Genomic DNA, 42,430 nt, shown 5'->3' with positions numbered 1-42,430 from the left:
GATCACGATCTCCGGGCGGGCAAGGGCGAGGGTGGATTCGAGCATCCGGGCGGTGGTGGTCTTGGTGGTCGCGATCGTCTCCCGCAACCAGGACAGCAGGTTCGTCTTCCCGGCGCGCATCGCCTTGAACCCGAGGTTGAAGCCGACCCAGGCGACGCCGACGACCGCCCCGACGCCCATCATCGCCGAGACCCCGATCAGGCCGCCGAGCATCGACGAGCCCATCACGCCCATGGTGATCATCGACGGGTCGAGCAGGCCCTGCCGTTTCCCGGCGACCTGGTGGGTTTCCAGGGTGCGGTTCGACAACGTCGCGAGGACCTGCTCGGAGATCTCGTGCCAGATGATCTCGGAGGCGAATCGCGGGTGCACGATCTGGGTGTAGAGCTGCTCGAGGAACAGGTTGACCGACCCGGCCATCGCCGCCTGGAAGTCGCGTTCCATCTCGGCGGTGAAATGCTGCGGGTTCCGCCGCAACACCGCCATCCCGTTCTTGTTGATCCGGGTGGTCCACTTCTGCCGGATCCCGTCGAGGCGGCGGTCGAGGTCGTCGGTGGCGTGCTGGCGGATCAACGTCAGATCCCGCTGCAGGTATTGCTCCCACTGCGTCGAGTGGTCTTTGAGGCCCTGCAGTTCGGTCAGCTGCGCGGTCAGATCCGGGATGACCTCACCGCTGCGGGTGATCGCCCCGATCTGGGTGTGCATGTCCGTCGCCAACGTGCGCAGCCCCTCGACCGCGGTCCGCAGCCCGGTGATCGCCGGAAGGTGTTCGGCGATGGCGAGTTTCGCACCGATCAGCTCGCGCAGCTCGGCGATCCCCGATCTTGCCTCCGCGTGGTCGCGGAGCGGGCCGGGTGCCATCTCGGCGGCGATCACCGCCCGCAGACTCGACACCCCCAGCACCGGGACCTGCCGGCCCAGGTGCCGCAGCAATAGTTCCCGGTTTTCGTCGACGATCGGCCGCCAGCGGCGGATGTTCTTGTCGGTCTTGGTGACCACCACGATCAGCGATTCCACCGCGGACCCGGTCTTGTCGATGAACGCCATCTCCGGTGCCGTCAGCGGGGTGGTGGCATCGCACACGATCACCAGCACGCAGGCCTGCGACGCCGACGCTTCCGCCAGGACCGCGTAGGACGGATCCAGCCCGCCGACGCCGGGGGTGTCGATCACGGTGACATTCCCGAGGCGGCTGCCGGCGACCGGGACGATCGCGCGGGTGGGCAGTTCCGCGACCCGGCTGTCGGTGACATGGGCGCCCTCGCACGAGACCCAGTCCGCCAACTCGGCATGCCGGATCTGCTCGGTGCGGCCGGGGAACAGGATCTGCGCCGTCCCCCCGGGGTGCTCGGCGGTCGCCTCCCCGAAGCTGATCGTCGTCGACGTCGTCACGTCCACCCCCACCGGGGAGGCGCCGCGCCACCCCACCAGCGCATTGACCAACGAACTCTTCCCCCGTTTGACCTCGCCGACCACGACCACCGACCGGGTCTGCTCCACGGTTCGGGCCCGCTGCTCGGCGAGATCGCTGATCGCGTCGTACCCGAACGGGCGCAGGATCTTGCCGGTGATCGAGGAGAGCAGCACCTCGGCGCGTTCACGCGGCGGCGTCTCGGCGGCCGGGGAGGCAACAGTGGCCGGTTGCCCGGTCTGGGCTGCGGTGTCCACGCCCCTCTCCCCTTTCCGCCGCGGTCCTGTGTGCGCCCGGGTGGTGGGGCGCCGTCGAACCCTAGCGCGGCCGGGCCGGGGCCTGCACCGCCAGCCGACCACCCCGCATCACCGGTGGGTGTGACGGAGGCCACCGCAGCGGTGTGGGAACCTTCCAGGCGGTCGCGGCCTCCAACTAACCACGACCACACGCTCCCGCCCGGCGACGCCGACACTCGCGGGGGCGGAACAGGGAAGGGACCGACATGAGCATGAGGACCACCACGTCGATGCCGGCGGCGGCCGTGCTCGCCGCCGCGGTGCTGTTGGCCGGCTGCACCGGCACCGACACCACCGCCGAACCGGTCGGCAAATCCGGCGGAGACCAGGCCTCGACCGCGAGTGTCGATCCCGCCGCCCTCGACACCGGCAGCTACCCGACCAGCCCGGCCCCGGAGTTCGGGCGGGCCACCCAGGACACCATCCTCGACGTCGACGGGCAGCGGCTCGCCGAGTTCACCGTCGTCCCCTTCGAAATCGACCCGGAACTGACGTCGGTGAAGATGCCCACGATGGTGATGCGCAGCGGCAAGAACCTCGGTGTCGTCCTCAGCGACGCCGCCGGGGACATCGCCCACAGCCACCAGATGCTCTACGGCTACGTCTCGACCGCGACCACCCCCACCACGAAAACCACCGACCCGTCCCGGTCCGTCGTCCAGGCGGTGATGCGGTTCAACAACCCCGACGACGCCGCCGCCACCGCCCGCGACATCCATCAGAATCTGCTCACCGTCGACGACGGCACCGGCCTCGAGACCGCCGAAAGCATCGACATCCTGCCCCACACCCTGGTCTCGACCGGACAGACGAACTTCAATGCCGGACCCGAGGTGTCGGTGAATGCGTTCACCCCGCACGGCGACTACCTGCTCTACACCTGGGCGAAAGCCCCCGCCGCCGACAAGGACTGGACCGCGAAGGCCGTCGCGACGGCCCTGCAACTGCAGGAACCGCTGATCGACCGGTTCCCGGCCACCCCGACCCGTGCGCAGAACGGTGGCCAGTCCGCGGAGCTGCCGATGATCGACCAGGACAAGGTCCTGATCTACGCGATCCCCGAAGACGACGCCCAAGCCCAACTCGGCGACGACATGGCCGCCTACGGGCCCCGCGGCATGGCGCATCGCTCCACCAACCCGCCGCTGACCTACAAGGTCCTCACCGACGCCGGATCCGACCACAACGCCGTCTACAAGACCACCGTCTACCGGGCGAAAGACGAGGCCGGCGCCGAGACGATCCTCACCGAGTTCTACAACGACCTGCTCGCCGAAGGGTTCACCGCCGCCCCCACCCCACAGGGTCTGCCCGACGCCAAATGCGCCACCAAGGACACCGTCAACGGCACCCAGGACTACTGCATGGTCGCCAACGGCCGCTACGTCGGCGAAGCCAGCGGCACCGACAACAAGAAGGACGTCGATCAGCAGATCTCCGCGCAGTACCTGATCCTCGAGCACGCCGACCAGAACGCCGAATAACCCCCGACCCAGGACACGCCAGGCTCCGCTGCGCCGGGTGGCTGTGGCCTCGCCAATCCATGGCAGGGCCACAGCCACACCCACCCAGAGGCGCTCATTCTCATCTCGGCACCGGCCACCCTCGACCCCCGAATCCGCGCATGCCATGAGAGTCGTTGCACGGAAGTCGTTTCCGTCCTGCAACGACGATCCGCGGTGGGCGGGGCGCCTTTCTCGTCGTCGCCTGAACGTCCACGGTCCGCGCTGCGCCCCGCATTTCGTGGGGTGCCCCCCAGTACTGTCGTCTGGTCCGTATCCAAGAACGCGAGGAGTGGATCCGTGGCACGCAAGGTCGTAGTGGAGATGGTCGACGACATCGACGGCACCGCCTTCGGCGAAGACGGCGAGAGCATCAGCTACGCGGTCGACGGCATCGAGTACGTGATCGACCTGAAGGACGAACACGCGAAGGAACTCCGCGAGACCTTCGACTACTACATCACGCACTCCACCCGGGTCGGCGGCCGCAAACACCGCTCGGACCGGCCGGGCACCGCCACTGCCGGGAAGCGGTCGCGGGAGGAAACGAAGAAGATCCGCGCCTGGGCGCTCGAGCAGGGCTACGAACTGTCCTCCCGGGGCCGTATCCCCGCCGAGATCGAGCAGGCCTTCCGCGCCGCCCACTGATGCGACCTCACCCGCGACGTCAGTGCGTCGTGGCACGCTATCGGTATGTGTGGTCGCTACGCCTCGACGACGAGCCGGGGGTCGTTGCTCGAGACCTTCGAGATCGACCCCGACCGGGCCGACCCCGAGGTTCCGCCCGACTACAACGTCGCACCCACGAAAACCTCGCCGGTGGTGATCGCCCGCACACCGAAGGACACCGACGATAAGCAGCCGCAGCGGCAGCTCCGCAACCTCAAGTGGGGTTTGACACCATTCTGGGCGAAGGATCCGAAGATCGGCTCCCGGATGATCAACGCCCGCGCCGAGACGGTGCACGAAAAGCCGGCCTATCGGCAGTCCTTCAAGTCCCGGCGGGCGATCATTCCGGTGTCCGGGTTCTACGAGTGGTTCCCGACCGAGGAGGTCGGCAAAACTGGGAAACCGCTCAAACAGCCGTACTACATCCACCCCGCCGGCGGTGACATTCTGCCGTTGGCCGGGATCTTCGACTTCTGGCGCAACCCCGACGTCCCCGACGACGATCCGGACGCCTGGCTGGTCACCTTCTCGGTGATCACCACCAATTCCACCGACGACGTGGGGCACATCCACGACCGGATGCCGATGAGCGTGGCCGAAGCGAATTGGGCGGACTGGCTCGACCCGACCAACACCGACGTCGATTACGCCCGATCCCTGATGGCACCCCCGGCACCGGGGAGCCTGGACACCTACCCCGTGTCCAAGGCCGTGAACAACGTCCGCAACAACGGCGAGGACCTGGTGAAGCCGATCGCCACCGGCGATGCCCACTGACCACGGGTCCGGCCCGGTGCCGGCCCGGGCGCCTCAGCCGTGGACGTACTCGCGTCGGAATACCGATGGAGGGTCCGCTGTTGAGAAGGCTGACGGTGGCGCGCATACCCCGGGTACCACACCAGAACAGTCGCCGCGAGCGACCACTTGCCGAGAGGCGATATGGCGTCACCGTCACCCCGTGACCGGGTAAGACCTGCACTGCGTAGCGTTCCCGGGCGGGTGAGGAGCCGCTGACACCGGGGAAGGCGTCGGCGGCTTTCCTCTGACACCCCGAGCAGGTCTCCCACGGCATGATCGAGAACCTGGGGCAGCCGGCGACCTCGCCCGAACCAGACATCGGCGATCACGGCTCGGCCATGGTCACTGCTTGCGCGCTTGTCGACCGGGACGAAAGAGGCGTACATCATCCGCGCAGGCCATGAGATTTCACCGAGAAGCAGGCCGCCACCCGCCTACCAATCCGCGGAACCCCGCAGATCAGGACCGTGAACGGATCACCGGTCTGGGCAGTGAGTGGCGACCTGCTGCTCGTCGCACACGTCACAGTAGACCGCCCTTCCGACACGGTCGCGGAAACCCGATGTCGGTGACCCCGAGCGCGATGGTGCCGGGCGCCCCCTGCGGCGGCCGGCACCGCCGCATGCGCCTGATCGACCATGGGTTGCTACCGTCCGACGGTGCATTCCCTCCTCAGCAACCGTGGCCCCGTGTATTGGCGACGGATCCAGCGAGAAGCCGGCGACCGATGGCTCACCCGGGGCAGCCGCGGACTGCGCGGAATGACCCGCACCCCTCCCCCGATCACCGACCACGAGTGCGCCACCCTCGTCGCCGTGCTCGTCGAAACCACCGGCGGCCGCTGGCCGGAGAACCAGACCCGCATCGCCCGCCTCCTGACCAGACTTGACATCGACGGCAGCGCAATACAAATGGCAGCAACCATCCGATCGCTGACCGCCGATCCCACCTGGCCCACACGCGCCCACGAAATCGAATCCAGCGCCGCCGAGTGGTGGCACCAGGGATCCCCCTGACGACGCCAGGGGCCCGCCGCCCGGAATCATGCCGACGGGCACGCGTCGATAGCGGAGACGGTCACCCCACGCGTGAGCGCGTCCGAGACACCGTTAGAATGAGTGCTGCTCCAGCAGCGCATCCCCCCAATTTTGTTCTGCTGGACACCCCCCGTGCCCCGGCGTCATCCCCCCGATGCCGGGGCACAATCATGCGCACGCCCCACCACCAGGTCGACAGAGGACGGCGACAAATCCCGGCCGGAAGACCCGTGGGCCACCCGTCGCGGTTCGCTGCGATCCCAGGCCACCCACCGACTTCGAAGAGACGGCAGAGGACACCGGCCCCCACCGATTCGGGGCTGCCCGGTGGACGCGCCTGAAGAGCGGAACCCGCTCGGCACCGGGTTCGTGCCCCGTCTCTGATGCCTGACTCCGCTGAGTACCGGGCCCGCCGGCCTCATCCGAGGGGCCAGGGCCGCCGGACATCGAGTCCGGCGCTTTGCACTGCCTCGGGACCAGGACCAGGACCAGGACGCAGTCCTGTGCGGCCGGGACTGTGCCACTCACGATCGATCAGCCGTACATCGCGTGTTGGCGGCGCCATCAGCGGAGTCTTCCCTGTCCCGGCCGCTGGCGCCGGTGTGCCACCATGACCGATGATCGAATGTATGTTCGATGAAAAGTTCCGGCACTGGCGCCCCACCTACCGCCCCAAGCCGTGGCGCACGATCATCCCACCCCAGCCGGTGACGGTCGATCTGGCCACGGCGATCGCCCACGGCGGTGGCCGCCTCGCCCACGATCTTCCGCTCCGGGTCCGCGCCGAAGGACTCAACCTCGACATCCAGGTTCCCGGCGTGCTGCACGCCTGGGCGCGCACCTCCCGCGGCTCCTGGCTGGCAGCATGCACCTTCACCGTCCCCACCGGAAACAATCTCGGCTCCCTCGAGGTCACCCAGTGGTGTCCCGCCACCGCCGTCACGCCGCGCGAAACCGGGCCGCCGAGTACATGATTCCACAACGCCCGACCGCGTCACACCCCACCGATCTGCAGCCTATCCACCACCCACGCCCGGAGGAGGCGACGAAGGTGAGCACCAGCGACCAAGTGAGCGCCGAGGAAGCTGTCGACGTGCTCCGCCCCGACGACGTGGACGCCGACCTCCGCGAGGACATCGAAGGCCTGTGTCTCTGCGCCCTGCTCGGGCACCGGCCGACACCGCCGAACGGGCGGTCGCCATCGTCGAAACCGCCGACTTCCACCGCCCCCTCCACGCCGAGCTCTATGGTGTCATCGCCGCACTCGTGCGAGAGGGAGCACCTCACGGCGCCGCCATGGTTGCCACCACCCTCGAGCGCGACGGCGAACTCGCCGGTCACCACGGCATCCGTATCGCCCGTGCCCTCACCGACGTCGCCACCGCGGGAGCTGATCCGGTCTCTCTCGGCCACTACGCCAAAGCTGTGGTTACCCGCGCCTACCGGCGCGGCTACCACGAGGCCGCGCAATCGATGGCCCAAGCCGCGGCCGAACTGCCCGACGATCAGCTCTTCGAGCACCTCCTCGCCATCGGCCGCGAACGCCGCACTGCCAGTCGGCGGCTCATCGCCCTTCGCGCCGCGGAGATCTGACACCCGCAGCCGCCGCCTGGGTGACCCGTTTGCCCGCAAATATGGAAACATACCGATCTGCATGTTTCATCAACGGGGGAGGGCGGATATGGGGCAGGGGGATGACCCGCGCAAGAGGGTCATGAGCAGTGTGATCTGGAGGTGGAGCAGATTCGACGGTCTCGCCAACCATCACCTGGAGCAGATTCTGCAACGGGGAGGCTTCCTCGACGGTGACATCACCGACCCGAAAGCAGTCAACCGGGCGGTACGCGTCGCCGTCGAAAACCCTGCCACTGTCGCAGAACTCGACGACTGGATGCAACGTGCCGCCAATCGGTGCGCCGGCGCACCCACCTCGGACCTTCGGCTGGAAGACTCGATCGGCTACCTCACCGAACGCCTCGACGCTGTCCCGTTGACCCCCGAGATGATCGATGAGTGCTTGCGCAAGGTCGCGACCGTTGATGATCAGATCGTGGGGGCCAAGGACCTACCCGAGTTGGCGCACCCGGACGCCACGACGACCGCACTGCTGTGGAGATACGTCGAGGCCCGAGGCAGGGTCCTCGCCGCCTCACTCTGACTCGGCCGCGGCGGCGGGCTGACCCGGGGGCCTTGGGACCATGGACATGTCCAGGTGTCCGGAGACAGTGCTGGTGTCCGGGAGCGCGCCGCGCAGTTCGGGATTGGAGATGAGCCGATCGGCGGCGGTGCCAGATCGTGCTTGGCTGAATCTCCCGCCCAGTGCCACTTCCCGACCTCGACACCAAGTTCCCAGGGCGTCACCCCGGCGGCGGGGCGCACCGGCCGTTTTCATCATGGTCGGGCGCACGAACGGATGCGGTGGACACCGTCTGTGGCGGACAGGGGTGCGCAGGACCCGGCGGCATCAGGAGTAGGACAGGAGGCAGCGCCGAACTCGGGTTCGGGTCGACCCTCGGACCGCTGCTCGAGTCGATCGCCGCGCAGGTCGTCGGGTAATTCCAGATCTCGCGGGTCGGCCCGCCGGGCTGCCGGTGCTCGCGGCGTAGTCTCCCGGGTGACGCGGCTGCGCGTGGACGGCCTGGCCATCGCTCCGGTTGTCAGTGGGCGTCGGCGAAAGCGTGCTCGATGTCCGCGGGTATGCGTCCGCGGGAGGAGATCTCGTACCCGTGCTGGACAGCCCACTGGCGGATTTCCTTGGCGGTGCTTGTGCTCCGGTTTCGTCGGGGTCGGTGTCTCGGCCGTTGTTCCTGCTCGGGCTGCTCGGTCGCGGGGCTCTCGTTGGTCTCGTCCGTCTCCCCTTTTCCCTTACCCGCTCGGTTTCCGTCTGTGCGGCCCTGTTCGTTCTCTGCGGACATCTCCCCCTCACGGTCCTTGGTCTCGCCCTCGTCCGGCTCGACGAGGTGCAACCGGCGGATATCGCCGGACATGCCCAGTGCGCCGGCTCCAGTGCCCGCGTGCCCCGCCGGGCTCTCACCGCCGGAGTGGAGCCGGCTGGTCAGCGAATCGATTTGCGAGGTGACCGCAGTGATCGCCGCGGCTTTCGCGGAGGTCATCAGCTCTCCCCGAACGGTCTCGCAGAGCTTGGCGACCTCCGGGGAACTGGTGAGCGTCGCGGTCCCTCGCCCCAACAGGTAGCCCGTCCCGAGGGCCACTACCACCTGGCCGCTGGTTTTCATCGTCGTCACCCCGCAACTTGCCGAGCTGTCGTCCGCGTACCTCGGTCGGCGGCGGGAAGGGTGTGTGTTGGAGCCGTGCCCGGCGCGGGGTGCGTATACGGGTGCTTACCCGCGGCCGGGACGCCTAATCATCGGTACGCAACGTCCGTGGACGGTGGGTCGAACGGATGGCGTCCCCCGATCGCGTATGGCGGTGCGCGTCCACGCTGATCTCGGCTGGCACAGCGGTGCTCAGCAGGAGTGCAGGACCTGGCTCATCGCGTCCTTCTCCGCCTGGGTCACCCACAACCGGTAGAGGGCTTTGACGTCGATCTGCCGGGCAACGTAGGTGCACCGGTAGGCCTTGTTCGGCGGCAACCAGGATGCGGCGTCGGAATCGGACTTCTGCGAGTTCGTCGGGCCGTCGACGGCCTGCAGATTGCGGGGGTCGTTGGCCAGGTCGCGGCGCTGCTGCGGGCTGAGCTGCTGGGCGCCCTTCTGCCACGCGTCCGACAGGGCCACGACGTGATCGATCTGGACGGCGGTGGAGGTGTCCTGCCCACGGACGAACGCGATGGTGGTGCCGGTGTAGGTGTCGTGCAGGGTGCCGGTCGCCACCACACAATCCCGGGTGCTGGCCTTGTAGGTCAGATCCACCAGGTCGCGTCGCAGGATGTCGTTACGGGTGTCGCACCCGTTGTGACCGCCCTCGACACCGTTGTCGTCGGACCACGACGGCCCGAACTGCTCCCGGGTGTATCCGGTCTTCGGAGCACGGCCCTTCACCGCCAGGGTGTCGAGCTTCGACAACGCCGGTCCCGGATCGAAGACCGGTGCCGGGGCGGCCGGGGCTCCCCCGAGCGACCCGGTGCCCGGGTCCGCGTCGGCGATCGCCGAGCACCCGGTCAGACCGAGCACGGTGACCGCACCCAACGCGAGCAGTGCGGTCCGGGGGCGTTGGCGCATGCGACTGTTCTCCTGTTACCTGTGTGACTGGTGGTGCACGCAAGTATTGCGGACACCTCCGACAGGCTCGGCGAACGGGGTCGGCGCGGGTTCATGGTGACCCCGGCATACCCGGTGCAAGCTCCGCCTCGCATCGACGCCTCGAGTGTGATGCCCCGATGTGGCGGGTAAGCGGAGGTTATGAGCACTGTCACCGAATCCGTCGATGTCGACGTCCCCTTGCACGTCGCCTACGACCAGTGGACCCAGTTCGAGTCTTTCCCGCAGTTCATGAAGGGCGTCACTGAGGTTCGCCAACTCGACGACACCCACACTCGCTGGACCGTCGAGATCGGCAGACAGAGGCGTGAATTCGATGCCACCATCACCGAGCAGCGCCCCGACGAGCGGGTGGCCTGGAGATCGGATGTCGGCCCCATCCATGCCGGGGTGATCACCTTCGCCCCTCTCGACAACACCCACACCCGGGTGACCGCAGAGATGGACCTCGATCCCGACGGTGTCGCCGAACACGTCGCCGATACGCTCGGGATCTTGTCCCGGCGAGTGACCAAGGACCTGGAACGGTACAAGTGGTTCGTCGAGGACCGTGGCACCCTCGCCACGGGCTGGCGTGGTGTCATCGACCATCCCGAGCCGTGACACGGGCCTCCGGCGACGCGACCGGCATCACGAGGTCGAACCGTTATCCCTGACAGGGACAGGTCTTCTGGAGATGAACTCGGCACGCAGCGACAGAGGGACGGCTCCGGGTGCGTGCGTTCTGTTCGTTCCCGGCGGTTTCAGGCCGTGCGGTCGGTGTTCGCGGCGGTTGATCGGCGCCGATGCCGTTCCGGGATGCTCGGTCGCGGCGATCGCCGCGGGACCCGGCGGCGGTTTCCAGGGCGCAGTGGAGAGGTGCTCGCGGATCAGGCGGAGGGTGGTCGCGGGCTGTTCGAACTGGGAACGTGCCCGCAGTTCGGCAGGATCGCCGTTGTGGCGGTGGGGACGGTGTCGGTGACGTGGCGGGCGAAGGCGGCTGGCACGAGGCTGTCGGCGTCGCCCCAGAGGAACAGTGTCGGCGGTTGCAGGGCCGCGATCCGATCCCAGAGTCCGGTCGCCCCGAAGGGGTTCGTCGAGGTAGAGCCCCAACAGTGCGGACCCCAGCGCCCGCCGCCGGGCTGCATGCCGCAGCGACAACTCCCATTCGTCGGCGGCCGCCCGGTACCAGTGCCGCGGCACCGACTCCGGATCCGCGAACAGGGCTCGCAGACCGGCGCGGGCGGCGGTATGCAGCAGTGCGGGCGGCACGACGAGCGGCAGTCGGGCCAGATCAACCGGAAAGACCCGGGCGAGTGCGGTCGGCCTGCGGCGGCGGAAGGCCATCGCCGGACACAACAACACCAACCCGGACACCGCATCCGGATCCCGCAGCGCGAGTTCCAGGCCGACGCGTCCGCCGAGCGAATGGCCGATCACCGCACCGCCGCGGGCATCGACGGCGTCGAGGACCGCGCGTAGCCACCGATACAGCATCTCAGGGGTGTACCGCCAGCTAGGGGTTGCGGAGAAGCCGAAACCGGTATGTCGGGGCACAGCACCCGGTGATCGTGTGCGAGAGCGGCCAGGACGGGCAGCATCGAGGTGTTGTTGGCGCCGAGGCCGTGCAGCAGAACGACCGGCGGGTTGTCGGGGTAATTGCACCACATTCGATTACGTGACGGACAAACCCCTCAATTCGGGGAATTTCGTGACCAATGACAGAGGTGAATAGCACACGCCACCATCACCGCACCCTCACCCCTGCCCGATCTCCTTCACCACATCTGACAAGGCCGACGTCAGCCCTCCCGGTGTTGCGAGTCCGTCGAACCGACTGCACGAAACGCGCGGGACGCCTTCAACCCCTTTCGCACCACCCAGAGTTGAACAATCGCCACGACAACCGCTCCCGCCGCGAAGACCATCGCCAGAAACCACCACCACGCGTCAAACACGAGATAGAGCACCGCACAGGCACCGGCGGCGGCAATGAACGCCCACTGCACGCGATTCAGCGTGCGAGCCTTCTCTGTGGCACGAGTCATATCCGCAAGATAAAAGTCCTGGCTGTGCGAATGAATGTCGATCTCCCGTCCTCAACTGATCCGGCACCGGTGGCAACCGTCCACGGCGACCGGGGACACAGTGTCCGCGTCCTTCGTCGCTACCACCTGCCATCGTGCACCGTGAGCGTAGAGGTCGTCACCGACACTGCACGATGTCCACACACCCCGCCACCGTCGGCGTGGCTGCGCGCCCGCGACCCCACCACTCGGCAACGGGTCGTTGGCGGCCAGTTACCGGCGGACGCCACTATGAAACCGGATCCCGTCTCGCCGTTGCCGCTCCGATCGTTGGTGCCCAACACAGGTCGAGGGTGCTCCGGCCACTGTCCGGGTGCAGCGGCTGCCCGTGCTGCCCAGGTGCACCCATTGCCGAGAAACTGTTTCGCGCAGTGGTCCTCCGGCCACGCTCACCGCCGTGCCGTAGCGCGCTGCGCCTGACGTGCGGTGCGGGTGCCCTCGAACAGGGCCCACTCGTCGCCTGCGAGCACACCCCGCCGATACGCCCGCCGCACGTCATTCCAGCTGCCCGTGGCGTACGCGTCCACCGACTGGTCGCCTTCGGTGGGTACAGAGCCGTAGGTGTAGTTCCAGTTCACCCCGGAACGCCCCCTGATGGGGACCGCATCCCCCCTTCGGCCCCGGCTGTGTGCCGACGCACCGGGCCACTCCACGTAATCACAGGCCCGCGCGGGCCTGGCGATGTGACCGTTCACTGACGGGGCCTCAGACGATCATGTCCGGGTGCTCGGAGACGTCGCCGTCGAGCAGGACATCCCACGAGACCGGGGGACCTGAATTGCGGAGCATCATCGTGTTCGGCCAGATGACGGGCTCGGCGTCCCTCATCGTGACCGCTCGTGCTGCCCCGCGAGAATCACCACCACGACCGTCCACCTCGTCGGCCGCGGCGACGAGCTGACCTGGAACCGTTCCGCTGCCGCGTCCGGTGCGCGAGGCCCGGGTGCCCCTGTCCGCACGCCGGAGCACCGACGAGCCCACTCCGAGGTGTCGTCAAACCGTAGCTTCGCCGGACGGTCACGTCGGGCTTCGATTAGTCCACCACGTCTTGTGTCTGCAGTGCGTCAGGCCTGTTCGACGCCGACACGGTGGGGGTTCTGCCCGGCGCGGGGGCCACCCCTCGCGTCGGGGATCGTGGTGCGCGAGCGCGTCGGGCCTTGTTGCGCTTCATGTTTCACGCATCGATCGCGGCTGGTGTGAAGACCGCGAGCGGGGCGTCGATCCCTGCCTCGCCGAATGCTGTCAACGCGGCGCGGGTGAGCCGTCGTTGCACGGTCCACTGCCGCCCCGGGCGGGTGCGGGCGACCACCCGTAACATCACCGATTCCGCGGTCACGGTGTTGACGCCGAGCATTTCCGGGGATTCGAGAACCTCCTCGACTATCTCGGGGTCCCGCGCCGCCGCCTCGACGGCACAGGACGCCGCCTCCAGGGCTTGGCGCACGTTGGCGATGTGCGCAATCGGTGGATCGACGACCGCGATCGCGTAACCCTGGCTCATGTTGCCCACCCGTTGGATCTCCCCGTTTCGGCAGAACCACAGGGTGCCGTTTGATGTCACGGATGGTGGTCACCCGCAGGCCGACGGTCTCGACGGTGCCGACCGCGGATCCGACGTCGATGACGTCGCCGACCCCGACGCGACGCCGCGGCGGAAATCGCCGGCTATCGGTGCGATCGATGCAAGAACACTCAGATCCCGGCCGAGACCGACCGCGGATCCTCACAATGATGGTTTCCGTCATTACTTCCCGCTGGCAACGGGGTTGGTGCGGAGTGTGCGCTGCTCGTCCGGTTGGCGCACCTGGATCCGCCCGTCCTGCACGCGGGCCTCGTACACCTGCTGCGGACGGGTCGCGGGACCTCGGACAACCCGACCGTCCGCGACGTCGAAGCGACTGCCGTGCCACGGGCATTCGATGCACCCGTCGTCGAGGGAGCCGTCATGCAGCGGAGCACCCCGATGGGTGCAGCGGTTGCTCAGGGCCACGATGGTGCCCGACTGCTTCACCAGCAGCACCGACACGGTGCCGACCAGAACGGCGGCCATTTCCTTGCCGGTCAGGACGGTTTCCGGGGCTGCGTCCGTCCAATCCGGGGGCAGCGTGGAGAACGCGGTGGTGTCGACTCCGACTCCCGCGGCGTAGGACAGATGGCCACCGAGCCAACCGCTGACCCCGAGCAGTCCCGCCCCCGCCGCCGACAGGCCGATACCGACGCCGTGACGGCCACGGCGACGTGCGGCCCACGACGCGAGATATGCACCAATTGCGGCATAGTTCGAAGCCGCGTGGACTGCGCCGATCCGGCGCTCAGCGCCGAGCGTGTCGGCCCAGTCCGACGCGCCGGTGAGTGTGGCCGGCACTGCGGCAAGGGCGCCCAGCCCCACGAGTTTCGTCGCGGCCGGTCGCGCACTCGTGCCCCCGAGGGCATCGAGGAAGCCGGCGCTGACCCACGCGCCGATAGGGACGGTGACCAGTAGAGGGTGCAGCGGGTGCCCGAGATCGGTGCCGGACAACGCATCCTTGATCCGACCAGCCGGAAGCCATTTGTTGATCGCGGTCACGACCGCGCCGGCGGGACGGTCCAGGGTCTCAGCGTGTTCGAGCCGACGCACACCTCGCTCGAGTACATTCACGTCCATCACATCCCGATTTCCTGTCGACTCGAACACTTTTCGAAGGTCTGGCACGCCGTCAGCCGGGCAGTGTCTCGCCTCCCAGTGGGGCGAGCACTTCCCCGGAGTAGTAGGAGGACAGCAGACCGGAAGCGAAGAACACGTAGGACGGCGCGATCTCGTCCGGCTGGGCGGCCCGCCCGTAGGGGGCCTGCTTCCCGAATTCCGCGACTTTCTCCTCGTCCATGGTCGCCGGGATCAGTGGTGTCCAGACCGGGCCGGGAGCAACACAGTTGACGCGAATTCCGCGGTCCAGCAGGGTCTGTGCCAACGAGTACGTCAACGCCGTCACCGCACCCTTGGTCGCAGAATAGTCGATCAGCGACTTGTTTCCGCGCAATCCGTTGACCGAACCGGTGTTGATGATGGCCGAACCCCGGCCGAGATGCGGTACCGCCGCCTTCGTTACGTGGAAGTAGCTGTCGATGTTCACCGAGAACGTGCGCCGCCACAGCTCATCGGATAACTCGAGGAAGTCGTCGACCGGTTCCTGGTAAGCGACATTGTTGACGACGATGTCGAGTCCGCCCATTTCCGAGACCGTGCGGGCCACCACGTCGCGACAGTGCGCCGGCGAGGCCAGGTCGCCAGCGAAGGTGCGGCAGCGCCGCCCTTGTTTTTCGACCAGCTCGGCCGTGTGCGCCGCGTCGCCGTTCTCCTCGAGGTAAGCAATCGCCACGTCGGCGCCCTCTTTCGCGAACGCCACCGCCACGGCGCGGCCGATCCCCGAGTCGCCCCCGGTCACCAGCGCCCGTTTGTCTTTCAGCAATTCATTACCCCGGTACGCGCGCATCTCGTCCTGAGGTTCCTCGGCCATGTCCGCCGTACGGCCGGGGTAGTCGATTGTGTGCGGGGTGTGTTCGCTCATGCACCTCTCCGATCAGTGGCAAGTCACGTGTCGGGTACCCGGCCCACGAAAGGTCAACCGGCGGCACTCGAACAGCGGTCCAATGCGCGAGCCTCCTGGTTTCAGCGGCCCACGGGGTAGACGGCACAAGTGCGGATGGGGCGGGGCCTCGTGCGCACGCGTCGATCCGAGAGGTACCGATGACTCTGACCGCCACAGACGCCACCGGACCCACCGCCGGCCCCGGACGCCACGTGGTCCTGCTGGTGACCAGCACCGTCCTCGCCCACCTCCACGCCCTCGCCGATTTCGCCCTCACCTCGCGCACCACACCCGACCCGGATCAACCGCTCCCGGCAACGTTTCGACAACGCCGCCAATCATGAGCTCATCTGTCGTTCGCTCGGACGCCGGAAGGGAACGGTAGCCGATGCACGCTCCCCGCAAAGTCGTGATCACCGGCGCCAGTGGAAATGTCGGCACCGCTCTCTTACGTCTGTTCGCGGCGCAGGAACCCGGAACCGCGGTGACCGGGATCGCCCGCCGAACGCCTCCGCAGTCCTCTCCCTACGCGCGTGCGCACTGGCACGAGATCGACCTGACCCGACACGACGCGCACACCGCGCTCGTCCCGGTGCTCGAGGGTGCCGATGCCGTGGTCCATCTCGCGATCGCATTCCAGCCGGCGCGAGACCGCAAATACCTGAGGAGAACAGCGGTCGCCGGGACCCGTGCGGTCGCACGGGCGGCTCGGGCCGCCCGAGTGGGTCACCTGGTCCACCTCTCGTCGGCAGCGGTGTACTCTCCCGGCGCCTATGGCGTACCGGCGTCCGAACAGTAGCCCCGTCGAGGCATTCCGCGATCGATCTACAGCGCCGACAAAGTCGCCGAGAAGGACGTCCTCGACGAGATCGAAGCGGCAGCTGCACCCGACGGGCAGGCCCCTCTCCTTGTCACTCGGATACGTCCGGGCCTGATCGCCCAGCATGACGAGGCCACCGCTCTGCTTCGGTACGCAGTCCCGAGCTACGTGCCACAAACCCTGTCCCGGCGGATACCGGCACTTCCGGTCCTCCCCCTCGATCGCACCCTGACACAGCATGCAGCGATGCCCACTCAACGAGGTCGCGTCGATGACGGTCGAAAAGTCGAGGACCCCACCGTTGGCTTCCCGCGCCGCCGCGGGCGGTACCCTGCGGCACGATCGCTCGTCACAAGCGGTAGGCCTTCCCGGCAGGCGACGGGTGGCGGTTCAGATGCCTTCGGTGCCGGAGGTGTCGGGCAGGCCGTCCGGACGTGTGCGCTTGAGTTCGTAAAACGCGGACACGGGTGCGAGAGTGCGCAACCCATCCCAAAGAGCAAGGGCGTCTTCCCTATTCGGCATGTTGTTGAGCACAGGGCCGTACAAGCCCTTCTTCTCGCCGTTCTCGAGCTTGAATACGATTATTGGAACGCCGGTGTCCTCACCGACGGCGGCGACGGCCGAGCTCGTCTCATCTCGCAGGTACGCGTCCCAGGACGTCTCGTCGGCAGCCCGCGCAAGGCCGGTGGGCAGCCCCTCAGTCACCAGTACCTGCGCGATGAGCGCGTCGTCGTACTCGCGGCCGTCGACGTGGTACGGACGTCCGAACGCGGAGTACAGGTCGATAACAGCGGCGCCGTGCTTTGCCGCGGCCGCGATCACGCGGTGGACCCGGTGCGCGGGTCGATGCAGGTCACCGTGAGAGGTCTTGTCGGAGCGGTCGTTTGCGACTTCGTCGTTCTTCTCGGCGAGACTGAACGGGCGCCACGTAATGTCCAGGTCGCGCTCGTCGGCGACCTGGAGCAGCCACCGACTCGTGATCCAGCAGAACGGGCAGGACGGATCGAAGTAGAACTCGAGTCGCTGCATACACCCAACGTAACAAGGGATCGTGGTCGTCGGCGACCACATGTTCGACGACAGCGGGGCGGTGATCGAGCAGGCCGAGCGCTCGGTCGAGCATCTCCGCGACATCTTCACCGATGCAGAACTGTTTGTGGAGCATTCGTCCCCGCCGGGGGCGACAAGGGTGCCGCTGTGTGGGTGGCGCGGATCGGGGTACCCGCGTGTCATAGCCGCCCCGCTCGGACGCGGGGGCAGTCCTACTCCGCGGAGGGCCGTTGTCATGACCGTTCAGCCTCCGGACCCTGATCCGGCGAACACCCCTGATCTCGAGGCGGGCGGCGGTGTCCGCCCCGGTTCGACCCCTCCGGATTCCGCTCAGACGTCGGGGCTGTCCGAGCACGAACCGCGCACCAGTTGGTCATTTCCACCGACAGGTGTGGCGACGATGGTGGTCATCGGTGTGATCGTCGTGGTCTTCGTGGCGATCGCGGTCCTGCTGGTGCTCGACATCGTGGGAGTGTTCGACTGATTCCTCGATACCCGTCGATCGTCCTAATCGGCATGGGGTGAGCTCCCGTCGACAAGTCTGGCGATCCATACCGGTAGGCGTACCCGCGAGGACGTCCGCCTAGATTGCGGTCGTTCGGGCCGTCGTTTGAGGCGCCATCTCCAGGGGTAGGCGAAGGAGATACGTGTACCACGGTGCACGCGACGATCCGCATTGCCGACAAGGAGGATGAACGAATGGTTGACGACAAATCGGGACCGGCCCGAGGGCGTCAAGGGCGTGGTCGAAGACGTGAAAGGCAAAGCCAAGGAGGCGGCGGGCGCCGTCACCGGCCAAGACGACCTGACTCGCGAGGGGCAGGCGCAGCAAGACAAGGCCCAGGCCCAACGGGAGGCAGCGGAGAAGGAATCGGCGGCCGAGAAAGCACGCGGTGAGGCCGAAGTCCACGAGCAACGCGAACGCGCCGAGCAGGACTAATAGAGTTCACCCGTGAAGACCGTCCCGCCCTGCCCTGTAGCGTCAATCATTTTTTCTGACAATAGGTTTGGTGCGTGGCGTCGACATTGTTGTTAACTCTCGCGGAAGGACTGGATGATGGCCGAAACCAAGAAGGAATTCGTCGCACGGCGCCTCGACGAAGTGATCCACGAATGGGAGGCGGACGCCCCGGCCGGCGGGCCCGGATCCGAGGAATCGGAGGGGCCGCTGGTGACAGCGCAGCGTCATCGGGCCGAAATCGACACCGCGACCGACGCCCGCATCAACGAGATCGCCGACGCGTATCCTCAGATCGCGCAGGCATGGTCGCGGCGCGGAGCCTAGAGGCCCAGTAACCGCGCCAGCGGTGGCCGTAGCACCTCACCGCAGACCGCGGTCGACGATCCTGCTGGCCTGGACGGCTGTCACTTTCCCGGCGCCACACCCACCCACCGCTGGTCGGCGCAGGACTACTCCCTCACTAACCGGGCTCCCCTACGTCGGCCCACTGATTCCCGGCAGCGACGGTATTCTCGTCCCGACCGGGGACTCTCCAACGGCGTTGCTGCCGCTCTCGTCCTCGCCGGATGCATTCTGGGTGGCCACATGCGGTGGGCCGCACCGAGCGCGTCTGCGCCGTCTGCCCGCACCTCGGTGGTGTGCTCCGCTGGAACGATGCGGAGGATTCGTGGGACTGCCCGCTGCACGGGTCCCGATTCACCGCCGCCGGAACACTTCTCGAGGGTCCCGCGACCACCGATCTCCGACGACTCTGATTCCCACCCGATTGGCCTCCGGTCACCCGGGTACCCGTCTGTGTGCCCACGAGAGGAAGGAAGTTCTCATGACATCGGCACAGACACTGCGCGGCCGCACGGTCGCGATCCTGGCCACCGACGGCGTCGAGGAGGTTGAACTCCTCGAACCCCGGAAAGCCGTGGAGGGCGCCGGCGCGGAGGTCCGGCTGATCTCTTTGTCCCCCGGCAAGATCCAGGCCATGAACTCGGACGTGAACGAGGCCGGCACCTACGCCGTCGACGCTGTCGTCGGTGAGGTGTCCGTCGCCGACTTCGACGCACTGATCCTGCCCGGCGGCACCACGAATCCCGACCACCTGCGGATGGACGAGTCGGCCGTCGGCTTTGTCCGCGACTTCGTCACCTCGGGCAAACCCGTGGGGGTGATCTGCCACGGCCCCTGGACACTCGTCGAGGCGGACGTCGTGCGTGGTCGCACCCTCACCTCGTATCCCAGCGTGCGCACCGACATCCGCAACGCCGGCGGCAACGTGGTCGACGAGGAAGTGGTGGTCGACAACGGGCTGGTGTCGAGCCGCAACCCCGGCGACCTGCCTGCGTTCTGCGCGAAGATCGTCGAGGAATTCGCCGAGGGCCGCCACCCGCAGTGACGTCGCCTGGGACGGCAATCCGGCCTCCGAGACCGTCACCACCACGCGTGTCCACGCCGTCGGGGACGTAGCGTTGCAGACGGTTACATCGGGTGAAGGCCGAAACCGGCTTCGCAACGGGCCATTCGACGGTGAAACCGACCGCCGACGGAGTCCCCCCGGGCGCAGCCGGGCCGACGCCGATCAGAGCGGGGGCAGTTCCTTCTCGTTCAGCCAGGTCTCCCACAGCCGGCGCAAGGGCGTGTCGGTGTAGTGGGCCGCCAGATCCGTGAACTGCTCGGCGGTCACCGAGGAATGCCGATAGGTTTCCGTCCAGCACCGAAGCAGCGTGAAGAAGTTGTCGTCACCGAGCCGGGACCGCAGCACGTGCAGCGTGAGGGCACCGCGTGTGTAGATGCGATCGTCGAACATCAGGTGTGGTCCGGGATCGCCGACAATGAGGTCACGCGGTTTGCGGGCGAGGCCGTGGTACGCCGAGACCGCCAGCTGGTGCGCGGACTGCCCGCCGGAGTTCTCCGACCAGAGCCACTCCGCATAGCAGGCGAAGCCCTCGTGAAGCCAGATGTCGCGCCACTGCCGGATCGTGAGACTGTTGCCGAACCACTGATGGGCCAGTTCGTGCGCGACGAGGCGTTCGCCCGCACGCCGTCCGGTGCAATGATTGGCCCCGAAAATGGAGAGCCCTTGCGCCTCGATCGGAATCTCGAGGTCGTCGTCGGTGACGACGACGGTGTAGTCGGCGAACGGGTACGGGCCGAAGAGCGCGCCGAACACCTCCATCATCTGCAGCTGGCGGCCGAAGTCGAGGTCGAGGGACGAACGCAGCCGCGGCGGGTGCACCGCGAACATGGGGACCCGTCCGGAAGGGATCTGTCGGTGCTCGTACGGCCCGATCGCGATGGTGGCGAGGTAGCTCGCCATCGGCTCGGACTGCTCGTACACCCACGTGGTCCTGCCGGCGCGGGTCCGCTTGTGGACCAGCGCGCCGTTGGCCACCACGCGATACGGCGAATCGGTAGTAATCGCGATGCGGTAGCTCGCCTTCGAACCCGGGTGGTCGTCGCAGGGGAACCACGACGGGGCACCGTTGGGCTGACCAGCGACGATCACCCCCTCCGACAGCTCCTCCCATCCGACCTCGCCCCAGATGCTGCGGATCGGCTCGGGTGAGCCGGCGTACACGACGGTGACGACGAGTACGCCGCCCGCCGGGATCCGCTGCGCGGGTGTGACGACGAGCTTGCCGCCGTGATGCCGCCAGCTGCCCCGACCGCCCCGAGCGGTCACCTTCGTTACGTGCAGGTTCTGTGCCAGATCGAATCGATACCGAGATCTGCTCTCGGTGGTCACCGCGGTGATCGTCGCCTTGCCCGTCAGCCGATTGCTGTGCACCCGGTACGTCAGGTCCAGCTCGTATCGCGACGCCCGGTAGCCGCGGTTGCCGTTCCGCGGAAGGTAGGGGTCGACGGGCGCGTCGACGTGTTTACCGAACCTCACGTCGCCGCCCACGCAGCGATCGGACTGCCTTGCCACCACGTCGACGCGGGGACGGAGTCGCCGCGCATGACGAGCGCCGGCCCGACCATCGCGCCGGCACCGACTCCCGAGGCCGGCAACCCGACACAGTGCGGGCCGATAGCGGCGCCCGCCCCCACAGTCAAGGTGTCGATGGACATGATCCGATCATGAACCACCCATGCCGTCGTCGACACCGTTGCCGCGCCGTCGGGTCATCCGCGGCTCGGCGAACCTGATCCACCACATTCGCGGCGGTGCAGCACGGAATCGCGTCGATCGAGGTCACGCCCCGGACCAGCGCCCGGCCCGAACCCGTCGCTGCCACATCCACCCGACCCGTGACGATCCCCCGATCAGGTACCCTGCCCAGCGCCCGGCCCGAACCCGCCGCCGCCACCTGGCCCTGGGGTTACCTGCCGGTCCGAGCGGCGTTTACGGCCCCGACCGGGGTGGCGTGCGCGATGTAGTACTCGAACGTCTCGCGGAGCTCTGTCGCGTGTTCGTCCTTCAGGTCGATGACGTACCCGACGCCGTCGACGGCGTAGCTGATGCTCTCGCCGTCCTCACCGAACACGGTGCCGTCGATGTCGTCGACCAGCTCCTCCCCGACCTTGCGCGCCACAGATTCACTCCATCTCCAGTACGGACCTGACGACAGTACTGGAGGTATCGGGTAGCCCCGGCGAGCTCAGCGGCCGCACGCGGGATCCGCCGAACCACCGGCGGGTCGATTCGGCCACTGATGTGAGCACCGGCCTAGCATCGTGCAATGACGACGATGAGGTCGCTACCGCTGAGCGCGCTGAGACTCGGCTACCGCATCGCGCGCCTCCCCCTGCGGCTGACGGAGGACGTCACCGCGTCCGAACACATCGCAGTGTTCGCCTATCGGTGCGATCGTGTCGCCGCCCGGATCCTGCGGGACGAGAGTCTGTTGTTCGTCGCCCCCGAGCACTCGGCGGTGGTCCGGCTGCACGACTACCGTGACCGACTGCGTGGTCGCAGCAATCCCACGCAATAGACGAATACCGACCTCACCGCGGGTGGGAATCCGAGTTGGGGGTGCCGAACCGCCCTGTGTGGGGTGGTGCGCGGCGGAACTCGCCGTATTCTGCGCGCAGGCCAGGCGCTGCTCGGCCGACGACCACCGCCACCGCTCACCAGTTGGTGCCGGCCTGTCGAACATGATCGGCGACGACGGCTACGGCGCGGCCCGCGAATGTATGGCGACAGACGGTGCGACGGCGCGCCCTGCTGGTCATTGGCAGCTCGGCCGCCCACCTCAAGCGCCAGGGACGCTCGGCGGTGACGGCGCGGATGCAAACCCGGCCCCTCACCAACGCCGCGACAATTCCGCGCAGTGGTCGTACCTCGATGCTGGATCGGCACCGAGCATCTCGCGGTCGCCGACCCCTACCGCACCCGCCCCGATGTGTGCGCCGAGGATGGTGGGATGTGCATCTACCACACCGAACCGCACTACTGGATTCCCCTCCCCCCATCCACCGCGTTCCTGACGATCACCACCGAATGGGCTCAGATCGGACTTGAACCCGTCACCGCAACACTGAACCTGACCGAACACCGCAACTGACCACCCCACACCTGACGGATGACTCGGTGTTCGACCCGAACCCGGACCGACAGTCGCGGCACCAAAAAGGGGCCGGGCGCCCAGGGCAGGGGAGGTGGACGCCGAGGGGTCCCCGACCGTGTGCAGCCAGGTCACTTTCCGCGCGTGGAGGAACGGGAGGAGGCGGACGTGGTCAGGGCGGTGACGGTCGCCCCGCCCTCCGGTGCACGCGGCGTCACCGGCTGCAACGGGTGCAGGGGCAGTTCGTCCCGCGGATCGGTCACCGTCGACAGATAATGCAACATCACCCCTTCTCGTAGCGCCCACGGGCTCACCTGCACCGCGTCGACATGCAGGGCGCCCAGGGTTTCGTCGGCCACGATCGCGCCGGCGAGGATCTGCTCCGCGCGCGACGGCGAGACACCCCGCAACCCGGCGCGGCGTTCCGCCGGCAGCTTCGCCAGCCGCGGCACCCACGAGTGAATTTTCTTCCGGGACAACGTTCTTCTCACGAACGGACCTTTGCGTTGCGAGGGTGCGCCCGTGAGCCGGGCCAGTTGTTTGAACGTCTTCGACGTCGCCACCACCAGCTGCGGTTCGCCCTCCCACCGCAGCCGATCCGCGGTCTCCCGCAGGGTGTCGCGCACATACCGGCGCAGCGCTTTGACCTGCTTGCGTGGTGGTGGGTCGGCGTCGAAGAATCCTCGGGTCAGCCGGCCCGCGCCCAGCGGCAACGACACCGCCAGTTCCGGTACCGCGTCGCGGCCGAGCGCGATCTCCATCGACCCCCCACCGATGTCGATGTCGAGCAGCCGGCCCGAACGCCACCCGTACCAGCGGTGCACGGCCAGATACGTCAACCGCGCCTCCTGCAACCCGGTCAGGAACTGTGGCCGCAGTCCGCACTCGGCGGCGATGCGGTCGAGGATGTCGTCCCGGTTCGCCGCATCCCGGATGGCGGCGGTGACGAACAGGTAGACCTGGTCGACCTCGTATCGGTGCGCGGCCGCCAACGTCTGCGTCACGGCCTGGCTGATCCGGTCGATCCCGTCCTCGTCGAGGCGCTGGTCCACCCCGATCGACTCGCCCAATCGGGTGGCGGCCTTGACCGCGTGCAGCGGCAACGGCGGCGCACCCGCAGTCGCCTCCACGATCTGCAGCTGCGCCGAGTTCGAACCGATGTCGAGGACCCCGAGCCGCACATGACCCGACTACCCCACGCCGGGGTCGGACAATCACCCACCGCCGCTCTCACAGGTGCGGTGGAGCCGCGCCGCCACCGCAGTGACGCCGACCGAAACGGTCATCCGGCTTTGCCGTTACCACCACGGGTGTCCACGCCGCGGGAGTCGCAAGCGATCCGTGGACAACTCGATCAGGGTGTGCGGGGGGGCGGGTAGCGTGCTGACCAATGCCACCGACCTATGCCGCTCATATCGTGACCCGCGACGCTGTTGCGCTCGGCGGTGCCGAGATCCTCGTGATGACGTCGACGGACAACAACACCGGCGGCGACCTCATTGCCAGCTATCCTTCGGCCGCACAGGTGTCCCCCGAGGACGTCCTGTCCGCCAACGGGTGGCGAGTTGCCGACGGTGCCACCTCCGAGGTCGAGGGAGGATACCGGATCGTGGCTGTCGAGGCCGTGAACTGGGAGCAGATCATCGAGCACGTGAGGTTCGCCCGGGCACAGGCGCAGTTCGAGGCGACCCGCCGGGATCGTGCCTGGCGAGACGCTCTGCAAGGTGCGATGCTCGCCGGTGGTTCAGCCACCCGACTCTCGGTGGCGGCAGGGGTCAGCCGAGAGCGCGCCTACCAGATTCGTGATGGACGCCGCTGAATTTGGCCCGAGGTGCCGGATGACCGATCCGGCGATCACGACGCGTCCACTCCCCTGTCCGCACCTCCCGGACGACACGGCGCGGAATATCCCCACCGGTCGATGTCCTCGCCCAATCGAGAGGGAACGCACAGGACCGGAGCGGAGGCAGATCGACGGATCAGGTTGTGCGGCGGGTGGTGTGGGTGGCCGCGCACATTGGGCACCACGTCACCTCACCGACAATCCACCCGTTGGTGCGTGCAAAGTCGACCGCCTCGGCTTGTCCGGCGGCGGCCGCGTCGAAGGTGTGCCCGCACAGATCGCACCGCAGCGTCCATCCACGCCCGGTTTCGGATCGCACCAATGCATGAACGGTCATGTCATCGCTGCGATTTCGGCACTGTTCCGCCGGCATGCCCCTTCCACGCGGCCGCGGTGGCGCAGGAAAACGGCGTGGACGGGTTGCTCGCTTCGTTGATTCTCACGCAGACCATCACTGTGCGTCGGTGCCGGGGACGGACTCGGTGGTGGGCGGGGCGGGGTGGTCGTGCACCACGTGTTCCCACCAGGACTCGAGTGGGCTGGGTTCGGGCCACACGATCGGATCGGTGACCGGCGACACGCTCTCGACTGGACCGGTGCGGTCTTCGGTGGTGTCCGTCGGCGGGTCGGTCTCACGCATGCTCGTAGGCATCGTGGTGCGTCAGCTCGCGTGCGCGTGGCGGCGTGGGGGGAGTTGGGTGATCAGCTGTTCCCATTCGTCGAACCGGACGGCGTCGGACTGACGGCGGGGTGCGGGTCCGGCGGCGAGGTCGACCAAACTCCGCGCAGCACCGATCACGGTCAGGTGATGACGGCGGGAGACGTCGAGGAGTTCGTCGAACGCCTGGGCGTCGCTGCAGCCGCGGGCGGCGATCAGGATTCCCTTCGCGGTGGCGAGGAGTTCGCGGCCGTCCGGGCGCCGGCGGGGAATCAGGCGCGTCGGCGCGGGAACCGGGGTGAGCGGTGTTTCGGTGAGTTCCTCGATCATGTGCGGTGTTCCTTTGCTCTCGTGCATCGACCGGGATCCGCCGGTGTGCCGACCGAATCCCTGGGACAAGCGATGTGAGTCAGGTCACTCGATGCCTGACCAGTTCTAGCACACGCCCACACAAGCCCTCGACCCCAACATTTCCGATCCTCACACAAACTCCCAGGTAGAAGCGAGCATCCGAGCGGTGGCGCGGGCAGCGGTGGTGCGGTGGAACAGAACCGGTGAAACACTTTTGTGACCTGAACCACACATGAATGTGACATTGAGACACGGATATCGACGCGACCATCAGTTCCTGGGGAACGGGGAGGACACCACATGCTGTTGCCGATAGCGCCGAGCGACTCACTGTTTCTACTCGGCAAGTCCCGCGAGCAGCACGTCGGCGGCCTGGCGGCCCCACCCGGGGGATCGTCCGCGGCCGACGTACGAGCGCCGCTCGACGGCGCTGGTCGGCAATCAGGGGCGCGTCGTTCGAACAGCTGTTTGCCGGTGGGGTGCCGGGGTACCACTGGGGAACAGACATTCGAATCCTTACCGTCGAGAAAGGCACTCCCATGACTCGACCGGCCGCGTCACCGACGACGCGCTCACCCCTGCAACTCACCGCTCTGATCGTCGGGGCGGTGTTCCTCCTGGTCGGCATCCTCGGCTTCATCCCGGGAGTCACCACCGACTACGACATGCTCACCTTCGCCGGCCACCACTCCCAGGCCATGCTGCTGGGGGTGTTCGCGGTATCGATCCTGCACAACATCGTGCACCTGTTGTTCGGTGTGGCCGGTATCGCGATGTCCCGGCACGCCGACACCGCGAAACTGTTCCTCATCGGTGGGGGGATCATCTACCTCGTCCTGTGGATATACGGCCTGCTCATCGATCAGGCCAGTGATGTGAACTTCGTGCCCGTCAACACCGCGGACAACTGGCTGCACTTCGTGCTCGGTGTCGCGATGGTTGCGCTCGGGTTCCTGCTCTCCCGCACCACCGCGGCGACCGCGCCCCGAGCCGGGACACGCTAGATCCGGCGCCCGCGGACGATCGGCCGGCCGACGACGCAGGATGCCCCAGGCCGACCGATGAGCGGCTCAGGGACGGCGGACCACCTTCACTCCGCGACACAGGGCGGCTCCACGATCTGTAGGACCCGCGCAGCCGCACCCAGCTGCCGGGCAGGGCGAACTGGGCTGGTCCAGCGATTTACCCCACGGACGCCTGTTTACGTGGGTCGTCCGACTCCTTCACACGGCGGCACAAGTGTGACGGTTGCCGTTCTCCGTGAAGGGTATTTCGACTCGACATGGGCAGCTCGCGTGGACTGAAAGGTGACGTGCTACCCGCGCAGCCACCCACCAGGCACGGGCAGCCCATCAGGCAGATCGCCGACCGCGATGCCGGGGGCACCAGTACGCGGATCGTTTGCCCCTTCCGATTCACGGGTATCCGCTCGACCAGGCGAGGCCCTCATCCGCCCTCTACGTCGGAGATGTGCGGGACCCATTTTGCGGATCATGGGTGAGCGCAACCTGGGCGGGTGACCGACCAGGGCACCGGTTCTCGCCACCACCGAGGAAGGGACTGGTGCGCGATGGCGACCTGTGAAACCTGCGGCAACGAGTACGACAAAACCTTCACCGTCACCCGCGACGACCGCACCGCCGTGTTCGACAGCTTCGAATGCGCCGCCCAGGCCATGGCCCCACAATGCGGTCACTGCGGGTGCCGCATCCTCGGGCACGGGGTCGAGGCCCAGGGCCAGATATTCTGTTGTGCCCACTGTGCCCGCGAATCCGGCCACCCCGATCTCGCCGACCGCAGCGCGGGCTGACCGGAACGAGACAGACTGCCGTGACTAGGGACGTCGAGAAACGCTGGTACGACCCCACGACCTTCCGGCGGGCCGGGTGGTACGCGGGCGCGGTGATCGGCGCGGCACTGGCGATCATGGTGATCACCCTCGTCGCGACTGGAACCGACCGCCAGGACTGTGCGGACATGCAACCGGTGGCCTGCACCGATTCGGGTCACTACATCCTGGTATTCGTCCCCACCGGCATCCTGCTGCTCGGCGGCCTCGGCGCCTTCGTCATTGCCTACCGAACCTGGCGTAGCGGGGGCAGCTGGCCGATCTGGCACGGCGCCGGATGGATCCTACTGACCTTCATGCTCATCTACCTCGGCATGTCCGTGCGGGTTCTCGCTCCTTAGGACCCACAATCGACGACCGCAGCAGCGGTGATCGCGGACCACCGCGGCGCAGGATGCGCCCAGCAACGCAGCCGAGCGGGCTGACACCGCCGCTATTGACACCGGCGACGAGGCGGCGGATTGACCCTTGACGCGGGGTGATCAGTCCGTCGAACCCAGCCCGTACACCGCATAAGCTGCCCGGATGACCGGTTGCGCGACGTTGCGGACGCGGACCCCGCCCGGCGTCGTGCCTCGCTCGCATCCGGCATGCGCGTGCCCGTGCAGGGCGAGATCGAGCCGGAATTCGTCGATCGGCTCCCCGAGGAGATACGACCCGAGAAAGGGGTAGATCTCCGGCGGTTCACCGTGCAGGGTGTCGCTGATCGGTGAATAGTGCAGCAACGCCACCCGCACATCGGCCTGCAGCGAGGCCACCGCGGTGCGGAACCGGTCGGCGACCTCGACGGTATGTCCGGCGAAGTCCTTCATCTGCGGCTCGCCGAACACGCTCGCGCACTTGCCGGCGAACCCGCCGCCGAAGCCCTTGATGCCCGCGACACCGAGGACCTGGCCATCGATGTCGACGGTGACCGAGTCACCCTCGAGGACAGCCATACCCCGCGATCGGAGTACATCGGTGACCTCGGCGACGGCATTGCCGTGATAGTCGTGGTTGCCGAGCACCGCGATCACCGGGATCCCGAGGTCGGCGAATTCGTCAGCCACCACCCCCGCCTCGTCGGCGCCGCCGTGCCGGGTGAGATCGCCCGCCAGCAGCAGCACGTCCGCATGCGCCGGCACATTCTCCAACCCGGGGCGCAGGGTCCCACGCGAATCCACACCCAGGTGAACATCGCCGACCGCGGCCACCCGGATCACCGCAGGTCCTCCCACTCGGACTGTGGTTCCGCGGTGCTGACGACGTGGATGTCGTTGCACACGACCGCATCCGGGACCAGTTCGGTGACCACCGATGCGAGGTCCATCTTGCGTCGCAGGCTGGTGACCTCCCCGCTCAAGTACACCGTGTCGCCACGAATCGTCACGCGCACACCCAGTTCCGAGGTGCGTGGGTCCTCGGCGAAGGCACGCCGGATGTGCGCCACCAGGTATTGCGGCAGTTGTTGTTGCTCGGACATCACACCCCGGTCCTTTCTACTCGGGTCGTCGCGGGGAGGCGATCGCCAGATCGTCGAGAAGGCCGAGGAACGCCCGCGCGTACGGCGAGGCCTCGGTCTTGTCGCCGACCTGGGGCCAGTCGACCTGCTCACGCAGATCGCGGGCGATCTGGAGCATCGGGACGAAGTCGCAGCGGTGCGCGTCGAGGACGTTGAGCTTGTCGATCATCAGGTCGGTGGCGCTGACCACCGGCGCGAACGCGGAACCGACCCGCATCGGCGTGGCGCGGTCGAGAAATTCGTCGGTGATCTCGCGGCCCGAGGCGGCGAAGATGAGGTCGACGAGGATCTCGCCGTCGTAGACCTTGCTCAGCCAGTCCTCGGGAGGGTCCACCGCCCGCATCCCGGCCGCCTGCAACACCTGTGATGCCTGCTCCACGTCCCGCCTGCGGAGGAAGATGTCGACGTCGTGCTCCGATGGTGGTCCGCCCCGGGCATACACGGCGCAGCCGCCGGCCACGGCGAACCGGAGGCCGGCGTCGTCGAGGGTGTTCACCACCCGGGTGAGGGTCGGCAGCAGATCGTCCATCCGCAGTGGGGCGTCGCTGACGGGGAACAGCTCGGGTGGCGGCGGCCGATGCTGGGTTGGTCTGGTCATCGATACGAAATACCCGGTCCGGGGCGTGCCGAACCTGGACCGGGCACCGCGGGTTGCCGTCCGCCCCGCCGGGTATTCGGCTGCCGTGGGCAACGAGTCGGGAACAACCGATCCGCCATAACCGCTGCCGCGCGAACGAACGCAGAACACCTGGTCGGCGGATGCCGAACACGATGGAGCTGGGAGGACGCACCCCTACGATGCCGACGACAACGATCGAGGGACACCGACTGAACCTGACACACCTGAACAAGGTGCTGTATCCGGACACCGGAACGAGCAAGGGCGAGGTGATCGAGTACCTGAAAGAGATCGCGCCGGCCATGGTGCCGCATCTGACGCATCGGCCCGTGACGCGGAAACGGTGGCCGGACGGGGTGGATTCGGACTTCTTCTTCGAACGGCAGGCCCCGGCATCGATGCCCAAGTGGGTGCCCCGCCATACGGTTCGGCACAAGGATCGCGCCGTCGAGTATCCGCTGATCGACTCTGCGGCCGGGCTGGTCCTGATGGGGCAACTCGCCGCACTGGAACTGCACGTACCGCAATGGACCGTCATCGACGGAAAAGCGGGGCCGATCACCCGGCTGGTGTTCGCTCTCGATCCCGGCGACGGCGTCGGACTCGACGACTGCGCCCGTGTCGCATGGGCCGTGAAGGACCAACTCGCGTCGGCCGGATTACCGTCGTATCCGGTCACCAGCGGCAGCAAAGGCATTCACGTGTACGCCGAGCTGACGACCGACCTCGACAGTGACCCAGCCCAGTTCGCCCGGAAGGTCGCCAAGCGGCTGGCGAAGGACTGGCCGGAGTTGGTGACGGCGACCATGGCCAAGACCGAACGCACCGGCAAGGTGTTCGTCGACTGGAGTCAGAACAACCCGGCCAAGACCACGGTGGCACCGTACTCACTGCGCGGCCGCGCCGAGCCGACGGTCGCGGCGCCTAGGCAGTGGTCCGAACTCGAGAGCGACGGACTGCGCCACCTGCGATTCGACGAGGTGCTGAAGAGGTTCCGCGACGAGGGTGACCTGCTGTCGGACTCGCTGGACTCCCTGCGCACCTACCGATCCAAACGGCGTCCCGGCAAGACTCCCGAACCGATCCCCGACCCCGACACGTCGACGCCCGACGAATCGATGCCCGACGAAGAACTGAGCTTCGTCGTCCAGGAACATCACGCCACCACCCTGCACTGGGACTTCAGGCTCGAGCGCGACGGTGTTCTCGTGTCCTGGGCGGTACCGAAGGGTGTCCCCATCAGATCGGGACCCAATCGTCTCGCCGTGCAGACCGAGGACCATCCGCTCGATTACCGCACGTTCTCCGGGACCATCCCCGAAGACCAGTACGGCGGTGGCCGGGTGGAGATCTTCGATTCCGGAACCTACCTTCCCATCAAGTGGGAGTCCGAGAAGGTGGTGTTCGAGCTGCGCGGCGAGCGGATTCGCGGGCAGTACGCACTCATTCACACCAAGGCCGACCAGTGGTTACTGCACAAGATCAAGAAAGGTAATGAGCGGCCGGTTCCGTCGACGGGCCAGGGCACCGGGTCGGAGACAGTCTCGGAGCAGACCGCCATGCCGGACGATCTGAAGCCGATGCTCGCCACCCTCGGCTCGACCGAGGACCTTTCGTCCATGCCCGGCGGCGAGTGGTCCTTCGAAGGCAAGTGGGATGGGGTACGCGCCGTCGCCGAAGTGCGCGAGGGCACGCTCCGGCTCCGCAGTCGTTCCGGCCGGGACCTGACACCCACCTACCCCGACCTGGCGTGGATCGGGCCGGCGCTCGGACACCACGTCACTGTCCTGGACGGCGAGATCGTCACCCGCGGCCCAGGCGACGTCACCAGCTTCGCGGCGCTGCAGAACCGCATCGGTCTGCGGCGCACCGCCGACATCGAACGCGCAGCGAAGAAGTATCCCGCCGAGTTGTTCCTGTTCGACATCGTGTTTCTCGACGGAACGTCGTTGCTGAACAAGACATACGTAGATCGGCGGCGGGTACTGGAGGAGCTGGCCGCAGCGTGCGAGGACCTCACCGTGCCCACCCTCCTGGACGGCGACGCCGCCGAGGCGTTGGACGAGAGCCGGCGCCGCGGGTGGGAGGGGATCGTCGCCAAACGACTCGACTCCCCCTACCTGCCCGGTCAACGCGGACGCGCCTGGATCAAGGTCAAGAACCAGCGCACCCAGGAAGTGATCATCGGCGGCTACCGCCCCGGGAAAGGCTCCCGCGCCGGCACCTTCGGCTCCCTGCTCCTGGGAGTCCCCGACGACGATGGCGGGTTGCGTTACATCGGCCGGGTCGGCACCGGATTCACCGAAGCAATGCTCGAGACCCTGCGCGGGAAGCTGCAGCGCTCGTCCCGCAAGACCAGCCCCTTCTCCGGCGACCTGAAACCCGCCGAACGCAAGGACGCAGCGTGGGTGAGCCCGCGCCTTGTCGGCGAAATCAGCTTCACTGAGTGGACCACGGCGGGACTGGTCAGACACCCCGCCTGGCGGGGCCTGCGACCGGACAAGTCAGCCGACGAGGTCCGGATCGAATAGATCACCCCCAGGGTCGGCACGACAACTCCTCCCTCCCGGGAGAAGCCCGTCACGAACCCCGAGGGTCGCACTGTGTCCCTCCCGTGCGTCAGTCGAACACACCCGCAACGTCGAGTACCAGCATGATCGCAATGGCCAGATCGACGACGGCGCTCACGGCCACCGCCACACGAACACCTTCACCACGCCATCCCCGCCCGCACGTCCGGCGTCGCCGCTACCGGCGGGTCGAGCAGCACGAGAAATCAAGAACCACATCGAAACGATGTTCTGAGGAGGACGCGCGAGTCAATTGCCTGCCGAGCAGAGTACCGCTGGCGCTCATCAGTTCTCGCTACGCACTTCGTCGCGAAGATCCGAGTCCAAGGAGACCCGCACCAGCGCGGCCGCCAGTTCGGCAACCCGCCCCTGCGGGACGAGATCGGACAATGCGTCGGGATCGTCCGGTAGACCCAGCTCACGGGCTGATTCGCGCGCACGCTTATCGAAATACGGGCGTACCCACGGCCACACATCCTGCACTTCTCGGAGAAAGATGTCGGCACCCACCGGACCGACCCCGTCGAACTCGGTGAGTAATCGGACTGCACCGGAGGTGTCCTGATCGCACGCGCGGGCCAACCGACGCAGGTCGCCGCCGTACACGTCGTCGACACGGACCGCTGCGGCGTGCAGTCGGGTAGCGGTGCTCTCGTCGTAGCGAACATAATTTCCTCTGCCGAGCGCGGAAATAATGGTGCGCCGGTCCGCAGCACGCATCGCACGGGGGCTGCGCAGGTGGGCTCGGAACAATTCCCTGGCCGCGCCCACCGCGATCTCGGAGGAGATCCGCGCGCTCAGCAACAGTGACAACGTGAGCAGCTGAAAAAGCGGCGTCGGGGTGTCTTTCAAGGTCATATGCGATGCAGACGCGTACGTCGGACCAGCCTTGTCGAGCAGGACGCGTGCGGTCGCGGCTGCACCTGTTTCCGGTCGCCCACGACTGGGCTGCTTCGTGGTCACGTCGCCTCCGACCAGTTGTGCGCGATCTTCTCCACTCCGTCGACGGCGTCGCGAACCGTGTTGCACCTACCGATCATCGCACCGAGCCCGCCGACCCGAGGGGACGAATCCACTCGATTACCTGGCAACACCCATGTAATAGGCTGCCGCCTAGCAGATTTTACGAACTCAACACTGCGCATTCCAGTTCCTGCCGTCAGAAGTTCTCATCGATGCAGGCCGGGTGATCCCGGTCGTGGAAACCGCTGGTGAAATCGAACCCGAGCGCGGTGACCACCACGTCGCGAGAACGACAACTCTGCGTCCACCCCTCCAGTGTGGTCGGCCACGGAGCAGGAATCCACCCCTTGTCGGGGTTGTCATGGGCGCATTCAGCTTCGAGCGATCACCATGAGACAGCCGCACCCGTGCCACCTGCTGGGGTGTTGAGGTTCACCCCTGTTGCGGGTCAATCGGTGCCGGAAGATGTTCGGCCGCATCCTTATCGGTAGCTCACCCACGGCGGCGTGAACACCGTGGCGGTGCTGTTTGGGGTGCCGGGGAGCCGCGCTCTCCCATCCGCCAGGGTCTGACTGGTTACCTCACCGCATTGACGACGGAAGGGGTCGGCGAGCAGGATTTTTTCTATGAACCCCACCGAAGAAGCCCGCCAGATCTCGCAGGTTCTGGCACGGTTGAGCACGCGGTTCTCGGACGTGTCGCCGCAGGCGGTCGAGACCGCCGTGGAGGATGCGGTCGCACAGTATGCGGGATCCCCGATTCGGGATCTCGTGCCCTTGCTCGTCGAACGCACGGCGGCCATGCAACTCGCAGCGCCGATGAAGACATGACCTCTCGACACCGCCCGTAGCCGACCGGCGTGGTGCAGTCCGAGACAAGCTCCGACGTGTGCCTTCGGCTACCGGTCGAGAACACACGAATCGTGCGGGCGACCCATCGGTGGCGTCGAGGACCTTCATCGCGGCGTCGACGCCGCGCGCGGGTAACCGATGACGGGCGGGTCGAGACTCTCCCCGGGCGCCACCGCAGAAATACCTGGGGTAGGGGGTGAGTTCGGCGGCGATCCGTCCCGCCGCGCGGCTGGCGTCGACGACCTCGGCCGGGCCGACGAACACCTCCCGCGAGAACAGCACCAACTCGAGCTGCAGCTGTTCGGAACTTGGCGACGAGATCGGTGGTGGATCGACGAGGCCGCCGTCGCAGCCAGGTGCTCGACGGCGGTGACCAGCACGTCGGTGGTGACGTCAGCGCGGATTGTCGGGAGCATATCTGATGGCCGGCACCTCGCGGGCCCGGCGCCGCCGAGACGCCCGCGCGGCGAGGATGCCGCCGATCAGCAACACCATGGTGACAGCCGCGGCGATCACCGCCCACCCCGCGAACCCACCGCCGAGCGCCGTGATGAACAGTGCCGCCCCGATGAGGGCCGCCATCAGCAACACGACGGCGATCCAGTTCTCCGCTACCCGGGCCCAGTGACCGTCTCGAATAGGTTTTCCTGCCGCACCGTGGTTTTCAGTCATCACCTTCTGCCTTTCTGTCGGAAACCGAGGTGTGCGTGGGGTTCACGTGTCGACGATCATCGGTAGGCCTCAGCCTGGACCGGGATACCCACAGTTGTTGCTTCGGTAGTGAGGCTCATGTCCGCACGGGTACCCGAGGCCCCCGACGCCCACACCGACGTCGGGGGTCAGCCCTGATATTGCCGCGTCAGCCGACACGCGCGGCGACCATCACCTCGATTCCTATGCTCACCGCACCGGCTGCCGATCTCGGCGTACTGCGATTACCACCGTGTGTGCGGGGTTGGCGCCCACCATGACTACGGACGGATCGAAGGTCCGTGGTAGTCGGAGCCACCGGCAACGTGGGGACCAGTCTCGTCGATGCGATCAGCGCCGAACCATCGGTCGATACGGTCGTCGGTGTCGCTTGACGGGCGATGTCGTGGCGTTGCCCGCGGACCACGATAGTCGCGACCGACGACCTCCACGAGGTGATCCGGGGGCGCCGACGTTCTCGTGCATCTGGCGTGGCTGTTCCAGCCCACCCACCGGCCGGAGGCGACTTGGCGCAACAAGGTCCTCGGCGCGATCCGGGTCTTCGAGACGTCGCCGACGAGGCTGTCCCCGCGCTGGTCTACGCATACGCGGTCGCCGCCTACTCGCCGGGACCATCAGCGCACCCGGTGGACGAGCATTGGCCGACGCACGGATGGTGCGGTGCCGCCTACCCGCGCGAGAAGACATATCCGGAGCGGTGACTCGACGCCTAAGAAGTTCACGATCCCCACCTCTGCATCGTCCGGTTGCGTCCGGGCTTCATCTTCAAGCGGGAATCGGCGACCGCGCGGCGCCGACTGTTTCTCGGCCCGCTGCTGCCGCGCCGACTCATGCGGCCCGGCCTCCTCCCGTGGTTCCGGCGCTCACGGATCTGCGACTGCAGGTGCTGCATACCGAGGATGCGGTCTCCGCCTACGTGGCCGCGATCCGCGGTGCCGTGCACCGCCCGATCAACCTGGCCGCCGACCCCCAGCACTCACCGCAGGACGCTCTCGCCAAATTTCTCACCGGCCTACGCGACGGGCCGGTCCACCCCACCGCTGCTCCGCGACACCCTCCGTAGCCGGTCCGCGAATTCGCCGCCGGCCTCGGACAACGCGCCGGATCCGCCCCGGATGTGCCCGGTACGCAGATCGCCACACCGAGAACCGGTGACGGCACGATTCCCACCGGCACCGCGTGTCCGACGCCCCACGGCCCGGGGACCCTGTACCCCGCACCGCCCACCAACCTCGCCCGGGTTGTTGTGCTCCCCTGCGCTACCCCACCGGACCGAGACCTCGCCGGATCCGAGGACGGGTTGGTCGGCGCTGGAAAACCAATACCGCACCGAACAGCTACGCCGATCGGGATGCCGAGTCCGCGCGGAGCCGCAGCAACCGCGTCGCCGTGAACAAGGCAGATGGGTGATTTCGTGGGGGCACGGCCCGCGCGGAGAAGGGCGGCCCGAGTATGGTCGGCAGCACTGGTCAGACAGCGACCACGCGGATGCGTCGGAGGGTTCCGTCGGCGGCATCGGGGATGTCCATCCCGGCGTCCACCCCGCTGCGCAGATAGTCGATGACCGGCTGGTCGAGCCGCTCGCCGGGCACAACGGCGGGAAGGCCCGGCGGGTACGGGGTGAGTGGTTCGGCCGCGATCCGCCCGGCGGCCTTGTCCGCGTCGACCATCTCCGCGGGCCCGAAGAACGCATCCCGCGGCGACATCACCGACTCGAGCTGCAACTCATCGGGCCTCGGCAACGAAATCGGCGGCGGTGGATCGAACGAAGCCGCTGCCTGCGCCAGGTCGTCGAGCGCGGTGACCAACCGGTCGGTGGTGGTGTCGTCGTCGGCCATCGACAGGGTCGCCGCGATGCGGCGGTGATCGTGCATGCCGACGTCGAGGTGGCAGTGCTCCCGCATCCAGTCGGTGCACTGGAACCCGGACACACCGAGGTCGCTGACATCGATGAGGATCTGCAAGCGGTCGAGATCGTGCGAGGCCTGCTCCCCGAGGAGCCGGTCTTCGAGCACGGTCAGCCCGTCGATGCCTGCAATCCGTTCCCGGGTGCGGCCGGCGCGTGCGAGAGCGCTGCCGAGCAGTTCCCCGCCGTGCTCGACCATCTGCCGCCGCCACCCATCGATGGCCGCATACAACATCACGTTCGGGCTGGTGGTCGTCAACAGGTCCGCACACTGCGACAAGTGCGTGCCGTCGACCAGGTCACCCTGCAGGTGGTAGACCGATCCTTGCTCGAAACCGGCACCCATCTTGTGGATGCTGACGACGCAAATGTCGGCGCCGGCGTCCATCGCCCAGGTCGGCAGGTCGTCGTGGAAGGGCAGATGCGCACCCCAGGCCTCGTCGACGATGAGGGGTTTATCTCGCTGGTGGCACACCTGCGCGATGGCGGCGATGTCGGCGCAGGTGCCGTACGGGCTCGGACTGACGATCAGTGCACCGGCCGCGTCGGGATGCTTCTCCCACATGGCCCGTACCTGGTCCGGGGACGGAGGATGAGAAAAGTGCATGTCCTCGTCCCAGCGGGGGGTGATCCATCGGGGCGTCACACCACTGAAGATCAGTCCGGCGACGATGGATTTGTGCGAGTCGCGGGAGACGAGTAGGCCGCCGGGATCATTGCCGGCGACGGCCATCATCGCCGCCTTCACCGACAGCGAGCTACCGCAGGTCGAGAAGAAGGCCCGTTCGGCCCGGACCGCATCGGCCATCAGGTGTTCGGCCTGGGACAGGTAGCCGTTCCTCGATTTCCGGTCGTCCAGGCCGCCGGAGGCGAGCACGTCCGCCCGGAACGGATCGGTCCCGAGAACGTTTTTTACCCGCTCGTCCGCGCCGCGGCCCTGACGATGCCCGGGCGGGGAGAATCCGTAGCGGTCGAGCTTGTGGTACTGCTCCAACGCATCCAACAACGGCGCCTGCGACTGGTCCATACCCGACGGTGTACCCGCACTCGTTTCGCCCTGAACCCTCGACGCCGGCGGCCCGTACACCGTTCTCCCAGCCTCGCTCGCCGTCGGCCGTACGACAAAGCAGAGCAGATCACCCGACCCCTGAGCCCGGGATGAGGCCGTGATCGGGTCAGCCGAGCACGCTGGCCGCCGGTTTCGTCGCGAGGGATCCGGGGATACCTTGTGAATGAGCGTTGCAGCAACGGAATCGGTTCCCGACCTCAGCGTGGGGGTCGAGGAGGAATTCTTCCTCGTCGACCCATCCGGGCACCTGTCCACTGCGGGATCCGACGTGGTCGCGGAGGCCGGCCACGACATTCACGGGCTCCAGCGCGAGCTCACCCGCTGCCAGATCGAGACGGCGACGGGCGTGTGCCACACCGGGGAGGAACTGCACGAGGAGTTGCGCAGCCTGCGACGCCGACTAGCGAAGGCGGCCGCGGGCCGCGACCTGTTGCTGCTGCCCAGCGGGACGTCCCTGAGCGCTGAGGGGCTGCCCCCGGTGATCACCCCGAGCCCGCGGTACGAGGAGATGGCCCGCCGCTTCGGGTCGATCGTGGACACGGTGACCACATGCGGCTGCCACGTGCACGTCGGGATCCCGAACCGGGATATCGGTGTGCAGGTGAGCAATCGGCTGCGCAGCTGGCTGCCGGTGCTGCTCGCTCTCGCCGCGAACTCGCCGTTCCACAGTGGGCACGACACCGGCTATCAGAGTTGGCGGCACATCATGTGGTCGCGGTGGCCGTCGGTGGGACCGCCGCCGCATTTCGATTCCGCGGACGAGTACGAGTCGATCGTCGGCGCCATGATCGGAACGGGTGCCGCCATGGACCGGGGAATGATCTACTGGCACGTCCGGCTCTCCGACAAGCAGCCGACCATCGAGGTCAGGATTGCGGACGTCGCCATGACCGCGGCGCACGCGGCGCTATACGCGGTAATGGTGAAGGGCCTGGTCGGGTGGGCGCTGCGGTCGATCAGGGACGGCGACACCGTGCCGTGGCTGCGTGCCGAGTTGCTGCGGGCGCAGTTGTGGCGTGCCGCGCGGGACGGACTCGACGGCGAATGCACCAGCCCGGCGACCGATCTTTCCCTGCCCATCCGCAGGCACCTGGAACTGCTGAACGAGTGCGTGGCCCCGGGACTCGGCGCGAGCGACCGGCAGTTTCTCGAGTCGGGGCTCGACACGGTAATGAGGGAGGGAACGGGTGCCGAGAAGCAACGCGCCGAATTCGCACGCGCGGGCACGCTGGCGGCGGTCGTCGACCTCCTGACGAACGGAGCGGTCAGCTGACCTGGGGTGGCGAGGTCGGCACGGTGATGGCGCTTTTGTCAGATGGCGGTCGAGAATATGGAGTGGAGGCCCGATGACGATCGTCGAGTGCGCCGGAACGGGCCGAGCGCGTGGGCGTGCCCACGGTGAGCAGGCCCGCGAGTTGATCCACACCACCCTGGCTCGGTGGCGCGACGGGACGAACGCCCACAGTCGTTCGCACCTGGCGGCGACGGGACTGCGCGCCGCGGTCGAGGCCGCCGTACCCGACTTGGCCGAGGAGATGCGCGGTATCGCCGATGCAGCGGGCGTCCCGTTCGCGGAGATCCTCGCGTACAACTTCATGGACGAACAGTGGTGGGTGCACCGGGAACATCTCGAACTCGGCTGCAGTGTCCTCGGACGAGCCGACACCGATGGTGTGTTCCTCGCCCAGAACATGGACCTGCCGGATTTCATGGACGGCTCCCAGATCGTTCTGCGCGTCCGCCCGGAGGCGGGGCCGGAAGCACTCGTGCTGACTTCGGCGGGAATGATCGGGTTGACCGGGATCAACGCAGCCGGGATCGCGGTATGCGTGAACGCGCTCGGCATGCTCCGCCACAACCCCGCCGGTCTGCCAGTGGCTGCCGCGATCCGCGGCGCGCTCACCCGCACCTCGCGCACGGAGGCAGTGGACTTTCTGCACCATATCTCGCACGCGAGCGGTCAACACTACGCGGTGGCGGATGCGCACGGCTTCCACGGTGTCGAATGTTCCTCTTCCGCAGTCATCGTCAGTTGCCTCCCCGGGTCACCGGTGTTGCTCCACACCAACCACCCGTTGGCGAACAACGATATCAACCCCGACGCCGAACAGGAATTACAGAGGCAGGGACGGATCGCCGATTCCCGAGTTCGCCTCGACTTCCTCGAAACAAGCGTGAGGTCCGTCCGTGACGGCGCCGCCGCCGAGCGCCTTCTCGGCGACCGCACCGCACCCCTGTGCGTCACACCCGGGCACCACCGCCGAACGCAAACATTCGGGGCAGTCGCCTTCGAGTTCGGTACCACCGCACCGACCGCGCGCTTCTGCCTCGGCCTACCGAACCACCGACCCTGGATCGAACCGGGATGGACAACGCCACATCAGAGGCACTGACGAACATCGATACCGGCCTCCTGCTGGGGCGCTCACCGGATAGCGATCCGTCCTCCCGCGTTCCGAACAGCTTGTCGCGCAATCTCCCCGAGACTATCTGCGTTCGATCACGTGTTGCGCGAGGACGCTGACCGGGGTGTTCGTCTCCTGGGACAGTCTGGTGAGCATGTCGAAGGCACGAATGGCATCAACATCGAACCGCTCCATGAGCATCCCCTTGGCCTGCCCGATGACATCGCGCGAGACCACCGCCGACCGCAGCTGCTCCTCTGTTCGTGCCGCCATCAGCGCCAGGGCCGCATGGGCTGCGAGGGACTCGACCGTCGCTTCCTCCTCCGGACCGAACGCGTGCGGTTCGAAGCCGAACAGATTGAGCGCCCCCATCTTCCCTTCGGACGTATACAGCTGCACGGAGATCGAACTGAGCAGACCGAGCCCGACCGCAGCCTGCGCAAACTGAGGCCACCGCGGCTCGGAGCGGAAATCATCGCTGCGCACCACAAGATTGCTGATCGCCGCCGCCACACACGGCCCCTCTCCGAGCCGCTCCTGGATGTGGTCGAGCTCGGGAAGCAGGTCCGACGTCGGCGCCACCGTCTCGAACCGCTTGCCACCGCCCGACACCAGCAAAATACCCGCGCACGCCTCACCCGGCATCAACTCGACCACGGTCGCAGTGACCGCTCGCAGGCGCTCGTCGAGACTCCGCGGGGCGGAGAGACTACGGGCGATATCAGCCATGCTCCGACCGATATTCTTGTCGCCGGAATCGCTCATCACCGCTCCTTACCTTTGTCAACTCCAGGGACCCACCCTATGCCCACCACCTCCGTCGCCGGCAACGAACTGCGCTTCACACACCGACGACCCCCTACGCCTACCTGCGCCGAGACACGTCCCCGCCGGGGCAGTCGCGGGAAGCACTCACGAATCCGAAACCCGATCGATCGACCCCGCCAGCACAGTCGAACATCCGTTCGCACGCGCTCACCGCGCCCGCGCGGACCGGCACGAACATCGAGCTGCGGAGCCACACATCGCTCTCGGCGTTCGACGTGACGGCGGTACAGTGGGCGCGCCGGCGGTCTGGGGTTCGCGGTCACCGTGCTCGTGCACTGCGTCGAGACCGCCACCGGCCTGCCGCGGCATCTCCCTGCCGCCGAACCGAACGAGTGGACGCGGGCGATCTTCGCTGACGTCGAATCCACACGGGGGTGATTCCTCGGCGCCGTTGACCCGGACACCGGCGAGCACCGGGACGGGCAGCTGACCTGCCTTCTACCTCGACACCGACCGGCAAGCGATCCAAGCACCCTCTACCGGATAGGCACCGGTGAGGGTGATCCCGAGCTTCGAATCGTCACCACCGTCCGGCCGAACCACTTCCGACACCAGATGCGTCATCTACGCGGCAGCAATGTCGGGCGGGTCGGGGAGGTCGACATCGAGAACGAAATCCAGCCAGATCAGGGCGTCCGCCAGGATTTCCGCGCGCAAGGCGATGTCGAATTGTTCGGCGGCAGTGAGCGACCGCTCCCCCGCCACCACATCCTCGGCAAGGAACGCCGATACCGTGCGCAGCACCCACCGCTCCGACTTCGGCAGAGCCTCACCGTCGACGTACCGACCATCGGCGAAGCGGACGTCAAGGATCAACGTCTCCTCCGGCCCCGCGGCACCCAGCCGCGCGATGATGACGCCGACGGTGGCGTCGACGACCCACGCGAGCACATCGCTGTATGCCGGCCGTCCGCCGCGCGGGTGCAGTTCGGTGCATACCCGGGAGATTTCGCGTGAGAACCGGGCGGCGTCCCGGTCACCGACGAGTTGCAATAGCCGACCACCGAGGGCCGTGACCGGCGAGCTGGTGGGGTTGCCTGCGTTCGATCCCATACCAGAGAGTGCCCAGCCCCGTGCCCCATCACGCAGACCGGCCGGTACGTACAGGCCTCGAACAGCGGGAGGCGCGTCTTCGTGGCGCCGCACCGAGTACCCACACGGTGAAGACGTCGACCGGATAGCGGTCCCGAGCCCGCGCCGGTCGCTTACATCTGCACACACCGGACCACACGGACCCGACCTCACTTCATGCGATGCCGGGTTGTTCCGGCGCTCCCTCGGTCGGGCCGCCGGCCCGGATGAAGAAGGACACGCGTCCGTTGGTCTCGAGCACCGCGAGCTCGATCTCGTCGAACCGCCGGATACCCTTCTGCCGGGCATCCGCCATCAGGTCGTCCAGCGACATCCGTTC

49 protein-coding genes and 3 pseudogenes are annotated in these 42,430 nt (G+C 67.3%); 26 read left to right on the top strand and 26 right to left on the bottom strand.

All coding sequences use genetic code 11. The annotated features are described in order from the left end of the window. On the bottom strand, nt 1-1,668 hold a 1,668-nt coding region (locus tag ACFTZB_RS10985; RefSeq protein ID WP_378431565.1), incomplete at its 3' end, for a dynamin family protein. Nucleotides 1,669-1,913: 245 nt separating this feature from the next. Here ACFTZB_RS10985 and ACFTZB_RS10980 point away from each other — a divergent pair. From ACFTZB_RS10980 to ACFTZB_RS10950, 7 genes are all read left to right on the top strand, one after another. Beyond that, nucleotides 1,914-3,191, top strand: a complete 1,278-nt coding sequence (locus ACFTZB_RS10980) for a hypothetical protein (RefSeq protein WP_378431564.1) — start codon at nt 1,914-1,916, stop codon at nt 3,189-3,191. A 318-nt stretch (nt 3,192-3,509) separates the two neighbouring features. Beyond that, complete coding sequence (locus ACFTZB_RS10975) at nt 3,510-3,857, top strand: Lsr2 family protein (protein ID WP_378431563.1); 348 nt, start codon at nt 3,510-3,512, stop codon at nt 3,855-3,857. A 45-nt stretch (nt 3,858-3,902) separates the two neighbouring features. Further along, on the top strand, nt 3,903-4,655 hold the full coding sequence (locus ACFTZB_RS10970; RefSeq protein ID WP_378431562.1) for an SOS response-associated peptidase: 753 nt from the start codon (nt 3,903-3,905) through the stop codon (nt 4,653-4,655). A 680-nt stretch (nt 4,656-5,335) separates the two neighbouring features. Beyond that, on the top strand, nt 5,336-5,692 hold the full coding sequence (locus ACFTZB_RS10965; protein ID WP_378431561.1) for a hypothetical protein: 357 nt from the start codon (nt 5,336-5,338) through the stop codon (nt 5,690-5,692). Between the two features lie 650 nt (nt 5,693-6,342). Continuing rightward, complete coding sequence (locus tag ACFTZB_RS10960) at nt 6,343-6,687, top strand: hypothetical protein (RefSeq protein ID WP_378431560.1); 345 nt, start codon at nt 6,343-6,345, stop codon at nt 6,685-6,687. A gap of 172 nt (nt 6,688-6,859) precedes the next feature. Continuing rightward, complete coding sequence (locus tag ACFTZB_RS10955; RefSeq protein ID WP_378431559.1) at nt 6,860-7,306, top strand: DnaB-like helicase N-terminal domain-containing protein; 447 nt, start codon at nt 6,860-6,862, stop codon at nt 7,304-7,306. A gap of 121 nt (nt 7,307-7,427) precedes the next feature. After that, the gene (locus ACFTZB_RS10950; protein ID WP_378431558.1) at nt 7,428-7,871 is read left to right on the top strand and encodes a hypothetical protein; all 444 of its coding nucleotides are present in this window, start codon (nt 7,428-7,430) and stop codon (nt 7,869-7,871) included. A gap of 499 nt (nt 7,872-8,370) precedes the next feature. On the opposite strand, the gene ACFTZB_RS10945 is transcribed toward ACFTZB_RS10950, so the two are convergent. Continuing rightward, entirely contained in the window at nt 8,371-8,949 is a 579-nt protein-coding gene (locus ACFTZB_RS10945) for a histone-like nucleoid-structuring protein Lsr2 (protein ID WP_378431557.1), read from the bottom strand. A gap of 231 nt (nt 8,950-9,180) precedes the next feature. Continuing rightward, nucleotides 9,181-9,894, bottom strand: a complete 714-nt coding sequence (locus ACFTZB_RS10940; protein WP_378431556.1) for an HNH endonuclease family protein — start codon at nt 9,892-9,894, stop codon at nt 9,181-9,183. Between the two features lie 180 nt (nt 9,895-10,074). Here ACFTZB_RS10940 and ACFTZB_RS10935 point away from each other — a divergent pair, with 180 nt between their 5' ends. Continuing rightward, nucleotides 10,075-10,536 carry an SRPBCC family protein gene (locus ACFTZB_RS10935; RefSeq protein ID WP_378431555.1) on the top strand — a complete coding sequence of 154 codons (462 nt, stop codon included), beginning with the start codon at nt 10,075-10,077 and terminating at the stop codon, nt 10,534-10,536. A 27-nt stretch (nt 10,537-10,563) separates the two neighbouring features. Here the strand turns inward: ACFTZB_RS10935 and ACFTZB_RS10930 are convergent, their stop codons facing one another. From ACFTZB_RS10930 to ACFTZB_RS10900, 7 genes and pseudogenes are all read right to left on the bottom strand, one after another. Next, on the bottom strand, nt 10,564-11,409 hold the full coding sequence (locus ACFTZB_RS10930) for an alpha/beta fold hydrolase (RefSeq protein WP_378431554.1): 846 nt from the start codon (nt 11,407-11,409) through the stop codon (nt 10,564-10,566). A gap of 305 nt (nt 11,410-11,714) precedes the next feature. Continuing rightward, a complete protein-coding gene (locus ACFTZB_RS10925; RefSeq protein ID WP_378431552.1) occupies nt 11,715-11,921 on the bottom strand; it encodes a hypothetical protein in 207 nt (68 codons plus the stop codon). Between the two features lie 467 nt (nt 11,922-12,388). Continuing rightward, nucleotides 12,389-12,577, bottom strand: a complete 189-nt coding sequence (locus ACFTZB_RS10920) for a hypothetical protein (protein WP_378431550.1) — start codon at nt 12,575-12,577, stop codon at nt 12,389-12,391. A gap of 127 nt (nt 12,578-12,704) precedes the next feature. Then, nucleotides 12,705-12,827, bottom strand: coding sequence for a hypothetical protein (locus ACFTZB_RS10915; RefSeq protein ID WP_378431549.1), 123 nt, complete (start codon nt 12,825-12,827; stop codon nt 12,705-12,707). A gap of 346 nt (nt 12,828-13,173) precedes the next feature. After that, nucleotides 13,174-13,636: pseudogene (locus ACFTZB_RS10910) on the bottom strand (mechanosensitive ion channel family protein); the annotation flags it as partial. A 107-nt stretch (nt 13,637-13,743) separates the two neighbouring features. After that, complete coding sequence (locus ACFTZB_RS10905) at nt 13,744-14,643, bottom strand: Rieske 2Fe-2S domain-containing protein (protein WP_378431548.1); 900 nt, start codon at nt 14,641-14,643, stop codon at nt 13,744-13,746. A gap of 52 nt (nt 14,644-14,695) precedes the next feature. Beyond that, nucleotides 14,696-15,544, bottom strand: coding sequence for an SDR family oxidoreductase (locus tag ACFTZB_RS10900; RefSeq protein WP_378431547.1), 849 nt, complete (start codon nt 15,542-15,544; stop codon nt 14,696-14,698). 179 nt (nt 15,545-15,723) lie between these two features. Here ACFTZB_RS10900 and ACFTZB_RS10895 point away from each other — a divergent pair, with 179 nt between their 5' ends. Both ACFTZB_RS10895 and ACFTZB_RS10890 read left to right on the top strand, forming a co-directional pair. After that, nucleotides 15,724-15,909: a hypothetical protein gene (locus ACFTZB_RS10895; RefSeq protein WP_378431546.1), complete on the top strand. Its 186-nt coding sequence runs from the start codon at nt 15,724-15,726 to the stop codon at nt 15,907-15,909. Nucleotides 15,910-15,953: 44 nt separating this feature from the next. Further along, nucleotides 15,954-16,364, top strand: a complete 411-nt coding sequence (locus tag ACFTZB_RS10890) for an NAD-dependent epimerase/dehydratase family protein (protein ID WP_378431545.1) — start codon at nt 15,954-15,956, stop codon at nt 16,362-16,364. A 411-nt stretch (nt 16,365-16,775) separates the two neighbouring features. On the opposite strand, the gene ACFTZB_RS10885 is transcribed toward ACFTZB_RS10890, so the two are convergent. Next, the gene (locus ACFTZB_RS10885) at nt 16,776-17,414 is read right to left on the bottom strand and encodes a DsbA family protein (protein ID WP_378431543.1); all 639 of its coding nucleotides are present in this window, start codon (nt 17,412-17,414) and stop codon (nt 16,776-16,778) included. Nucleotides 17,415-17,670: 256 nt separating this feature from the next. Here ACFTZB_RS10885 and ACFTZB_RS10880 point away from each other — a divergent pair, with 256 nt between their 5' ends. From ACFTZB_RS10880 to ACFTZB_RS10860, 5 genes and pseudogenes are all read left to right on the top strand, one after another. Continuing rightward, the gene (locus ACFTZB_RS10880) at nt 17,671-17,919 is read left to right on the top strand and encodes a DUF6480 family protein (protein WP_378431542.1); all 249 of its coding nucleotides are present in this window, start codon (nt 17,671-17,673) and stop codon (nt 17,917-17,919) included. Nucleotides 17,920-18,134: 215 nt separating this feature from the next. Then, nucleotides 18,135-18,375: pseudogene (locus ACFTZB_RS10875) on the top strand (CsbD family protein). Between the two features lie 117 nt (nt 18,376-18,492). Continuing rightward, a complete protein-coding gene (locus ACFTZB_RS10870; RefSeq protein WP_378431541.1) occupies nt 18,493-18,720 on the top strand; it encodes a hypothetical protein in 228 nt (75 codons plus the stop codon). A gap of 266 nt (nt 18,721-18,986) precedes the next feature. Then, nucleotides 18,987-19,151, top strand: a complete 165-nt coding sequence (locus tag ACFTZB_RS10865; RefSeq protein WP_378431540.1) for a Rieske 2Fe-2S domain-containing protein — start codon at nt 18,987-18,989, stop codon at nt 19,149-19,151. Nucleotides 19,152-19,219: 68 nt separating this feature from the next. Continuing rightward, nucleotides 19,220-19,783, top strand: coding sequence for a type 1 glutamine amidotransferase domain-containing protein (locus ACFTZB_RS10860; RefSeq protein WP_378431539.1), 564 nt, complete (start codon nt 19,220-19,222; stop codon nt 19,781-19,783). Between the two features lie 183 nt (nt 19,784-19,966). Here ACFTZB_RS10860 and ACFTZB_RS10855 read toward each other — a convergent pair whose 3' ends face one another. The 3 genes and pseudogenes from ACFTZB_RS10855 to ACFTZB_RS10845 form a co-directional block, all read right to left on the bottom strand. Beyond that, nucleotides 19,967-21,292, bottom strand: a complete 1,326-nt coding sequence (locus tag ACFTZB_RS10855) for a M1 family metallopeptidase (RefSeq protein ID WP_378431538.1) — start codon at nt 21,290-21,292, stop codon at nt 19,967-19,969. After that, complete coding sequence (locus ACFTZB_RS10850) at nt 21,277-21,459, bottom strand: hypothetical protein (RefSeq protein ID WP_378431537.1); 183 nt, start codon at nt 21,457-21,459, stop codon at nt 21,277-21,279. Before ACFTZB_RS10850 ends, ACFTZB_RS10855 begins: the two co-directional genes overlap by 16 nt. Nucleotides 21,460-21,705: 246 nt before the next feature. Beyond that, nucleotides 21,706-21,923 (bottom strand): annotated as a pseudogene (locus tag ACFTZB_RS10845) (histone-like nucleoid-structuring protein Lsr2); the annotation flags it as partial. A gap of 147 nt (nt 21,924-22,070) precedes the next feature. Here ACFTZB_RS10845 and ACFTZB_RS10840 point away from each other — a divergent pair. Further along, nucleotides 22,071-22,322, top strand: coding sequence for a hypothetical protein (locus tag ACFTZB_RS10840; protein WP_378431536.1), 252 nt, complete (start codon nt 22,071-22,073; stop codon nt 22,320-22,322). Between the two features lie 339 nt (nt 22,323-22,661). Beyond that, nucleotides 22,662-22,895 carry a hypothetical protein gene (locus tag ACFTZB_RS10835; RefSeq protein WP_378431535.1) on the top strand — a complete coding sequence of 78 codons (234 nt, stop codon included), beginning with the start codon at nt 22,662-22,664 and terminating at the stop codon, nt 22,893-22,895. Between the two features lie 131 nt (nt 22,896-23,026). Here ACFTZB_RS10835 and ACFTZB_RS10830 read toward each other — a convergent pair whose 3' ends face one another. After that, on the bottom strand, nt 23,027-24,076 hold the full coding sequence (locus ACFTZB_RS10830; RefSeq protein WP_378431534.1) for a Ppx/GppA phosphatase family protein: 1,050 nt from the start codon (nt 24,074-24,076) through the stop codon (nt 23,027-23,029). Nucleotides 24,077-24,285: 209 nt separating this feature from the next. Between ACFTZB_RS10830 and ACFTZB_RS10825 the strand changes: the two genes are divergently transcribed. After that, entirely contained in the window at nt 24,286-24,714 is a 429-nt protein-coding gene (locus ACFTZB_RS10825; protein ID WP_378431533.1) for a hypothetical protein, read from the top strand. A gap of 475 nt (nt 24,715-25,189) precedes the next feature. Here the strand turns inward: ACFTZB_RS10825 and ACFTZB_RS10820 are convergent, their stop codons facing one another. Both ACFTZB_RS10820 and ACFTZB_RS10815 read right to left on the bottom strand, forming a co-directional pair. Beyond that, on the bottom strand, nt 25,190-25,378 hold the full coding sequence (locus ACFTZB_RS10820) for a hypothetical protein (protein ID WP_378431532.1): 189 nt from the start codon (nt 25,376-25,378) through the stop codon (nt 25,190-25,192). Between the two features lie 21 nt (nt 25,379-25,399). Further along, complete coding sequence (locus ACFTZB_RS10815; protein WP_378431531.1) at nt 25,400-25,726, bottom strand: ANTAR domain-containing protein; 327 nt, start codon at nt 25,724-25,726, stop codon at nt 25,400-25,402. Between the two features lie 560 nt (nt 25,727-26,286). Here ACFTZB_RS10815 and ACFTZB_RS10810 point away from each other — a divergent pair. The 3 genes from ACFTZB_RS10810 to ACFTZB_RS10800 all read left to right on the top strand — a co-directional run bounded on the left by ACFTZB_RS10810 (nt 26,287) and on the right by ACFTZB_RS10800 (nt 27,937). After that, nucleotides 26,287-26,751: a DUF4383 domain-containing protein gene (locus ACFTZB_RS10810; RefSeq protein WP_378431530.1), complete on the top strand. Its 465-nt coding sequence runs from the start codon at nt 26,287-26,289 to the stop codon at nt 26,749-26,751. Nucleotides 26,752-27,317: 566 nt separating this feature from the next. Next, nucleotides 27,318-27,557 (top strand): hypothetical protein, encoded by a 240-nt coding sequence (locus ACFTZB_RS10805; protein ID WP_378431568.1) that lies wholly within the window; start codon nt 27,318-27,320, stop codon nt 27,555-27,557. Between the two features lie 20 nt (nt 27,558-27,577). After that, entirely contained in the window at nt 27,578-27,937 is a 360-nt protein-coding gene (locus tag ACFTZB_RS10800) for a hypothetical protein (RefSeq protein ID WP_378431529.1), read from the top strand. A 141-nt stretch (nt 27,938-28,078) separates the two neighbouring features. Here ACFTZB_RS10800 and ACFTZB_RS10795 read toward each other — a convergent pair whose 3' ends face one another. The 3 genes from ACFTZB_RS10795 to ACFTZB_RS10785 are packed head-to-tail and all read right to left on the bottom strand — an operon-like array spanning nt 28,079 to nt 29,695. Further along, a complete protein-coding gene (locus ACFTZB_RS10795) occupies nt 28,079-28,798 on the bottom strand; it encodes a metallophosphoesterase (protein ID WP_378431567.1) in 720 nt (239 codons plus the stop codon). Next, the gene (locus ACFTZB_RS10790; RefSeq protein ID WP_378431528.1) at nt 28,795-29,058 is read right to left on the bottom strand and encodes a BON domain-containing protein; all 264 of its coding nucleotides are present in this window, start codon (nt 29,056-29,058) and stop codon (nt 28,795-28,797) included. Before ACFTZB_RS10790 ends, ACFTZB_RS10795 begins: the two co-directional genes overlap by 4 nt. 16 nt (nt 29,059-29,074) lie before the next feature. Beyond that, on the bottom strand, nt 29,075-29,695 hold the full coding sequence (locus ACFTZB_RS10785) for a nucleotidyltransferase (protein WP_378431527.1): 621 nt from the start codon (nt 29,693-29,695) through the stop codon (nt 29,075-29,077). Between the two features lie 200 nt (nt 29,696-29,895). Between ACFTZB_RS10785 and ACFTZB_RS10780 the strand changes: the two genes are divergently transcribed. Next, entirely contained in the window at nt 29,896-32,247 is a 2,352-nt protein-coding gene (locus ACFTZB_RS10780; protein ID WP_378431526.1) for an ATP-dependent DNA ligase, read from the top strand. 324 nt (nt 32,248-32,571) lie between these two features. On the opposite strand, the gene ACFTZB_RS10775 is transcribed toward ACFTZB_RS10780, so the two are convergent. Beyond that, on the bottom strand, nt 32,572-33,249 hold the full coding sequence (locus tag ACFTZB_RS10775) for an endonuclease (RefSeq protein WP_378431525.1): 678 nt from the start codon (nt 33,247-33,249) through the stop codon (nt 32,572-32,574). Nucleotides 33,250-33,875: 626 nt separating this feature from the next. On the opposite strand from ACFTZB_RS10775, the gene ACFTZB_RS10770 reads away from it, so the two are divergent. After that, on the top strand, nt 33,876-34,079 hold the full coding sequence (locus tag ACFTZB_RS10770; RefSeq protein ID WP_378431524.1) for a three-helix bundle dimerization domain-containing protein: 204 nt from the start codon (nt 33,876-33,878) through the stop codon (nt 34,077-34,079). A 414-nt stretch (nt 34,080-34,493) separates the two neighbouring features. On the opposite strand, the gene ACFTZB_RS10765 is transcribed toward ACFTZB_RS10770, so the two are convergent. Next, the gene (locus ACFTZB_RS10765; protein WP_378431522.1) at nt 34,494-34,772 is read right to left on the bottom strand and encodes a hypothetical protein; all 279 of its coding nucleotides are present in this window, start codon (nt 34,770-34,772) and stop codon (nt 34,494-34,496) included. A gap of 889 nt (nt 34,773-35,661) precedes the next feature. Here ACFTZB_RS10765 and ACFTZB_RS10760 point away from each other — a divergent pair. Then, entirely contained in the window at nt 35,662-35,874 is a 213-nt protein-coding gene (locus ACFTZB_RS10760) for a hypothetical protein (protein ID WP_378431521.1), read from the top strand. Nucleotides 35,875-36,280: 406 nt separating this feature from the next. On the opposite strand, the gene ACFTZB_RS10755 is transcribed toward ACFTZB_RS10760, so the two are convergent. After that, nucleotides 36,281-37,744 carry an aminotransferase class I/II-fold pyridoxal phosphate-dependent enzyme gene (locus ACFTZB_RS10755; RefSeq protein WP_378431519.1) on the bottom strand — a complete coding sequence of 488 codons (1,464 nt, stop codon included), beginning with the start codon at nt 37,742-37,744 and terminating at the stop codon, nt 36,281-36,283. A 205-nt stretch (nt 37,745-37,949) separates the two neighbouring features. Here ACFTZB_RS10755 and ACFTZB_RS10750 point away from each other — a divergent pair, with 205 nt between their 5' ends. Both ACFTZB_RS10750 and ACFTZB_RS10745 read left to right on the top strand, forming a co-directional pair. Beyond that, the gene (locus ACFTZB_RS10750; protein ID WP_378431517.1) at nt 37,950-39,059 is read left to right on the top strand and encodes a glutamate--cysteine ligase; all 1,110 of its coding nucleotides are present in this window, start codon (nt 37,950-37,952) and stop codon (nt 39,057-39,059) included. Nucleotides 39,060-39,132: 73 nt separating this feature from the next. After that, nucleotides 39,133-40,179, top strand: a complete 1,047-nt coding sequence (locus ACFTZB_RS10745) for a C45 family autoproteolytic acyltransferase/hydolase (protein ID WP_378431515.1) — start codon at nt 39,133-39,135, stop codon at nt 40,177-40,179. A 93-nt stretch (nt 40,180-40,272) separates the two neighbouring features. On the opposite strand, the gene ACFTZB_RS10740 is transcribed toward ACFTZB_RS10745, so the two are convergent. The 3 genes from ACFTZB_RS10740 to ACFTZB_RS10730 all read right to left on the bottom strand — a co-directional run. Next, nucleotides 40,273-40,956 (bottom strand): ANTAR domain-containing protein, encoded by a 684-nt coding sequence (locus ACFTZB_RS10740; protein WP_378431513.1) that lies wholly within the window; start codon nt 40,954-40,956, stop codon nt 40,273-40,275. Between the two features lie 627 nt (nt 40,957-41,583). Further along, nucleotides 41,584-42,072: a hypothetical protein gene (locus ACFTZB_RS10735; RefSeq protein WP_378431512.1), complete on the bottom strand. Its 489-nt coding sequence runs from the start codon at nt 42,070-42,072 to the stop codon at nt 41,584-41,586. 193 nt (nt 42,073-42,265) lie between these two features. Continuing rightward, nucleotides 42,266-42,430: YetF domain-containing protein (locus ACFTZB_RS10730; RefSeq protein WP_378431566.1), on the bottom strand; the 165-nt coding region annotated here is incomplete at its 5' end.

The sequence above is a fragment of the Rhodococcus sp. NPDC057014 genome, assembly GCF_042673295.1.
Lineage (GTDB): Bacteria > Actinomycetota > Actinomycetes > Mycobacteriales > Mycobacteriaceae > Rhodococcus_F.
This window is presented reverse-complemented; position numbering and strand designations above follow the sequence as displayed.

What these genes read in the sequence shown, in the direction of transcription:
- ACFTZB_RS10825 (WP_378431533.1), top strand. Translation starts at nt 24,286, where the DNA reads ATGCCACCGACCTATGCCGCTCATATCGTGACCCGCGACGCTGTTGCG.
- ACFTZB_RS10890 (WP_378431545.1), top strand. Translation starts at nt 15,954, where the DNA reads ATGCACGCTCCCCGCAAAGTCGTGATCACCGGCGCCAGTGGAAATGTC.
- ACFTZB_RS10895 (WP_378431546.1), top strand. Translation starts at nt 15,724, where the DNA reads ATGACTCTGACCGCCACAGACGCCACCGGACCCACCGCCGGCCCCGGA.
- ACFTZB_RS10945 (WP_378431557.1), bottom strand. Translation starts at nt 8,949, where the DNA reads ATGAAAACCAGCGGCCAGGTGGTAGTGGCCCTCGGGACGGGCTACCTG.
- ACFTZB_RS10935 (WP_378431555.1), top strand. Translation starts at nt 10,075, where the DNA reads ATGAGCACTGTCACCGAATCCGTCGATGTCGACGTCCCCTTGCACGTC.
- ACFTZB_RS10790 (WP_378431528.1), bottom strand. Translation starts at nt 29,058, where the DNA reads ATGTCCGAGCAACAACAACTGCCGCAATACCTGGTGGCGCACATCCGG.
- ACFTZB_RS10980 (WP_378431564.1), top strand. Translation starts at nt 1,914, where the DNA reads ATGAGCATGAGGACCACCACGTCGATGCCGGCGGCGGCCGTGCTCGCC.
- ACFTZB_RS10780 (WP_378431526.1), top strand. Translation starts at nt 29,896, where the DNA reads ATGCCGACGACAACGATCGAGGGACACCGACTGAACCTGACACACCTG.
- ACFTZB_RS10820 (WP_378431532.1), bottom strand. Translation starts at nt 25,378, where the DNA reads ATGCGTGAGACCGACCCGCCGACGGACACCACCGAAGACCGCACCGGT.
- ACFTZB_RS10770 (WP_378431524.1), top strand. Translation starts at nt 33,876, where the DNA reads ATGAACCCCACCGAAGAAGCCCGCCAGATCTCGCAGGTTCTGGCACGG.
- ACFTZB_RS10735 (WP_378431512.1), bottom strand. Translation starts at nt 42,072, where the DNA reads ATGGGATCGAACGCAGGCAACCCCACCAGCTCGCCGGTCACGGCCCTC.
- ACFTZB_RS10900 (WP_378431547.1), bottom strand. Translation starts at nt 15,544, where the DNA reads ATGAGCGAACACACCCCGCACACAATCGACTACCCCGGCCGTACGGCG.
- ACFTZB_RS10745 (WP_378431515.1), top strand. Translation starts at nt 39,133, where the DNA reads ATGACGATCGTCGAGTGCGCCGGAACGGGCCGAGCGCGTGGGCGTGCC.
- ACFTZB_RS10970 (WP_378431562.1), top strand. Translation starts at nt 3,903, where the DNA reads ATGTGTGGTCGCTACGCCTCGACGACGAGCCGGGGGTCGTTGCTCGAG.
- ACFTZB_RS10850 (WP_378431537.1), bottom strand. Translation starts at nt 21,459, where the DNA reads ATGTCCATCGACACCTTGACTGTGGGGGCGGGCGCCGCTATCGGCCCG.
- ACFTZB_RS10755 (WP_378431519.1), bottom strand. Translation starts at nt 37,744, where the DNA reads ATGGACCAGTCGCAGGCGCCGTTGTTGGATGCGTTGGAGCAGTACCAC.
- ACFTZB_RS10885 (WP_378431543.1), bottom strand. Translation starts at nt 17,414, where the DNA reads ATGCAGCGACTCGAGTTCTACTTCGATCCGTCCTGCCCGTTCTGCTGG.
- ACFTZB_RS10950 (WP_378431558.1), top strand. Translation starts at nt 7,428, where the DNA reads ATGAGCAGTGTGATCTGGAGGTGGAGCAGATTCGACGGTCTCGCCAAC.
- ACFTZB_RS10740 (WP_378431513.1), bottom strand. Translation starts at nt 40,956, where the DNA reads ATGAGCGATTCCGGCGACAAGAATATCGGTCGGAGCATGGCTGATATC.
- ACFTZB_RS10960 (WP_378431560.1), top strand. Translation starts at nt 6,343, where the DNA reads ATGTTCGATGAAAAGTTCCGGCACTGGCGCCCCACCTACCGCCCCAAG.
- ACFTZB_RS10860 (WP_378431539.1), top strand. Translation starts at nt 19,220, where the DNA reads ATGACATCGGCACAGACACTGCGCGGCCGCACGGTCGCGATCCTGGCC.
- ACFTZB_RS10765 (WP_378431522.1), bottom strand. Translation starts at nt 34,772, where the DNA reads ATGACTGAAAACCACGGTGCGGCAGGAAAACCTATTCGAGACGGTCAC.
- ACFTZB_RS10940 (WP_378431556.1), bottom strand. Translation starts at nt 9,894, where the DNA reads ATGCGCCAACGCCCCCGGACCGCACTGCTCGCGTTGGGTGCGGTCACC.
- ACFTZB_RS10815 (WP_378431531.1), bottom strand. Translation starts at nt 25,726, where the DNA reads ATGATCGAGGAACTCACCGAAACACCGCTCACCCCGGTTCCCGCGCCG.
- ACFTZB_RS10840 (WP_378431536.1), top strand. Translation starts at nt 22,071, where the DNA reads ATGACGACGATGAGGTCGCTACCGCTGAGCGCGCTGAGACTCGGCTAC.
- ACFTZB_RS10930 (WP_378431554.1), bottom strand. Translation starts at nt 11,409, where the DNA reads ATGCTGTATCGGTGGCTACGCGCGGTCCTCGACGCCGTCGATGCCCGC.
- ACFTZB_RS10785 (WP_378431527.1), bottom strand. Translation starts at nt 29,695, where the DNA reads ATGACCAGACCAACCCAGCATCGGCCGCCGCCACCCGAGCTGTTCCCC.
- ACFTZB_RS10810 (WP_378431530.1), top strand. Translation starts at nt 26,287, where the DNA reads ATGACTCGACCGGCCGCGTCACCGACGACGCGCTCACCCCTGCAACTC.
- ACFTZB_RS10915 (WP_378431549.1), bottom strand. Translation starts at nt 12,827, where the DNA reads ATGAGGGACGCCGAGCCCGTCATCTGGCCGAACACGATGATGCTCCGC.
- ACFTZB_RS10905 (WP_378431548.1), bottom strand. Translation starts at nt 14,643, where the DNA reads ATGGACGTGAATGTACTCGAGCGAGGTGTGCGTCGGCTCGAACACGCT.
- ACFTZB_RS10750 (WP_378431517.1), top strand. Translation starts at nt 37,950, where the DNA reads ATGAGCGTTGCAGCAACGGAATCGGTTCCCGACCTCAGCGTGGGGGTC.
- ACFTZB_RS10870 (WP_378431541.1), top strand. Translation starts at nt 18,493, where the DNA reads ATGGCCGAAACCAAGAAGGAATTCGTCGCACGGCGCCTCGACGAAGTG.
- ACFTZB_RS10805 (WP_378431568.1), top strand. Translation starts at nt 27,318, where the DNA reads ATGGCGACCTGTGAAACCTGCGGCAACGAGTACGACAAAACCTTCACC.
- ACFTZB_RS10880 (WP_378431542.1), top strand. Translation starts at nt 17,671, where the DNA reads ATGACCGTTCAGCCTCCGGACCCTGATCCGGCGAACACCCCTGATCTC.